Genomic DNA, 42,381 nt, shown 5'->3' on the forward strand with positions numbered 1-42,381 from the left:
CCAAGGACGGCGGCACCACCACCAAGGCCTGACGTTCTAGCCAGCTAGAGCGACAGCAGTCCTAGCAGGGCCCGGCATCCCATGCCGGGCCCTGTGCCTTTTGGACACGGATTGCCACACATTGAGTGATATACGTCACACCGCAGTGGACGGCATATTTCCACTCCGCGCGTGCGCGAGGCCCATTGGACCGTTTCCACCTGTGCCGGGCCGGACGGTGGCTCTCGTCGCGCAGTTCCCCAGACGGGCCGTACGGCCGACGCGCCATTGAGCCCTGCGACCCATTCCTCATGATCAGACCGATAGGTTCGTGCTGCCCCTTTTGGGGCGAGTGGGGCAGGAGTCACCTCCTGCGGCTGAACAAGGAGTCTCATTGAACACCCGAGTCAAGCGCCTCATGCTCCCTCTCGGGGGCGTCGCCATCGCCTCCGGCATGATCGCGGCATCCCTCACCACCGCTGTGACCGCCTCCGCGGCCGCGCCGGCCTCGGACGGCCTGTCCACCACCAAGGCCGACGCCGTGGACACCGTCAAGTTCTGGACGGCGAGCAACGGCAAGTCGCTCAAGGCCGCCACCAAGTTCACCTCTGACGCCGCCGTCCAGGGCAAGATCAAGCTGGGTGGCGGCGACGCCGCCCCCGACGGCAAGACCGGCGTCGTCCCGCCGATCGGCCAGGAGAAGATCACCCCCACCAAGGTGAAGAACGTCAACCTGCCGAAGACCATCGGCAAGGTGTTCTTCCGCCTCGACGGCAAGACGTACTGGTGCTCCGGCTCCTCGATCCAGGGCAAGTATCGCAACCTGGTCGCGACCGCCGGTCACTGCGTCTACGACACCGACGCCAACCGCGACACCCTGGACCGCTGGGTCTTCATTCCCGGTTACTACCAGGGCAAGGCCCCGTGGGGCATCTACGTCGGCAAGTCGGCGTACACGCACTTCGACTTCGCCAACTACGAGGACTTCGACAGCGACTACGCCTTCGTCACCGTCTACAACGGTGTCGAGGCCAGGACCTGGAAGGACGTCGGCCGCCTCGGCGACAACGTCGGCGGCCAGGGCTTCAGCTGGAACCAGAAGATCGGCCAGTCGGTCTACGCCTTCGGCTACCCCGCGGGCCTGCACCCCGACGGCGACGGACCGTACACCGGCCAGACGCCGAAGTACTGCTACGGCAAGACCTCCGCGGCCGGCCCCGTCTCCGGGTTCAAGGCCGAGGCCCAGATCGCCCTCAAGTGCTCCATGACCGCCGGCGCCTCGGGCGGCCCCTGGATCGCGCAGTACAGCAGCACCAAGCGGCTCGGCTACATCAACGGTGTGACGAGCCTGGTCGGCGACAGCGACGGCAACGGCCGCTTCGACTTCGCCACCTCGCCGTACTTCGACAGCGAGACCTACGCGATCTACTCCGCGGCCTCCAACCTCGCGTCCGGCAAGATCGGTAAGTGACACCCTGAGCTCGGCGTGACGAGGGCCCGGCTTCGGCCGGGCCCTCCGCACTTTCAATCTCACCTTGTGGTGAGGTTCCCCTATCGTTAAATCCCATTGAATGCCCATATGTCCGTTTATGGGGCGCGGATATATGGAGGGAGTAAAGAAATCGCATAGGCTCGAAGACATCCCCTTTGGGACGCATGGGACATAAGTGATGTTTCATGTCAGAACAAGAGGAGTTCCATGAATAACCGAGCAAAGCGCCTCATCCTCCCCCTCGGGGCCGCCGTCACCGCCACCGGAATGATCGGCGCGGCCCTCACCTCGTCCGCGGAGGCCACGGCCAAGCCTTCGCCGACGAACGTCTCCCTCGCCTCCAGCAAGTCGAAGGCGAACGACACCGCGAAGTTCTGGACCGCGAGCGGCGGAAAGCAGCTCAAGGCCGCGACTCGCTACTCCAACGACGACTCGGTCAAGGGCAAGGTCAAGTTCGGCGGGAGCGACGCCGCTCCCGACGGAAAGACCGGCTCCGTCCCGCCGATCGGACAGGAGAAGATCACCCCCACCAAGGTGAAGAACGTCAACCTGCCCAAGACCATCGGCAAGGTGTTCTTCCGCGTCCACGGCAAGCCGTACTGGTGTTCCGCGTCGTCGGTCCAGTCGAAGTACCACAACCTCGTGGCGACCGCCGGTCACTGCGTCTACGACACCGACGCCAACCGCGACACCCTCGACCACTGGGTCTTCATCCCCGGCTACTACCAGGGCAAGGCCCCGTGGGGCATCTACGTCGGCAAGTCGGCCTACACGCACTACGACTTCTCGGTCTACGAGGACTACGACAGCGACTACGCGTTCGTCACGGTCTACAACGGCATCAACGTGGGCACCTGGAAGGACGTCGGTCGCCTCGGTGACAACGTCGGCGGCCAGGGCTTCGCGTGGAACCAGAAGATCGGCGAGCCGGTCTACGTCTTCGGCTACCCCTCCGGCCCGCACCCCGACAGGGACAGGCCGTACACCGGTGTCACGCCGAAGTGGTGTTACGGCAAGACCAAGCCCGCCCCGGTCAGCGCCGCCTACAAGGCCGAGGCGCAGATCGCCGTCAAGTGCTCCATGACCGGCGGCTCCGCCGGCGCGCCGTGGATCACCAAGTACAGCAGCACGAAGCGGCTCGGCTACATCAACGGTGTCACCAGCCTAATTGGCGACTCCGACGGCAACGGCCGCTACGACTTCAGCACCTCGCCGTACTTCGACAGCGAGACCTACGCGGTCTACAGCAAGGCCGCCAACCTCTGGTCAGGCTCGATCCGCTGATGCGGTGAAGGGACAGCGGGGCCCGGCTTCGGCCGGGCCCCGCGCCGCGTTCCACGACCCTCAGGGGCCGGTACGCACGAGCCCGCCTACGCCGCCGGGGCGAGCTCCCTGGTGCGCTGGACCAGTGCCGCCACGATCGGCTCACCGCTGAGCGGCTCCAGCCTCTTGCGCAGGTCGGCGACGTAGGACCGCGTCCGTACGGACTGCAGGCCGGCCGCCAGGTCGAGCGCGGACGTGCCGACCTGGCAGGCCTCCTCGGCGTCCCCGAGCAGGGCGTGGGCCGAGGCGAGCAGGGACAGGTTGAACATCCTCCCGCGGACGAACCGCCCGTCCATGTCGAGCGACCGGCGCGCGTACCGTACGGCCTGAGCGCCGTCTCCGAGGTCCCTGAAGCAGTGGGCGTACTTGGCCGCCAGATACGCCTCGTCGAAGTAGCGGATCCACTCGGGCTCCTCGTCCGGGCGACGGCGGTCGAACGCCAGGTCGGCCTCGTGGAGCGCGAGGGCGCAGGCCGGGCCGTCCGAGAGCGCCGCGTGGGCGTGGGCCTCCAGCACGTACGCCTCCGCGAGCAGCGAGGGGACGTCCGCGCGGCGGGCGGACAGTTGCGCCGCCCTGGCCAGATCGAGGGCATGCCTTGGTTGTCCTATATATATGGCTTGGTGCGCCATGCCGGCGAGGATCTCGCCGCCGAAGCCGTGGTCGCCCGCGCCGCGAGCCAGGCTCAGCGCCTGGATGAGATGGCGCTGCGCCAGGCCGTGCTGCTCCAGGTCATAGGCCATCCAGCCGGCCAGGCGGGTCACCTCGGCCGCGGCCGAGGCCAGCGCCCTGCCCGTGGCCTCGCCGTAGACGCCGTCCTTGAGCAGTGGGGCGACCGCCGAGTCGAGATATTTCACGACCGCGGAGCGCACCCGGCCTCCACCGAAGCGATTGTCCAGTTCGCCGAACGAGCGGGTGACCTCGCGGATCGCGGCGATGTCGGGCGCGCCGACCTTGCGTACACCGCCGGCCTCGGGCTTGCCTTCCATGGGAAGGGTCAGCCAGCGCAGGGCTCCCGCCGAACCCGCTCCGACGGCGAAGGCGGAGTCGAGCAGGAACCTGCGCCTCTCCATGTCCGCCCTCCATAGTGCTGTCACGGTCTCGACACCCTCCTGCCACGAGTGAGTGAATTCCTGTCCGAGGTCGAGGGGCGTGGCTCCCCCCGCCATACCGAGGTCCTCCGAAGTGACCGGCCGGCCGAGTTTCAGTGCGAAGATCTCCGCGAGGAGCGTCGGCACCGGATCGCGCGGCTGCTGGCCGCCGATCCAGCGCAACACCGAGCTGTGGTCGTACCTCAGCCCCGTGAGGCCCCGCGCGGCCCCGAGGTCGTTGAGCCTGCGGGCCAGGCCCTTGTGGGAGTAGGCCGCCTCGGCGATGAGGTGACGAAGAAGGAGGTTGGGCTCACGTCGCATCGCTCGTTCCCCCAGGAGGCTTGCATGCTGGTCATGGGCACTCCGGTAGCCGCAAGCCCCCTGCGCACACATACGCCCTTCGTGCACACTCTTGCCCCGGCAGGTAACGGAGGGTTTTTGTTATAGCACGATGCGTGACATGGTGTGGGAATTCCCAAGACTTGACCCAAGGAGCGATACCTCATGACGAAGGCAAGCCTTTTCGACTGGGATGTCTACACAGGACACGAACCCGCCGGCTGGACGGCCTGCGGGGTCACGGCCACCGAGAAACTGGCCGTGGAGAGGGTGGGGACGACCTTCGCGGCCATGCCGTACGGCACGTGCGCGTGGGCGGAGATCACCCGCGTACGGCTGGACCCCGCCCATCTGGCGCCGCGCGAGCGGCTGGAGGGCGGGCGGCACGTGGCGGTACGGCTGTGGGACGGGGGCGTGGTCTGGTCGCTGCCCCGCCGGCGCGTACAGGCCCTGCGCCGCCCGATCCCGCGCAGGCGGCCGATCGCGCCGCCCTTCCCCGACGACTACGGCGGCTCGGGGAAGGCGTGAGACGGCAAGGGGCCCGCTGGAGGCGGGCCCCGGTGTGTGCTCGGCCGCTACCTGCGGGCCACCCCGTCGAGGCGGGCCTGGCTTGCGACGGCCTCGACGACCGCGGGGGCGACCCGCTCGTCGAACGGGCTCGGGATCACGTAGTTCTCCGACACGTCCGGCCCCACGACGGCGGCGAGGGCGTGGGCGGCGGCGACCTTCATGTTCTCGGTGATCGTCGAGGCCCGCACGTCCAGGGCTCCGCGGAACACCCCCGGGAACGCCAGCACGTTGTTGATCTGGTTGGGGAAGTCGGATCGGCCGGTGGCCACCACACGGGCGTGCCTGCGCGCGAGGTCGGGGTGGATCTCGGGCGTCGGGTTCGACAGGGCGAACACGATCGAGTCGGCCGCCATGGAGGCCACGGCGCCCTCCGACAGGGTCGAGCCGGACAGGCCGATGAAGACGTCGGCCCCGGCCAGCGCCTCCTCGGTGGAGCCGGTGAACCCGCCGCGGTTGGTGTCCCTGGCGAGCGCCTCCTTGAAGGGGTTCAGCCCGTCGCGGCCCTGGTAGATCATGCCCTTGGAGTCGGAGACGGCGATGTCGCCGATGCCCGCGTTCAGCAGGATCCTGGTGACCGCCACGCCGGAGGCCCCGGCGCCGGCGACCACGGCCCGCAGGTCGCCCAGGGACCGCCCGGTCAGGCGGGCGGCGTTCTGCAGGGCGGCGAGCACCACGATGGCGGTGCCGTGCTGGTCGTCGTGGAAGACCGGGATGCTGAGGAGCTCGCGCAGGCGGTCCTCGACCTCGAAGCAGCGGGGGGCGCTGATGTCCTCCAGGTTGATGCCCCCGAACGAGGGCGCGAGCCGTACGACGGTCTCGACCAGGGCGTCCACGTCGGTGCAGTCGAGGCAGACGGGCACGGCGTCGACGTCGCCGAACTGCTTGAACAGCAGCGCCTTGCCCTCCATCACGGGCATGGCGGCGGCGGGGCCGATGTCACCGAGGCCGAGCACGGCCGTGCCGTCGGAGACCACGGCGACGACATTGGAGACCCAGGTGTAGTCGTTGACGAGATCGGGCTGGTCGGCGATCGCGGTGCAGACCCTGGCGACGCCCGGCGTGTAGGCCAGGGACAGGTCTTCGGCGTTGCGGACCGGGACGGTGGACCGGACCTCGAGCTTGCCGCCGCGGTGCATCGCGAACACGGGATCAAGATCGAGGGATTCGAGAGAAGCGGAGAACGGCGTGACTGCCACAGCGACCCCTGTGTCTAAGGACGGATTCCTTCGGTAGACGCCGCAGGCGAACGCAGGCCCAGGCTTCTGTAGCCGCCCGGCGGCCGTCGTCGTTGACGGTCGTCTCTTGAGGGGGTACGGGGGTCACCCGTTGCTTGATTGTGCCACATGTCGAGACGCCTGCCGATGTCGGCTCTGCCACAGAACTGGCGGCCATTGCCGAGCGCCAGGCGCATCCAACCGGACATATCGCTACTTTTCCCCCCTGACCAGCTCTTACCCGTCGCGCTTGGTCTCGATACCCCCATCTCCACCCGAGGCGTTCCGGCGTCCGACCCGTACCGCCGCCCCCGGCCACCCCGGCCGGCGACATCGGCACCGCTCGGACGCCGCGCCCGCCCCGTACCCCTGGACCGCACCCGCACGCCGCCGCCGCCCTCCCTCCCGCTCCGTACCCTGGACCGCACGCGCACGCCGCCGCCGCCCACCCGCTCCGCCGGTCGTTCCGTGTAATACTCGATGTCCCGACTCGTCTCTTACAGCGGTGGAATTCCACAGTGGACCTGACCTCATACGCCGAGCTGGCGGTGCTGCTGGTCAACAGCGAGGACGCGCTGAGCTCACTGGAGGGCGCACGGCGCTTCCTCGTCGAGGCCGGCCGCGCGAGACAGGCCGGCCGCCTCGGCCGCGCCGACCTCGAAGCGCTGCGCGAGCTGCGCCGCGAGCTGGCCGCCGTCTTCGCCGCGGCCGCGCGTCACGACGAGCAGAACGCCGTCGACCGGCTCAACGCCCTGCTGACGCGGCATCCGGTCCATCCGCAGATCTCCCGCCACGACGGGCAGCGCTGGCACCTGCACCTCACCGAGGGCGGCCGCCTCTCCGACGAGTACGCCGCGGGCGCGATCATGGGGCTCACCGCGCTGGTCACCGAGCTCGGCGTCGACCGGCTCGGGTACTGCCAGGCGTCCCCGTGCCACCGCGCCTACCTCGACACCTCCTCCAACCGGTCCCGCCGCTACTGCTCGGAGCGCTGCGCCAGCCGGGCCAACGTGGCGGCCTACCGCGCCCGCCGGCGCGACCTCAGCGGCCACCGCGCCTGAACGGCCAGTAGCGGAACATCACGCGGCCGAGCACCATCGACGGAGGCACCGCGCCGAAGTCCCAGCTGTCCTTGCGCCCGGGCGCCCGCTGGTTCTCGCTCTCCAGCCACCACCCGTCCCGGTCGCGCCACGCCGCCCGCTTGACGATCATCTTGGCGGGGTCGCCGGGCAGCCGGGCGAGGACGAGATCGCGGGGCCGCACCGCGGCGCCGCGGCGGACGACGAGCCAGTCCCCCGGCCGGAGGACGGGCAGCATCGAATCGCCTTCGACGCGCACCCTGATGAACGACATCCCCTGCCATCTCTGTGAATCAAGGCGAGTAAGTTGGGCACTGGATAGTGCTGTCTGTTATCAGCATCAAGGAAGGAAACCGATGCTCGCACGACTGTTGCGGCCTGGCCATGTCGCCTCCGCGCACTGCGATCTCCCCTGTGGGGTGTACGACCCCGCCCAGGCTCGCATCGAGGCCGAGTCCGTGAAGGCGATCATGCAGAAGTACGCCGACAACGACGACCCGGTGTTCCGTGCGCGCGCGCTGTCGATCAAGGAGGAGCGCGCCGACCTGGTCAAGCACCACCTGTGGGTGCTGTGGACCGACTACTTCAAGCCCCCGCACCTGGAGCAGTACCCCCAGCTCCACCAGCTGTTCTGGGACGCGACGAAGCTGGCCGGAGCCGCGGGCGCCAAGGGCACCGTGGACGTGAGCAAGGCCGACGACCTTCTCGGGAAGATCGACGATATCTCGAAGATCTTCTGGGAGACCAAGGCCGCCTGAGACTCTTCGCCCCGTTCTGGCCTCGTGCGGTCTGCTTTCGCGCGAGGCCAGAGGCGTCTCACGAGGCCAGGAGCCCGGCAAACGCCCCCGGATGTCAACGAAAGGACAGCGGGACGTCAGGGAAACCGGCCGCATTTCTACAAGATCACGACTATCGGCGCGTCCCAGCCCTGCAACACGGGGCGAGGGGCGGTAAGTTGCTAATCAGCAGCTCTGTGCGAGGAGGAACGTGACCGACGAGACAGCGACGCGGGCCGGCGGCATCCCCGGTGGGCTCGCGGGGATCCGTGACGCGGTGAGCGTGCGACTGCCCGCTGCGAGTGCCTACCTGTCCGTGCTGCGCACGGCCACGGCGGGGCTGGCCGCGCGCCTCGACTTCACCCTGGACGAGATCGAGGATCTTCGTATCGCGGTCGACGAGGCGTGCGCCATGCTGCTGGGCCACGCCGTGCCCGGCACCGATCTGATCGCCGAGTTCGAGCTGACGGGCCAGGAGATGATCGTCCGGGTCGAGGTCGGCACGGTCGGCCAGGCCGAGCCCAAACGCGACGACTTCGCCTGGATGGTGCTCACAGCGCTGGCCGACGACGTGGACGCCGAGACCGACACACCCGACCGCATGGCAATCGTGCTGCACAAGCGCCGAGGCGCTGCGAGGCTGTCGTGACGGAGAGGACCCGGGCCGTGGCCGGCAGTGACAGCACCGTCCCCGACAGGGTTCGGGCCCGTGGGCTGTTCGGCGAGCTGGCGGAGTTGCCCGCCGACGACCCGCGTCGCCAGCGCATCCGCGACGAGCTGGTCGAGCTGCACCTGCCCCTGGTCGAATACCTGGCCCGGCGTTTCCGCAACCGGGGCGAGTGGCTCGACGACCTCACCCAGGTCGCCACGATCGGCCTGATCAAGTCGATCGACCGTTTCGACCTGGCCCGGGGCGTGGAGTTCTCCACCTACGCCACCCCGACCATCGTGGGCGAGATCAAGCGCCACTTCCGCGACAAGGGCTGGGCGGTCCGGGTGCCGCGCCGCCTGCAGGAGCTGAAGCTCTCGCTGACGAAGGCCATCAGCGAGCTGTCGCAGCGTCAGGGCCGGGCGCCCACCGTCGCCGAGCTGGCCGCCCACCTGCAGATGACCGAGGAAGAGGTGCTGGAGGGCCTTGAGTCGGCCAACGCCTACTCCACGGTGTCCCTCGACGCGCCCGACTCCGGTGACGACGACGCGCCGGCCGTGTCCGACTCGCTCGGCATCGTCGACGAGTCCCTGGAGGGCGTGGAGTACCGCGAGTCGCTGAAGCCGCTGCTCGAACGGCTTCCGCCTCGCGAGAAGCGCATCCTGCTGCTGCGCTTCTTCGGCAACATGACGCAGTCGCAGATCGCCACCGAGCTGGGCATCTCCCAGATGCACGTCTCGCGCCTGCTCGCCCGCACCCTGGCTCAGCTCCGCGAGGGCCTCACCGCCGAAGACTGACCGCCGAAGCCCGACCCTGCCCCGGCCGGCCACCGGTCGGGCTAGTCTCCGATCATGGCCCGCGTCGTCGCGGGCGCCAGCAGCGCGATCAGACCGGCCAGCGCCACCACGATCAGAAGCACGCCCGGCACGGTCTGCGCCGACTGCACCAGCGAGACGCCGACCGGCAGCGCGAAGATCTGCGTGACCACTCCAGGGGCCCGGCTCCACCGGGCCGCCCCGAGCACGCCCCATGCCACCCAGATCAGGGCGGCGCCGATGCCGATGCCGAACGCCGAGACGACGATGGAACTGCTCACGTCGGACGGCTTGCCGATGACGGTCTCCACCGCGGCATAGCCGCCGAGCACGACGGCGGTGAGGCCCTCCAGGGCGAGGACGACGGCGGCCACGACAAGGGTCACCGGACGGTTCAACATATCGCGTCACCCTACTTGACCCCGGTGGCAGGTGCTCGACCGGTGGATACGCTGGGCGACATGCGTGCACTCCTCCTGATCAACCCCATGGCGACGTCGACGAACCGTCGTACGAGGGATGTCCTCATACGCGCTCTGGGCGCGGCCGTCGAGTTGTCGGTGGAGGAGACCGGGTACCGAGGTCACGCGACGGTGCTCGCGGGCACCGCACGCGAGAAGGGGTTCGACGTGATCGCCGTCCTCGGCGGCGACGGCACCATAAACGAGGCCGTCAACGGCATGCTCGACGGCGATCGGGCGCGGCCCGCGCTGATCGTGATCCCGGGCGGGAGCGCCAACGTCTTCGCCCGGTCGCTCGGGCTGCCGAACAGTCCCGTGGAGGCGATGGGCGCGGTGCTGGAGGCGATCCGGGAAGGACGGCGCCGCACCGTCAACCTCGGCCAGGCGATCTGGGAGGACGGCGCGCTCGGAGCCGCCTCGCCGGGCGAGGCCACCAAGCCGGCTCACGACACCCCAGAACCCTCCAACAGCCGATATTTCACCTTCTGTGCGGGGCTGGGGTACGACGCCGAGGTGATACGCGCCATGGAAGGCCTGCGAAGCGCCGGGTACAAGGCCTCGCCGAGCCGGTACGTCAACACCGCGTTGCGGCACTATTTCATGACAGACCGGCACCACCCGGCCATCCGGCTTGAACGGCCTCACCGCGGGCCTGTCGACGGCATCTTCATGACGATCATCTGCAACACCGCGCCGTGGACCTACATCGGCGACCAGCCGGTCAACCCCACGCCGTGGGCGGGTTTCGACACCGGGCTCGACATGCTCGGCCTGCGGCGCATGGGCATGGCCGCCATGGCGCGCCTGATCCGCCAGATCATCGGCGACCGGGTTGGCCTGCCGAGGGGTGGGCATCTAGTCCATGTGCACGACGAGGAGGAGTTCACCCTGTCGGCCCGGCGGCCCATGGCCTTCCAACTTGACGGCGATTATCTCGGCGAGCGCGAGCGCGTGACTTTCCGGTCCGTTCCAGGCGCGTTACAAATTCTGGTCTAAGGCATCACATGCCGTCATAGTGTGATGCATCCGACATCCATATCCGGCAAAACGTTCTCCCAAACCTCTTGCGTGACCTGGGCATGCCTGAAAAGCTCAACACGACGTCGGAACGTAGGACGTTTGAGGATCCCACCCTGTTCCTCGAAGGTCTGCGGCGCTCACGCGAGTTTTCCTGGACCCCCAACATATGGCCCAGGCAAAATCTCGCCATGGTTAGTGAAAGTGTTCACAAACATCCGTCACCGGACGGAGCCGCAGGCTCCACCTACGAAGGAGTGGAACGCATGGACTGGCGCCACCGCGCTGCCTGCCGTGACGTGGACCCCGAGCTGTTCTTCCCGATCGGCAACACCGGACCGGCTCTCATGCAGATCGAAGAGGCCAAGCAGGTCTGCCGTGCCTGCCCGGTCAGCGAGCCGTGCCTGAAGTGGGCCATCGAGTCCGGCCAGGACGCCGGCGTGTGGGGCGGTCTGAGCGAGGACGAGCGTCGCGCACTCAAGCGCCGCACCGCCCGCGCCCGAGCCCGCGCGGGCGTCTGAGCCCGCACGTCGCACCGAACCCCTGAGTCCGGAGCGTCTCCGGACCGCACATGACTTCCGCACCGCCCCAGCGTCGCGGCGTACGGAACCGACACGCCCGGCATCGCCTCACGCGATGGCCGGGCGTCGCAGTGTCCAGGCGCACCGGCAGCGCACCGTCACCGCTCGACCGGCTGCACCGGGATGGTCATGGAGACCTCGGTCCCCCCGCCCTGACGCGGCTTGACGGCGAGGCGGCCGGACAGCTCCCCGACGACGAGCGTGCGGACGATCTGCAGGCCCAGGCTGGTCGACGCCTCCAGGTCGAAGCCCTCGGGAAGGCCCTCGCCGTCGTCGGCCACGATGAGGTCGAGCCTCTCCTCGGTGCGCGAGACGATCACCTTGATCGTGCCGCTGCCGTACGCGAACCCGTGCTGGACGGCGTTCTGGAGCAACTCGGTCAGCACCATGGCCACCGGAGTGGCGATCATCGCGGGGAGCATGCCGAAGCTCCCCACCCGGCGCGGCATCACGTTGGCCGCCGACACCTCACCGGTCATCGAGATCACGCGATCGGCGATGTCGTCGAAGTCGACGATCTCCTCGGGTGTGTGCGACAGCGTCTCATGCACGATCGCGATCGAGCCCACCCTGCGCACCGCCTCCTCCAGGGCCTCGCGCCCCTCGGGCACGCGCAGCCGCCGCGCCTGGAGCCGCAGCAGCGCGGCCACCGTCTGGAGGTTGTTCTTCACCCTGTGGTGGATCTCGCGTATGGTCGCGTCCTTGGTCAGCAGCTCGCGCTCGCGGCGGCGCAGCTCGGTCACGTCCCTGATGAGCACCAGCGCGCCGATGCGGCCGCCGCCCACGATGAGCGGGATCGCGCGGAGCTGCACCACGTTGGCGCCCGCCTCGACCTCGGTCTCCCGGGGAGAACGGCCGCTCGCCACGAGCATGAGGTCCTCGTTGATGGGCTCGTCGGAGTAGCAAAGGGTGGCGGTCGTCTTGCCCAGCTCCGAGCCCACGAGGTCGGCGTTGAGCCCGAGCCTCCGGTAGGCCGACAGGGCGTTGGGCGAGGCGTAGGTCACCCGCCCGGCGCGGTCGAGCCTCAGCAGCCCGTCGCCGACCCTCGGGGAGCGGACCAGGATCGGCGCCGCCTCCGGGAAGGGGAAACGACCCTCCGCGACCATCTGCGCCAGGTCGGACGCGCTCTGCAGGTAGGTGAGCTCCAGCCGGGACGGCGTGCGCGCCGAGGACAGGTTGGTCGACCGCTGGATGACCGCCACGAAGTGGTCGTCACGCCGCACCGGGATGGTCTCCTCGCGCACGGGCACGCCACTGGACCAGTCGGGGTCTCCCTCGCGGCAGATGCGGTGCTCGTTCCACGCCGTGTCGATCAGCGGACGCTCCCCCGCCGCCACGATCGAGCCGACGACGTCGTCGTGGTAGACCGTGGGACCCGTCGTCGGGCGCATCTGCGCCACGGCCACCCACCCGGACTCGTCCCGCAGGGGGATCCACAGGATCAGGTCGGCGAAGGACAGGTCGGCGAGGAGCTGCCAGTCGGTGACCAGCGAATGCATCCACTCAAGGTCGGCCGGGTCGAGAGTGGTGTGGCGCGCCACCAGGTCGCTGAGAGTCGGCACCTGAGCATCATGCGTGCTAACCCCGGCCCAAAGCGAATCGACAGCGTCGGCCCTGGGAAGATTCTCCTGATGGAGCACATAGAAGTGCCCGCTTACCCCGTGGAACGTCCGGCGAGCGTGGCCGCCGGCACGACCGAGACCGTGGACGGCCCCGGCACGCGCCGGGTCGCGAGCACGGCCGGCACGGGAGAGGCCACGTGAACGACGCCGACCTTAGCGAGACCATGAACGCAGATCCCCTGGCGCGGCTGCGCACCGCCGCCGCCACCCGTGAGGCGGCCGGGCTCAAGCGCGCCCTGCGCCCCCGCACCCCCGACCACGACGGCCTCATCGACCTGGCCTCCAACGACTACCTCGGGCTCTCCCGCGACGAGCGGCTGATCGCGGCGGCGGTGGAGGCCACCGGACGGTGGGGCACCGGCTCGACCGGCTCACGGCTCGTCACGGGCACGACCACCCTCCACGCGGAGCTGGAGGAACGGCTGGCGTCCTTCGCCCACGCCAGGCGCGCTCTGGTCTTCTCCTCCGGGTACCTGGCGAACCTCGCGGCGGTCGCGACGCTGGGGGCGGGCGGGCTGGTGGTGAGCGACGAGGGCAACCACGCCTCGATCATCGACGCCTGCCGCCTCTCTCGCGCCAGGGTGGTCGTCACGCCCCACAAGGACGTCGAGGCGGTCGAGAAGGCGCTGGCGAACCGCACGGAGGAGCACGCCCTGGTCGTCACCGACGCGGTCTTCTCCGTCGACGGCGACCTCGCGCCCATCGCCGGCCTCTACGCCGCGGCCGTACGGCACGGGGCCCTGCTCGTCGTGGACGAGGCGCACTCACTGGGCGTGGTCGGCTCGGGCGGGCGAGGCGCCGTGGCCGACGCCGGGCTCGCCGACGCCCCGGCCGTTGTGAGAACCGTCACATTGTCCAAGTCGCTCGGATCGCAGGGCGGAGCCGTGCTAGGCGCGTCCGAGGTGGTGGACGCCCTGATCGACACGGGTAGGTCGTTCATCTTCGACACCGGCCTCACACCCCCTGCCGCCGCCGCCGCACTCGCGGCCCTTGATATCGTGAGCGACCATCCTGACCTGCCAAGACAGGCTCGGCACCGTGCGTCGGCGCTGGCCCGCGCGGCCGGGGACCGTGGCCTTCTCACCACGGACCCGGCGGCGGCCGTCGTGCCGGTCGTGCTCGGCCCTCCGCATGTCGCGCTCTCCGCCGCCGCGGTGTTCGCGGAGCACGGAGTGCGCGCCGGGTGCTTCCGCCCGCCATCGGTGCCATCGGGCCGGTCTTGTCTGAGATTGACCGCACGGGCCAATCTGAGTTCGGATGATCTCGCGGTGATCGGACGCGCGCTCACCGCCGTGGCCGAGATGAAGGTGAACGTGTGACGGAAGACTCTCCCCGGATTCCCAAGTACTACGACGTCAAACGGAACTTGCTGGAACTCACCAAGTCTCTGCCCGCCGGCGCGGCGCTGCCGCCCGAGCGTGCCCTCGCCGTGCGCTTCGAGACCTCGCGTACGACCGTCAGGCAGGCGCTCACCGAGCTGGTCATCGAGGGGCGGCTCCTGCGCATCCAGGGCAAGGGCACCTTCGTCGCCCAGCCCAAGGTGGCCCAGGTGCTGCAGCTCACGTCGTACACCGGGGATCTGCGCACGGTCGGCCTGGAGCCCGACACCAAGATCCTCGACATCAACTACATCACGGCCGACGAGACCCTGGCCCGCCGCCTGTGCATCAACCCGGGCGGCCGCGTCCTGCGCATCCACCGGCTGCGCCTGGCCAACGGCGAGCCGATGTCGATCGACACCACCCACCTGTCCGCCCGGCGCTTCTCGCGGCTGCGGCGGGAGCTGGAGGTGCACGCCTCCCTGTACGAGACCCTGCACAACGCCTACAACGTCCAGCTGACGGACGCCGAGGAAATAATAGAGACCGTGCTGGCGACCCCGTACGACGCCCAGGTCCTCGGCGTGGACGTCGGCCTGCCGATGCTGCTGCTGACCCGGCACGCCTTCGACGCGGAGGGCAACCCGGTGGAGTGGGCCCAGTCGCTCTACCGAGGCGACCGGTACAAGTTCGTCACCCGCCTCCGCAGGCCGCCGGAGTCCGGCGGGCCGAACGCGCCGGGACAGCCGTAGGGCCTGCCCGCCGGCCCGTCCCGGGGCCTCTAGGGTGGTGCCGGTGAGCATTCTGGTGGTCACCGGCACCGACACCGGTGTGGGCAAGACCGTGGTCACCGCCGCCGTCACCGCGCTGGCCCTGCGGCGGGAGGTGCCGGTCGCGGTGGTGAAGCCCGCGCAGACGGGCGTCGCGGCCGGCGAGCCGGGAGACCTCGACGAGGTCATCCGGCTGTCCGGGGTGACCACGACGTTCGAGTTCGGGCGGTTCCCCGACCCGCTGTCCCCGGCCGCGGCGGCCCGCGCGTCCGGCCTTCCTCCCGTGTCCCTGGCCGACGTGGCCGAGCGCACCGCCGAGCTGGCCGAGACGCACCGCCTGGTGGTCGTCGAGGGCGCCGGAGGGCTGCTGGTGCGCTTCGACGAGGAGGGCGCCACCATCGCCGACCTGGCCCGCGCGCTGCGCGCCCCCGTCCTTGTGGTGGCGAGGGCCGGGCTCGGCACGCTGAACCACACGGCGCTGACGCTGGAGGCGCTCGCCGGCCGAGGGCTCGACCTGGCGGGGCTGGTGATCGGGTCCTGGCCGCGCGAGCCCGGCGTCGCCGACCGGAGCAACGTGGCCGACCTGGAGACCCTCGCGGCCCGGCCCCTGGCGGGAGTGCTCCCCGAGGGCGCCGGCGCGCTCGGCCGTACGGCCTTCGCCCGCGTGGCCCATGACGGACTGGGGCCCCTGCTAGGCGGCGGGTTCGACACTTCTCGGTTCCGGGCAACCCTTAGTCTGTGACGCAACCGACAAGGGAGCCGCAGGACCGATGAGTATGGACATCTTGGAGATCGCCCGGGTTCAGGTGCTCGAGGAAGGCCGTGGGCTCTCCGCCGCTCAGGCCCTGCGATGTCTGGAACTGCCGGACGACCGCATTCCCGAGCTGCTCGCGCTCGCCCACGAGGTGCGCATGGCGTGGTGCGGCCCGGAGGTCGAGGTGGAGGGCATCGTTTCCCTCAAGACCGGCGGCTGCCCGGAGGACTGCCATTTCTGCTCCCAGTCCGGGCAGTTCACCTCCCCGGTACGGTCCGTCTGGCTCGACATCCCCTCGCTCGTCCAGGCGGCCGTCGAGACGGCGCAGACGGGCGCGACCGAGTTCTGCATCGTCGCCGCCGTGCGCGGGCCCGACCAGCGGCTCATGGACCAGGTCCGCGAGGGCGTCAAGGCCATCCGCGAGGCCGTCGAGATCAACGTCGCCTGCTCGCTCGGCATGCTCACCCAGGACCAGGTCGACGAGCTGGCCGAGATGGGCGTCCACCGCTACAACCACAACCTGGAGACCGCGCGCTCCCACTTCGGCCAGGTGGTGACCACCCACACATGGGAGGAGCGCTGGCAGACCTGCGAGATGGTCCGCGAGGCCGGCATGGAGCTGTGCTGCGGCGGCATCATCGGCATGGGCGAGACCAGGGAGCAGCGGGCCGAGTTCGCCGGGCAGCTCGGCGAGCTGCGTCCCGACGAGGTGCCGCTGAACTTCCTCAACCCGCGCCCCGGCACGCCGTTCGGGTCGTTGCCGCTGGTGGAGGGCCCCGAGGCCCTGAAGACGATCGCGACGTTCCGCCTGGCGCTGCCCCGCACGATCCTGCGGTACGCCGGGGGGCGCGAGCTCACCCTGGGCGACCTCGGCACGCGCGACGGCATGCTCGGCGGGGTGAACGCCATCATTGTCGGCAACTACCTCACGACGCTGGGCCGTTCCCCCGAGCAAGACCTGGAGCTCCTGGCGGACCTGAAGATGCCCATCAAGGCTCTCTCGCCGACGCTCTGACCCTAGAGTCGCCCCTTGAGCAGCTCAGATGAGCCCTCAAGGATTGACCGGGGACAGAAAAGGTAAGTTCACGACATGGAGTCTGCAAAGCATGCCGGTGACATCGCGGTCGCCGTCTCACGAGCCTATGGTGCCGAAGTCATGTTCACCCTGTCGGGCGGCCACGTCTTCCCTCTCTACGACGGAGCCGTTCACGAAGGCATGCGCATCGTCGACGTGCGGCACGAGCAGAGCGCGGTCTTCGCCGCCGAGGCCACGGCTCGGCTGACGCGACAACCGGGTCTCGCGGTGCTGACCGCGGGCCCCGGCATCACCAACGGTGTCAGCGGCGTCGCGACCGCGCACTTCAACGGCTCGCCCGTCGTGGTGATGGGCGGCCGCGCGCCGGCCTCCCGATGGGGGTCGGGCGCGCTCCAGGAGATGGACCACCCCCCGCTGTTCGAGACGATCACCAAGCTGGCCTTCACGGCGGGCGGGGCCGACTCGATCGGCCAGGACGTCGAGATGGCGTTCCGCACGGCGATCGCCCCGCACCGCGGCCCGGTGTTCCTCGACTTCTACATGGACCACCTGTTCTCGCCCTCCCCCGCGCATGAGGCCGAGACACTGACGCCGTCCCCCCTTGAGCCCGACGCCGAGACGCTCGCCGAGATCGCGCGGCTGATCTCCCAGGCCGAGCGTCCGGTGCTCGTGCTGGGGTCGGACGTCTGGATGGACCGCGCGGAGGAGGTGGCCCGCGACTTCGCCGAGGCCTTCCGGCTGCCGGTGATCCCCAACGGCCAGGGGCGCGGCATCCTGCCCGCCGGGCACGAGCTGCTCGTGACCCGGGCGCGCGGCATGGCGTTCTCCCAGGCCGACCTGGTCATCGTCGCGGGCACCCCGCTCGACTTCCGCCTCGGCTACGGCTTCTTCGGCGGCAGGGACGGCGTCCCGCTGGCGAAGGTCGTGCACCTGGCCGACGCGCCGTCCCAGCTCGCCACCCACGTGGGCACCGCGGCCTCGACCGCCGGAGACCTGTCCCTGCTCTTCTGGGGCCTGCGGGCGGCCTGCTCCGACGCGGGGGTGTCGCCCATGTCCCACGCGGCCTGGGTCACCAAGCTGGCCGAGGCCTCCGCGGCGGCCGTCGCGGGCGACGCCGAGCTGATGGAGTCCGACGCCGACCCGATCCACCCGATGCGCATCTACGGCGAGCTCAACCGCGTTCTGGACGACGACGCCGTGGTCATCGGCGACGGCGGCGACTTCGTGTCGTACGCCGGCAAGTACATCGAGCCCCGCAGGCCTGGTTGCTGGCTCGACCCCGGGCCGTACGGCTGCCTCGGCACCGGGCTCGGCTACTCCATCGCCGCCCGCATCGCCCGCCCGTCCTCGCAGGTCGTGCTCCTGCTCGGCGACGGCGCCGCCGGGTTCTCGCTGATGGACGTCGACACGCTTGTGCGCCACAAGCTGCCGGTCGTGATGATCTGCGGCAACAACGGCATCTGGGGCCTGGAGAAGCACCCCATGCAGATGCTGTACGGGTACGACGTGGCGGCCGAGCTGCAGCCGCAGTGCCGGTACGACCAGGTCGTCACCGCCCTCGGCGGCGCGGGCGAGCTGGTCACCTCCCCGAAGGAGATCGGGCCCGCGCTGCGCCGCGCGTTCGACTCGGGCGTGCCCTACATGGTCAACATCGCCACCGACCCGCAGATCGCCTACCCGCGCACCACCACGGGCATCTGACCGCACGGCCACCGGCACCCCGGCGGCGTCCACGGGACGGCCGCCGGAGCCGGGGGTCAGGAGGTGGCCGTCGGGGTCGGCGTCGGGGTCGGAGTGGCGCTTGGCTCGTCGCCGCAGGGGATGCCCTGTTCCACGACGATCGTCACGTAGCGGTCGACGGGCCAGGAGGTGCCCCCGGCCGGGTCCTGGTCGAGCACGCGGGTGCAGCCCTCGTCGCTGGGGGTCCCGCTGACGTCGACCTTGGTCTTGAAGCCGGCGGCCCGGAGCTTCGTCGTCGCCAGCTGCTGGGTCAGGTTGATGACCCCGGGCACGGTCTTCTTCGCCGCCGGCACCTTCGAGGGGGTCGGAGAGGGCGTGCGGGTCTTCGTCGAGGTGGGGGAGGGCTTCGCCGTGTCCGTGGGGGTCGGCGTGCTCGACGGCTCCTCGGTCACCTGGGCGGTGCCCTGCGAGGAACGCGGCGGCGACGGACTCGGCCTCGGCGGGCGAGGTGGCCGTGTCCGCGTCAGCGTCGGCTCCGGCTCGCTGGGCGTGGGCGACTGGGTCCCGACGACGCCGGCCACCGCCCCGGTCTCGGCGAACTGCCTGAACACCACCGCGCCGCCCCCGCCGAGCAGGACTCCGGCGGCGATGACGCCGACGATCAGACCCGCCTTGCCCCGCTTGGGAGCGGCCGCGCGCCTGCCTCGGGTGCCCCGCTGGCCCGAAGACGTGCCAGTGGGCCCCTGAGAGGGCACTGAGGGCGGCAGATGAGCCGCCGCAGGAGAGGCGGAGGTCGCCAGGATGTACGGCGGGGGCGTGGCCGTGGTGGGCTGGACGCCGTCGCCCTCGCGCCAGGCGGGTCCGGCATGGGCGCCGGTCTCGGGCGCAGCGAGCTGGTGCGGGTGGCCGGGCCCGGAAGTGGTGCGTTCCGAAGAGACCATGCCGGTGAGGCCGGCCATGCCGGACACCGCCACCGAGGCCCCGGTGTCGTCGCGCATGGCCTGGCGCGCGGCCACGCTCATCTCGGCCGCGCTGCGCCAGCGGCGGGCCGGATCCTTGACGAGGGCACGCTCGACGAGATGCCGTACGGCCGGAGGCACGTCGGGAGGCAGCGGGGGCGGGTCCTCGCGGATGTGCTTGAGGGCGATGGTGACAGGGGTGTCGCCGTCGAACGGCCGGTACCCGGCCAGGCACTCGTAGGCGACCACGCCAAGGGCATAAAGGTCGACGGCGGGGGTGACGGGCTGGCCCTCGGCCTGCTCGGGCGCACAGTAGGCGGCCGTGCCGAGCACCATGCCGGCGTCGGTCAGCCGGTGGCCCATGTCCGCTCGGGCGATGCCGAAGTCGGTGAGGACGAGCGTGCCGTCGGGACGGACCAGCAGGTTGCCGGGCTTGACGTCGCGGTGCACGATGCCCCGGTCGTGCACGGCCTGAAGGGCCGAGGCGGCCTGCGAGATGAGCTCCATGGCGGGCTCGGGCGCGATGCGGGTGAGCCGGGTGAGCAGACGATCGAGCGGTTCGCCGTCGACGAACCGCATCACGAGATAGGCGGTGGGGCCGTCCCCCGGCACGTCGCTCACGCCGTAGTCATAGACGTCGACCACACCCGGATGGTTGATCGTCGCCATCGCGCGCGCTTCCCCCTGGAAGCGGGCGGCGAAGCCCGGGTCGTCCATCCGGCCTGGTAAGAGCACTTTCACGGCGACGGTGCGCGCGAGGACCGTGTCCTCACCGCGCCACACCTCACCCATGCCGCCGGCTCCGAGGCGGACGTCCAACCGGTAACGTCCCGCCAGCGTGGTCCCTTGGGCCACCATCTCTCCCCCGCTTACCCCAATCCGTCCAACACCGACGTCACCCCGGAGTTTCCAACAAAGCGGATTTGTGTCGCAGCCAGGTCACGCTGGTGTCACAAAACCCTGTGGTCACACAGTTCACGCCGGGGTGTCAGCGCGCCGTCACACCGTGTTCGACGCAGCGGGCGGACCAGCCCCGTGGCGTCACCTGCACCACCAGCCGGCGACGGCACGCCGGGCAGTAGCGTGGTGGCTCCATGTCCCGCGCGGAGCGGCATGCGGAATGGTCCTCGTCTCCGTCGAGACGTCCGCAATGGTCGCAGTAGGGGCTCACGCGAAAAGCGTATTCCATCGGTAACCCGTCCAGGCCGCCAACCGGTGAAGGTGGTACGAGACCGTGCGAACAGGATGACAGGCGCCACCCGGTCGCACGGGGAGACGTACCCGCCGCACTAGGCTTGCCCGCATGACGATCGACCCGGGGCTGCGCGCCGAGATCCTCATCATGGTCGAGCGGTCGGACACCGCGATCAAGATGGGCAGCGGCGACGTCCCCGTGCTCGGCACGCCGCGCCTGCTGGCGATCGCCGAGGCGGCCACCGTGCGGGCCGTCCACGACCACCTCGGCCCCGGGCAGACGTCGGTCGGTACGAAGGTGACGCTTGAGCACCGCGCGGCGAGCCCCGTCGGCACCCACGTGGAGGTGAGCGCCGAACTGGTCGAGGTGGACGGCAGGCGCCTGGTCTTCGAGGTCACCGCCAGGGACGCCAAGCGCACGGTGGCCACCGCCACGATCGAGCGCGTCGTCGTCGACCGTGAGCGCTTCCTGGCGGGGCTCACCGGCTGAGCCGGAGCCCCGCCCCGCCCGTGGCCCGCGTCACTCGATGACCGCGATCAGGTCACCCTCCTGGATGACGTCGCCTTCGGCCACCTTGAGCCGGCTCAGGACGCCCGAGTCCTCGGCGAGCACCGGGATCTCCATCTTCATCGACTCCAGGATGACCAGCGTGTCGCCCTCGCTGACGCTGTCGCCCTCAGCCGCGACGACCTTCCAGACGTTCGCCACCATCTCGGCACGTACTTCCGCCACCGGAACTCCCCTCGTTCAAATGATCCAACTGTGCCAGAGGGCTGTCGCCGCCACCAGAACGGTCTCGGACACCGGTCGCACTTCCTTCGACGGTTCACCACTTTATGGCCCGGGTCTCCTTGGAACCCTTCGCGCGAACCCACCGAGCCCCCGTGTCCCGGCTGTAGGAAGCCCACAACCGCGCGCGCACCTGGAAGGGCAACCGGGCAGCTCAGAGACGGTGGACGGGGGCGTGCCTGTCGACGACCCTGGCCATCGACTCCACCACAGCGGGGTCGTACTCGTCGCCGCCGTCGACGCGCAGCCGCTCCAGCGCCGCCGCCGCGCGGTCGCGGTCGGTGGACCCCCCGACCAGGTCGTCATAGGCGTTGGCCGCCTTGATAATGCGGCTGGCGAGCGGAGGGAGGTCGGGACCGGTGAAGGAGTCGCCCTGGCGGCGCACGATCTCGGCCACCCGGTCGAGCACGCCGGTCTTCTTGATGACCTCGGCCCCGAGCTCCGCGATGCTGCGGGCCTGCGCGGGATCGGTGAGCACGGTGGCTCCCCCGGGGATGGGGTCGCGCAGGGAGAGCTGGCCGATGTCGTGCATCAGCGCGGCGTACTCCAGCTCCAGCAGCTCGGGCTCGGCCATGCCGAGCTCGCGGCCGATCGCGAGCGACAGGCGGCTGACCCGGCGCGAGTGCCCCGGCTCGACGTACCCGCCGACCTCGGTGACCCGGGCGAGCGCCCGTACGGTCTGGAGGTAGGTGGCACGGATGCCTGCGTACTTGCGGAAGGCCACCTGGGTGACGAGCAGCGGGGCCGCGAACACGACGAGGGCGGCGAGGTTCATGCTGTGCGAGGCGAGGGCCAGCAGGGTGCCCGAGGCGGCGACGGCGGCGCCGAGCGGCGCGGCCATGCGCAGCTCGTCGCGGATGGCCACGCGGAAGGCCGTGCGGACCTGCTCGGCCCTGAGCACGGCGGCGATGAGCACGTCGGCCGTCAGCATCGCCGTGATGAGCGCGGCCATCACGCCGAGGACCACCCACCAGGTGCCGGTGCCGTGGTCGGTGGTGGCGTAGAGCGTCGAGGCGAGCGGCCGGTAGGCGAAGGCGAGCAGCGCCCCCGAGAGCAGTCGTCGCGCGATCGCGTCGAGCTGCGGGGGCCTGCCCACCGCGAGATGGGGCAGGGCGCCGAGTGCCATGCCGGCCGACATGACGGCCACCACCTGGAGCGCCGAATGGCGCGTCGGCACGCCTCCCACGTCGAGCAGGAGGGTGTACCCGAGGGCGGCGGCGGCCCCGATGGGCGCGACCTCCCTGTTGCCCGGCATCGTGAGCCTGGCGAGCTCACCGGCGGCGACCAGCATGCCGAAGGCCACCGCGATCTCGGCGTCGAGGAGGCCCACCGCCGCCGTATGGGCGACGCCGGCGACGGTGACCATGCCGGCGGCGCAGATGAGCAGCAGCTGACCGGAGTCGAGCCCCTGCAGGGGCCGGGTCGCGACGGTCACCGCTCGGACGCCACTTCGATCGGCATGGTGGGATCGTCGTGGTCCTTAGCGACGGTCTCGACGGCCTCGTCGTCGGGCACGGGCATCTTGCCGGGGGGATCCCAGCCACGCCGGTCGAGCGCCCTGATGAAGGCGCCGACCATGACGGGGTCGAACTGCGTGCCCGCCCCCTTGCGCAGCTCGGCCATGGCCTCGTCGAGCGACTTCGCCTTGCGGTAGGCGCGGTCGGAGGTCATGGAGTCGAAGGCGTCGGCCACCGCGATGATGCGGGCGAACTCGGGGATCTCGGCCCCCGCCAGGCCCATGGGATACCCCCCGCCGTCCTGGCGCTCGTGGTGGTGCATGATCCCGGCGAAGGCCTCGTCGAGGAAGTCGATGCCGCGCACGATCTCAAGGCCGCGCATCGGGTGGAGCTGGATCGCGGCGTACTCCTCCTCGGTCAGGCGGCCTTCCTTCTGCAGGACCTTGGTGGGGACACCGAGCTTGCCGACGTCGTGCAGCATGCCGGCGTAGCCGATGGCCCGCATCCGCTCGGGACCCATGCCGATCTCCTCAGCGATCATGGTCGAGGCGCTGGAGACGCGGGTGCAGTGCCCACGGGTGTAGTAGTCCTTGGTCTCCACCGCCTGGCACAGGGCGGCGATGGTCGCGTCGTACGACCGCTGCTGGGCGAGGTACTGGCCGAAGGCCCACCGGGCGATGAACAGCGGCAGCAGCACGAGCACCGCCGAGATCGACTGGACGGTGGCCCACAGCCCGGCGATCAGCAGGCCGAACGTGGCGTACCCGAGGTAGGAGACGAAGAACTGGGCGAGCCCGCGCAGCGGGACCTCACCGGTGCGCAGCTGCCCGGCCAGCGACAGCATGACCGCGAACAGCACGAAGTTGAGCGGCACGAACACCGCCGCCGCGCCCATGAAGGGACCGAGCATGTCGGTGAACCGGTCGGCGCCGGGCACGTCATGGTGCCCGCCGAGCCGGTCGAAGACCCACCCGGCGGTGTAGCCGCAGATCGCGAACTGCGCGCCGTTGAACAGCCTCTTGTGGAGCGGGAGGCCGGGCCGCACGCTCAGGACGGCGGTCGCCCCGACCATGGCCGCGCCCACATCGCCCACCAGCACCACGGCGGCAAGTGCCGCCGAGAAGCTGACCGACATCGCCGCCTGCTCGATGTTCAGCAGGGTCGGGACCGACTCGCAGACCAGGAACAGCAGGGCGAGGACGAGCAAGGTCGGCCACTCGCGCTCGCCGAAGCGGCCGGGGACGACGAGGCCCCGCCCGATCAGTGCCGCGGCCACCCCGACGAGCAGGACGAGGTAGACCTTCGCCAGCCAAGGTAGATCACGCAATGCCGCCGCCTCGGGCCGTCACGGGCACGGGCTCAGGTCCAGGAGATGCCCGAGGGCACTTCGACCGTGCCCCCCAGGAGAACCGCCGACGCGAGCAGACCGAGCGCCCACCCGAGTCCGCTGACCGCCATGGCCGCCACCATGCGTGTGGCCATTGCCTTCACCATGTGCCGCCTCCCCATCGAGTCCGGCTTCAGGCTACAGAAAGCGAGCTGACCCGTACGGGAAGTCGAAGAATCGCATCCAAAGCGTAATCAAACCACTACCCGGAGCTAACGCGATCTCGCCCATTCGACGGTGGCCTTGAGGCCGGTCAGAAGATCGGTGCGGGGGCGCCAGCCGAGGCCTTCGAGCGCCGGGGCGGGGTCGACCGCCATGGCCGGAAGATCGCCCAGCCGGGTGGGCTCCGAGCGCGGCTCGTCGGCCGCTCCCGCGGCGGTGGCGACCAGGGTGTGCAGCTCGCGGTCGGTGGTCCGCACGCCCGTACCGAGGTTGAACCTGCGCCCGCCGCCCCTCCCCCCGCAGGCGCGCACGAACCCGTCGACCACGTCGTCGACGAAGATGTAGTCGCGGGTCTGGGAGCCGTCGCCGTAGACGACGGTCGACGCGCCGCGCAGCAGCGCGTCGGTGAAGATCGAGACGACGCCCGCCTCGCCCATGGGCGACTGGCGCGGGCCGTAGACGTTCGACAGCACCAGCGTGGTGTACTCCAGACCGTGCAGCGCCCTGTACATCGACAGGTAGATCTCGCCGCTGAGCTTGGACGCCGCGTACGGGGAGCGCGCGTCCGTCGCGGCGTCGCCCGGCACGGGGATCACGGCGGGACGGCCGTACACCGCGACGGAGGAGGCGTAGACGACCTTCCTGGCACCGGCCGTGCGGGCGGCCTCCAGCACGTTGACCGTGCCGCCGACGTTGAGCCGGGCGTCGAACACCGGGTCGGCCACGCTGGCGCGCACGCTGATCTGCGCGGCGAGGTGGCAGACGACCTCGGGCCTCCACTCGGTCATCAGACCGTTCAGCGCGGGCTCCCTGATGTCCAGCTCATGCAGCTGGAGCCTGGGATTCCCCTCCGCGGCGGCGAGGTTGCCGCGCTCGCCCGACGACAGATCGTCCACCACGGCGACCTCATGCCCGTCGGCCAGCAGCCGATCGACGAGGGTCGATCCGATGAACCCGGCCCCTCCGGTTACGAGTATCCGCATCCCGGCATACTAGGGGATCAACCGATGGTCACTCCGAGGCGAGCTGAGCCCGTACGGACTCTATGCGCCTGAGGACCTTCGACCGGAGATCCTCCGGCACGGTGTCGCACCCGCAGTGCTTGGCGACGAGCTGTTTGACGACCTGCTCCAGGCCGTATTCCTCCAGGCAGGGTCCGCACTCGTCGAGATGCTGGCGTATGTCGGACCGCCGGTGCTCATCGAGCTCGCCGTCGAGGAAGGTGTAGACCTTGTCCAGCACTTCCTTGCAGTCGGTGTCGTGCGGCTCGCCACAGCTCATGCCCAACACCTCGCCAGGGCGCCGCAGGCCCGACCGCCTGTCACCAGTGATGATTGATCAATCTCGCCGCGCTCCGTCACGACGGCTCCTCCGATCGCACAAGCCCGCGTCCGCGTGCGTAGTCCTCGAGTTGCGTCCGCAGCTGACGCCGCCCCCGGTGCAGACGTGACATCACGGTCCCTATGGGGGTGCCCATGATGTCGGCGATCTCCTTGTAAGGGAACCCTTCGACATCGGCCAGATAGACCGCCATGCGGAAGTCTTCTGGCAGCGCGGCCAGCGCGTCCTTGATGTCGCTGTCGGGCAGGTGCTCAAGCGCCTCCACCTCGGCGGACTTCAGGCCGGCCGACGTGTGCGACTCCGCACGCGCGAGCTGCCAGTCTTCGATCTCCTCGGTGCCGGACTGCTTGGGCTCCCGCTGCTTCTTGCGGTAGCTGTTGATGAAGGTGTTGGTGAGGATGCGGTAGAGCCAGGCCTTGAGGTTGGTGCCTTCCTGGAACTGGTGGAAGGACCCGAAGGCCTTGGCGAAGGTGTCCTGGAGCAGGTCCTCCGCGTCCGCGGGATTCCTGGTCATCCGGAGCGCGGCGGAGTAGAGCTGGTCGAGATACGGCATCGCGTCGCGCTCGAACCGCTCGCTGCGCTGCTCCAGAGTCTCCTCGGCTGTCTTGGAGACCGGACCCACCCCCTTATACGCGCCGTACACAGCCGAGAATACCGGCTTGCGTACGGCCGCCCGATCACCGACCTCGGCCATCAGCATGGGACGGAACCTCCTCGCGTGTTTACACGCGTCTGCAACACGCGAGGCATAGCATCTGTTCCCGGTAAGTAGAAGGTGACGAACGACCCGGTACGGGGAAAAAGATACGTACCGGCTGGTAGCGATTCCCCGGAGCCCCGACCGTCCAGGAGCCACTCGTGCTGCCCATCCCAGCCAACGAACTGAACGGCTCAGGCGCACTCGGGCCGTACTGGACCTTCTACCACGCCGTCGTGGCCGAGCAGCTCCGCCGTTGGCTCCCCGAGCGGCCCTGCCTGCTGCTCGACCTGTCCGGCGGGCGCGGGCGCTGGCCGGCCCAGGCGGCGGGCGCGGGGCACCGCGTCATCGAGGTGGTCGACTTCCGGCGCGCCCCCGATCCCTGGCTGCGCGACGCCTCCAACCGGATCCGCAGGGTGCGGGCCGACGATCTCGGCTTCCTGCCCGACGCCTCCATCGACGCGGTCATCGCCGAGGAGCGCGTGCTGTCGCTGGAGCTCATGGCCGAGTCCACGATGGAGGACGTCGTCCGCGTGCTGAAGCCGGGCGGGCGCGTGCTCGCCTGCGTCGACTCGCTGGTGCTGGGCATGGCGATCATGGCGGAGCAGAACTACTGGGCTCACCTGTGTCAGACCGGCACCGGTGAGGTGATGCTCGTGCCCTGGCCCGACGGCAGCATCACCCGCTGCTTCACCAGCGCCCAGCTCCGCGAACTGCTGGCCGACGCCGGGCTGGAGGTCGAGTGGGTACGGCCGCGCACGGTGCTGTCGCCCTCGACCGTGGACCACGTCCTGGCCGCCGACACCCGGGCGCTCAACTGGCTCGTCCGTACCGAGCTTGACGCGCATCCCGACGACGACGACACGGTGGGCATCCACCTCGTGGCCAGCGCCCGCCGGCCCCGGTAGGCCCCCGCGGCGGTCAGCGGCGGCGTTCCCGTTCCGATTGGCACTGGACGCAGCGGGAGGCCTCCGGGCGTGCCGCGAGACGGCCCTCGGGAACGGGCTTCCCGCAGTCCACACAGCTGCCGTAGACGCCGGCTTCGATGCGCTTGAGAGCGTCCAGCACCGCCGTGCGCTGCCGCGTCGCCACGTCGATCATGGCACGCGCGCGGTCGGCGTCGGTGAGATCCGATCCTGCGTCGGCCGCCGACCTGTCGCCCACGGCGACGGGATCTCCCCGCAACACCATGATGGACCGGTCGAGTTCGGCCAGCATGCTCTCCAGTTGGGCCCGAGCGGTCGCGTCGTCCACGAATCCGCACCTCCGGGAAGAAATGGGTACGAAATAGGTACGGCCTCGAACGGGATCCCCCGGAACTCCCGCCTGGCCCTGGGCTCTGGGCGGTGACTCTCAGCTGATGAGGCATCGCGCTTTTATCACCGGATGCCCATTCGGCCGGGCTCTTACACCGATGTGACTCAGCCTTTTACAACGGGCCTCAGAACAGGGCGGTCTCGGGCTCCTCGCGTTCCAGGAGGTGCGGGCCGTTGTTCCTGACGCTGTTGACCTCGGACGACACCGGGTAGGCGGTGAGCCCGCTCGGCCGGCCCGTGTCGAGCAGGTCGAGCACCTTGGCGGGGTCGGTCCGCTCCGGGTCGAGCCAGTCGGCCCACCGGTCGCGCCCGATGATCACGGGCATGCGGTCGTGGATGTGCCCCAGATCGTCCTCGGCGGTCGTGGTGATCACCGTGCAGGTGGTCAGCCACTTCAGCGGGTCGTCGTCCGCGCGGGTGGGGTCCTTCCAGAACTCGTACAGCCCGGCCATGGCCATCACCTCGCCGTCGGACGGGTGGATGAAGTACGGCTGCTTGGTCTTCTTGTCGGCCCTGTACCACTCGTAGTAGCCGTCGGCGGGCAGCAGGCACCGGCGCCGCGCGAAGGCCTTGCGGAACGAGGGCTTCTCGGCGAGCGTCTCGACCCTGGCGTTGATCATCCGGGAGCCGACGGAGGGGTCCTTGGCCCAGCTGGGCACGAGCCCCCACTTGAGCACGCGGAGCTGCCTGGTGGGCTCGGGCTCGGCGCCGTCCTCCCCGTCCTTCGCCTGGGGGCGCGTGAGCACGGCGTAGACCATCTTGGTCGGGGCCACGTTGTAGTCGGCGGGGAGCTCGTCGGACGTCCCGTCCGCCGCGATCTCGAACTCCTCCAGCAACTCCTGGCGCTTCTTGGTTGAGGCGTATCTCCCGCACATGCCCCATAGACTGCCGCACCATCGCCGACCGCGCGGCCTCCTGACCGCGAGGTTCCTCCGGTCACGGCGGAGGACCTCCCCTCGATCATGCCCGGACGGGCGCGAGCGGCGGCCGCGCGGAGGGTAGCGTGACCCCTTTCCACGAGAGGCTCCCGGTAGGCTCGGAGCTATGTCAGCTCCCTTGTGGCCCGCGCCGGAGGCGACCGCGCCCGTCGAGGCGACCATCCGGCTGCCCGGGTCCAAGTCGGTGACCAACCGTGCCCTCTTGCTCGCCGCGCTCGCCGACGGTCCCGGCACGGTGCGGCGGGCGCTGCGCAGCCGCGACGCCGACCTGATGGTGGCGGCCCTGCGCTCACTCGGGGCGGAGCTGACCGCCTCGGACGAGAGCGTCTCCGGCGTCGACTGGCACGTCGTGCCCGGCCCGGTGCGCGGGGGCGCGTCGATCGACGTGGGCCTCGCCGGCACGGTCATGCGGTTCGTGCCGCCGATGGCGGCGCTGGCCGACGGCGAGGTGGCGTTCGACGGCGACCCGCACGCCCGTACGCGGCCGATGGGCCCGATCCTCGCCGCGCTGCGCGGGCTCGGCGCCGAGGTCGCGGGCGACGCGCTGCCGTTCACGATCCGGGGGCCGCTGTCGGGGGGCGAGGTCACGCTGGACGCCTCGGCGTCCTCCCAGCTCGTGTCGGGGCTGCTCCTGACCGCCGCGCGCTTCGGCAAGGGCGTCACCGTGCGCCACAGCGGGCCGCCCGTGCCGTCCATGCCCCACATCGAGATGACCGTGCAGATGCTCCGCGCCGCGGGCGTGCGCGTGGACGACGGCGAGCCCGACGTCTGGCGGGTCGAGCCGGGCCCGATCGCCGCCCGCGATCTCACGGTCGAGCCCGACCTGTCCAACGCCGCCCCTTTCCTGGCCGCGGCCCTCGTGACCGGGGGCACCGTCACGATCCCCGGCTGGCCGGAGGAGACCACGCAGGGCGGCGACGAGCTGCGCGCCCTCCTGCCCCTGATGGGGGCGACGGTCAGCCGCGCTCCGGAGGGCCTGAAGGTCACCGGCGGCGGGCCGATCCAGGGCGTCGACGCCGACCTGCACGACGTCGGCGAGCTGACGCCGACGATCGCCGCCCTGGCCGCGCTGGCGGTCTCGCCGAGCACGCTGCGCGGCGTCGCGCACCTGCGGGGGCACGAGACCGACCGGCTCGCCGCGCTGGCCGCCGAGATCAACCGCCTCGGCGGCGACGTCACCGAGACCGCCGACGGCCTGGTGATCAACCCACGGCCGCTTCACGCCGGGGTCTTCCACAGCTACGCCGACCACCGCATGGCGACGGCCGGAGCGGTGATCGGCCTGGTGGTCCCCGGCATCCAGGTGGAGGACATCGCGACCACCGCCAAGACCCTCCCCGAGTTCGCCCGCATGTGGGCGCTGATGCTGGAGGAAGGCAGCTGAGAAAGCGGGAGTACGACGAGGAGGACGTGCGCGTCAGGCCGGGCAAGGGGTCCCGGCCGAGGACCAGGCGCCGTCCCGCGCACGAGGACGCCGTCGCGGCGTTCGTCGTGGCGGTCGACCGCGGCCGTTACACCTGTCTCGTCGGCGGCGACGTGGCCGAGGCGCCCGGCGGCGCCGACGGCCGCAAGGGCAGGAAGCGCGGCGACGAGCCGCGCCCGGTGACGGCGATGAGGGCCCGCGAGCTCGGCCGCAAGGGCATCGTGGTCGGCGACCGCGTGAGCCTGGTCGGCGACACCTCCGGGAAGCCCGACACGCTGGCGCGCATCGTCCGGCTCGAACCGCGCACCTCGATGCTGCGGCGCAGCGCCGACGACACCGACGAGGTCGAGCGCCCCATCGTGGCCAACGCCGACCAGCTCGTGATCGTCACCGCGCTGGCCGACCCGCCGCCACGTCCGAGGATGATCGACCGCATGCTGGTCGCCGCCTTCGACGCCGACATCGAGCCGCTGCTCTGCCTCACCAAGGCCGACCTCGCCACCCCGGACGACCTCGTCGCCCGCTACGACCCCCTCGGTGTGCCGTACATCGTGGTGCGGAAGGGCGGGGAGCTCGCCGAGGTGCGCTCCAAGCTCAGCGACCGGCTGAGCGTGCTCGTCGGCCACTCGGGGGTCGGCAAGTCCACGCTGGTCAACGCCCTGGTGCCGGATGCCGGGCGGGCGGTGTCCCACGTGAACGCCGTGACGGGTCGCGGCCGTCACACGTCGAGCTCGGCCGTCGCGCTCGAACTGCCCGGCGGCGGCTGGATCATCGACACTCCGGGAGTGCGCAGCTTCGGCCTCGGGCACGTCTCCATCGACAACGTGCTGGCCGCCTTCCCCTCGCTCGCCGAGGGCGCCGTCCACTGCCCGAAGGGGTGCAGCCACCGGGGTGAGGAGTGCTCGCTCGACGCCTGGGTGGCGCAGGGGCACGCCGATCCGATGAGCCTCGCGTCCCTGCGCCGCCTGCTGGCCAGCCGCGACGGCGAGCCGGACGACGACTGAGGCGGCGGTGTTCCGGCAGGGCCGCGGGGCCGCGCTGGGAACGATCCAGGTCTGCTGAAACCGGCCCCGGCACGATAGCGTTTGTCCCTGTGACGGGCTATAGCGACGACCTGCGCCTGGCGCACATGATGGCCGACAGCGCCGACGATCTGACCATGCGCCGGTTCAAGGCCGTTGACCTGCGGGTCGACACCAAACCTGATCTGACGCCCGTGAGCGACGCCGACCGCGCGGTCGAGGACGCCATCCGCGGCACCCTGCGGCGTGCCCGGCCCCGCGACGCGGTCGTGGGCGAGGAGACGGGCAAGACCAGCGGGTACGGCTCGCGCTGCTGGGTCGTCGACCCGATCGACGGCACCAAGAACTACGTGCGCGGCGTCCCGGTCTGGGCCACGCTGATCGCGCTCATGGAGCACGGGCGCGTCGTGGTCGGCGTGGTGTCGGCGCCCGCGCTGTCCCGCCGCTGGTGGGCCGCCCGCGACGGCGGCGCGTGGACCGGGCGGAGCCTGACCAAGGCCTCCCGCTGCAACGTCTCGTCGGTGAGCCGTCTGCAGGACGCGTCGTTCTCCTACTCCAGCCTCGGCGGCTGGGAGGAGCGGGGGCGCCTCGACGCGTTCGTCGACCTCACCAGGACCGTGTGGCGCACCCGTGCGTACGGCGACTTCTGGTCGCACGTGATGGTCGCCGAGGGCGCGGTCGACATCTCGGCGGAGCCCGAGCTGTCCGCCTGGGACATGGCCGCCCTCACCGTGATCGTCGAGGAGGCGGGCGGCGTCTGGACCGACCTTTCGGGGTCGGCCGACGTCGACGGCGGCAGCATCGTCTGCGCCAACCCCCTCCTTCACGGCGAGGTGCTCAAGCGTCTCGGCGACTGAGCGCGCCGCCTTTGTGAACGGTTGAGGCCCGGCCCCCTTCCGGGGACCGGGCCGTTCCGTGCCCGTTCAGCGCGCCGGCGCCGTGGGCCCGGCGCCGTCCGGCCGTCAGCGCTCGTCAGGTGGCCGGGAGATCACCCTGTCGTCGAGGTAGCAACTGCAGTTACCGCATCCTGGAAGCACGCCGATCCTCCTCGCCCGTAGTGCCATCGACGCTACGGCAGATCCACGCTCGCGTGACTGTCCGTAAGGGAACAGTCGCGTTCACCGAGGATGGCCGCTCTGTTCGGCGAGGTGCTTCGCCAGCCCCTCGGAGGCGGCCTCCACCATGCGCAGGACGTCGAGGAAGCCGTCGATGCCGCCGTAGTAGGGGTCGGGGACCTCGGCCCCCTCGGGCGCGTCGGGGTCGAAGGAGCGGAAGAGCCTCACCTCGGCCCCCCGGGGAGTCAGCCGCCGCAGCTCCCTGAGGTTGTCGCGGTCCATGGCGAGCACGAGGTCGCGGTCGCCGAACCAGGCCCTCTGGAACTGCCTGGCCCGATGGAGCGACCCGTCGTACCCGTGGCGGGACAAGGTCGCGAGGGCGCGCTCGTCCATGGGCAGGCCGGCGTGCCACCCGCCGGTGCCCGCGCTGTCGACGACCACCCGGTCGGCCAGCCCGTGGTCCTCCAGGACTCGTCGCAGGACCACTTCGGCCATCGGGGACCTGCAGATGTTGCCCATGCACACCAGGCAGACGCGCGTCATGCCTCCATGATTCCGCAAAGCGGCTTGGGACGTTCACGACGAGAGCGACCCGGCCCGTTCATTTCTCGTTCACCTTTAACCGGGGATTAAGTCACCTTGACTCCCTAGCGTCCTAACCGTTGAGAGAACAACGTGGGAGGACAACAACCGTGAAGTATGCAGGCCGGCTCGCCGCGGCCGCTATCGCCGGCGTGCTTTCGCTCGCCGCGTGCGGCACCGATGACAACAGTGGCGGCACCGACAGCGCGTCAGCCCCCGCACCCGCCGGCAGCGCTGGCAGCAGTGGCCTCAGCGGCACGATCAACGCGGCCGGCTCCTCTGCCCAGGCCAACGCGATCGCCGAGTGGAAGAAGTCGTTCCAGGGCGCCAACCCCGGTGTCAGCATCAACTACCAGCCCAGCGGCTCCGGTGCGGGTGTCCAGTCGTTCATCCAGGGCACCGTCGCCTTCGCCGGTTCCGACTCGGCGCTCAAGGACGACAAGGGCGAGCCCGCCCAGGCCGACGCACGCTGCAAGACCGGCAAGGCGATCAACCTTCCCATGGTGATCGGTCCCGTCGCGGTCGTCTACAACGTCCCGGGTGTGGACAGTTTGCAGCTCTCGCCGCAGACCATCGGTGACATCTTCAACAGCAAGATCACCAAGTGGGACGACGCCGCGATCAAGAAGGACAACCCCGACGCCAAGCTGCCCTCGACCCCCATCCAGGCGTTCCACCGCTCGGACGAGTCGGGTACCAGCGACAACTTCACCAAGTTCCTCAAGGCCACGGCCGGCTGGCCGTACGAGCCCGCCAAGGCGTTCCCCGCCGAGGCCAAGGGTCAGGGTGCCAAGGGTTCCGACGGCATCGCGCAGGCCGTCAAGGGCGCCGAAGGGGCGATCAGCTACGTCGAGCTCTCCTTCGCGGAGAACTCCGGCCTCACCAAGGCCAAGGTCGCCAACGGCTCGGGCGAGTTCGTCGAGCTGACCCCGGAGAGCGCCGCCAAGACCGTTGAGGCCGCCGAGGTGAAGGGCACCGGCAACGACCTGAAGCTGTCGATCGACTACGCCACCAAGACCGCGGGCGCGTACCCGATCGTCCTGGTGACCTACGAGATCACCTGTGAGAAGGGTCTCTCGGCCGAGGACTCCAAGCTGGTCAAGTCCTTCCTCACCTACACGGCGAGCGACGAGGGCCAGGCCGCGCTGACCGGTCTCGGCTACGCGCCGCTGCCGGCCACCCTGGTCGCCAAGGTGCGTACGGCCGTCGAGGCGATCGCCTAACTCGATGGCCACGCCACTTCGTACACGCGAGGGCGGGTCGGCCATTGGCCGGTCCGCCTTCCGGCGCAGCCGCGGTGAGGGGCCTTTCCGGTTCGCGACGACCGGCGCCGGAATCCTGCTGCTAGCGATCATGGCGGCGATCGCGGTCTTCCTCATCGTGAAGGCCGTCCCCGCCCTCCAGGCCAACACCTCTCACTTCCTCACCGAGAAGATCTGGACCCCGAACAACACGCCGCCGGTCTTCGGCATCGCGGCGCTGGCGTTCGGCACCGTGATCAGCTCGTTCCTGGCCCTGATCATGGCGCTGCCGGTGGCGATCGGGGTGGCGCTGTTCATCTCGCACTACGCCCCGCGCCGCCTCGCCGGCATCCTCGGCTACGTCATCGACCTGCTGGCGGCCGTGCCCAGCGTCGTCTACGGCCTGTGGGGCGTGATCTTCCTCATCCCGTTCATGAAGGGCCCGTCCACCTTCCTGAACACCTACTTCGGGTGGATCCCGTTGTTCGCGGGAGACGCGGTCTACGGCAAGTCGGTCCTGACCGCCTCCATCGTGCTCGCGATCATGATTCTGCCGATCATCGCGGCGATCTCGCGCGAGGTGTTCCTCCAGGCGCCCACGATGCTCGAAGAGGCGTCGCTGGCCCTCGGCGCCACGCGCTGGGAGATGATCAGGATGTCGGTGCTCCCGTTCGGCCGTCCCGGCGTCATCAGCGCCGCCATGCTCGGACTCGGGCGCGCGATGGGCGAGACGATCGCGGTCGCGCTCATCTTCCCCGCGACCTTCACGATCAGCTTCCAGGTCCTGTCGGCCAACGGCAACAGCATCGCGGCGAACATCGCCAACGGGTTCGGCGAGGCGACGCCCATCGGGCAGGGCGCCCTGATCGCCTCCGGCCTCGTGCTGTTCGTGATCACCCTGCTTGTGAACACCGCCGCCCGGCTGATCATCGCCCGCCGCAAGGAGTACTCGAGGGCCGCCGCATGACCATGTCGCCCAGTGTCATCACCCCGGTCTCCTTCAACCGGCGGCTGAAGAACCGCATCGTCCAGGGTCTGGTCTGGCTGGCCTTCGCCGTCGCGGTGGTCCCGCTGGTGTCGGTGCTCTGGCTGGTGGTCAAGAACGGCGCCGCCCGCTTCGACATCGAGTTCCTGACGCACTCCATGCGCAACATCGGCGCGCGCGACGCCGGAGGCGGCGCCTACCACGCCATCCTCGGCACGCTGGAGCAGGTCGGCGTGGCCACGCTGATCTCGGTGCCGATCGGCCTGCTCACCGCGATCTACCTGGTGGAGTACGGCCAGGGCCGGCGACTGTCCCGCTCGATCAGCTTCTTCGTGGACGTGATGACCGGCATCCCCTCTGTGGTGGCCGGTCTTTTCATCTTGGCGTTCTGGGTGCTCGTGCTCGACTTCAACTACTCCGGCTTCGCCGGCGCGCTGGCCCTGTCGATCCTGATGATGCCCACCGTGGTGCGCTCCGCCGAGGAGATGCTGCGCCTCGTCCCGAACGAGCTGCGCGAGGCGTCGTACGCCCTCGGCGTCCCCAAGTGGAAGACGATCGTGCGGGTCGTCCTGCCGACCGCCCTCACCGGCATCGTCACCGGCGTCATGCTGGCCATCGCCCGTGTCGCGGGCGAGACGGCCCCGCTGTTGCTCACGGTGTTCATCACCGACTCCATCAACCCGGACCCGTTCAAGGGACCGCAGATGGGCCTCCCGCTGTACGTCTTCGACCAGGCACAGCGGCCGAACGTCACCGCGGTCGACCGGGCGTGGGCCGGAGCGCTCACCCTGATCGTCATCGTCATGCTGCTCAACCTGGTGGCACGCCTCATCACGTGGTGGCGTTCGCCCGCCAAGGGCCGATAAGGGGTTATCGACATGGCCAAGCAGATCGAGGTCTCCGACCTCGACGCGTACTACGGGTCGCACAAGGCGATCGAAGGCATCACGATGACGATCGAGCCTCGCTCGGTCACCGCCTTCATCGGGCCGTCCGGATGCGGCAAGTCGACGTTCCTGCGGACGCTGAACCGCATGCACGAGGTCATTCCCGGCGCCCGCGTCGAGGGCAAGATCATGCTGGAGGACCAGGACCTGTACGGCTCGGACGTCGACCCGGTCTCGGTACGGCGCACGGTCGGCATGGTCTTCCAGCGGCCCAACCCGTTCCCGACGATGTCGATCTTCGACAACGTCGCCGCCGGACTGCGCCTCAACGCCCGGGTCTCCAAGTCCGAGACCGAGAGCATCGTCGAGAACTCCCTCAAGGACGCCAACCTCTGGAACGAGGTCAAGGACCGCCTGAACAAGCCGGGCGCCGGCCTCTCCGGCGGACAGCAGCAGCGCCTGTGCATCGCGCGGGCCATCGCCGTCAGCCCGGCCGTCCTGCTCATGGACGAGCCCTGCTCGGCACTGGACCCGATCTCGACGCTCGCCATCGAGGACCTCATCGCCAAGCTGAAGAACGACTACACGATCGTGATCGTGACGCACAACATGCAGCAGGCCGCGCGGGTCAGCGACAGGACGGCCTTCTTCAACCTGGCCGGCCAGGGCCAGCCGGGCAAGCTCGTGGAGATGGACGAGACATCGAAGATCTTCACCAACCCGACGCAGAAGGCCACCGAGGACTACATCACCGGACGCTTCGGATGACCGGATTCTGATCAGCGCCTCGGATGGCCGGTTCGCCCGGTTCTCCGGTTCGCCCGGTTCTAAGGAGATGGTGTGACCCAGCCGCAGACGGCACCCGAAGTGGACGGGGACACTCGGCCGGCGCCCATGCTGCTGGTTGCCGATCCCGATGCCGGCATGGTCAGGGAACTGGCCTCGGCGCTCGAACGCGAGGGCGTCCTCGTGGCCGGAGTCGCCGACGGGGCGCAGGCCCTCATCCAGGCCGGGGCATTACGGCCCGACGTGGTGCTCGTCAGCGCCTCGCTGCCCGTCATAGGGCCGGTGGAGTTCGTCCGGGCGCTACGGCTGGCGCGGGCCGTACCGGTGCTGCTCGGCGTCGGCGAGGGGCACGCCGAGCAGGCCATCCAGGCGCTGGCCGCCGGGGCCACGGCGTGCGTGGCCAGGCCGTACCGCGTGCCAGAGCTCCTGCCGCTCGTACAGGCGGCGTTCCCGGGAGACTCGATGGGGCGCGGCGTGCTCACCGTGGGAGACGTCGAGCTCGATGCCGGCGCCTACCAGGTGCGCGTCGCCGGGATGCCGGTGCACCTGCCGCTCCGCGAGTTCGAGCTGCTGCACTACCTGATGCGCCACGCCGACCGTACGGTGACGCGGGACCAGATCATGCGCCACGTCTGGCACGCGGCGGAGAGCATGTCGACGAACACCATCGCGGTACACGTCAAGCGCCTGCGCGCCCGACTCGGGGACGACGACGACCAGCTGATCCAGACCGTGCGCGGGGTCGGCTACCGCCTGGTCACTCCTGCCTGAGCGGTTCTGATCGCCCTGGTCCGCCGGACCGCGGGCGATCAGTCCCGCTTTTTCGCCGCAGGCCGTCAGACCGCGGGCGATCGGTCTCGCTTCCGCCGCAGGCCGTCAGACCGCGCTCTTCACCGCCGCGCCGTCGGTGACGATGCGGGCGACGACATCGTCGTCGCAGGTGGCCCAGAAGTCGCCGACCACGTCTTCCAGGTGGTCGAACGACTCCGCCCGGAACAGCACGTCCTGGTACTGCGTGATGTCGTAGGTGGTCGTGCCCATCACGGCCAGGTCGAGCGGGAGGATGTCCATCCCCCGGAACTCCTCGATCTCGCCGTAGGACGACAGGATGCCCGCGCCGTACGCGCGGTCCGCCCCGTTCTCCGCGAGCACGCCGAACTCCATCGTGAACCAGAAGACCTTGGAGACGAACTCCAGCGCCTCGGCCGTCTCCACCCGGCGGGCGGCGGCGCCGGCGAGCCGGTACAACCGGGCGAACCGGTCGGAGGCCAGCGCGTTGGCGTGCCCGATCACCTCGTGGATCACGTCGGGCTCCGGGGTGTAGAACGGCACCGAGTGATGGCGGATGTACTGGGTCGAGTAGAACAGGCCGTCCTGCAGCACGCCGTAGAAGTCACGGAGCGGCACGAGCCCGGCCGCCGGAAGGTAGCGGAACCCGGTCAGCGGTTCGAGGAGGTCACCGACCTCCTGGAGCTGCGGGATGCGGTCGGCGGGGAGGCCGAGGCGCTCGCAGCCCCTCAGGTACTCGCCGGCCGCGTACTCCCGGTGCTTCACCGCGAGCTCCCGGGTGACCAGCTCCCACACCTCGTGTTCGCGCTCGGTGTAGTCGGCCCTGGGAATGGGCTCGCCGGGGGTGTGGTTGAGCGCGAGGGCGGCGATGGCGTTCCGGCGCTCGCGATATACGGGGTCCGCGACTCCAGGGTGGTTCGCGGCCAGCTCGACGACGACGGACCCGTCGTCCCTGGTCGCCACTGGGGCGAAGTACTGGGCTTCCTCGAACATGACAGAACTACAGCAATTCCCACTTTTAATGGCAAGAGCGACCAGCTTTCGTGGTCACATTATCTAGGGGTCGACCCCTAATACGGCCGTTCGCTGGTCATTCCGCACAGCCCCAGGGTCGGCCGCCCTCGGGGGCTTCGTGCGCCGTCTCTGCGGGTCTCGGCGGGCGCGCGGCACCCCACCCCACCCCTACCGGGCGCCCCCGTACACCCACATGTCCCGTACGCCAGGGGCCGGTCCACCCGTAGTCTCTGCCCATGCCTACGGCTCACGGCTCCGTCGACCCCTTGGACAGCCGGCTCCTGGTCACCATGCGGGCGCACCCGCGCATCGGACTGACCGAGCTGGCACGGCTGCTCGGCGTCGCCCGGGGCACCGTGCAGGCCCGTGTCGAGAAGCTCGTCGCGCGCGGCGTCATCGGCGACTTCGGGCCGACGATCATACCGGCCGAGATGGGCTATCCCATCCTCGCGTTCGTCTCCCTGCAGATCTCCCAGGGCCGGCTCGCCGAGGCCGTCCAGGCACTCAGGTCCGTCCCCGAGATCATCGAGGTGTACGGCACCAGCGGCCAGGCCGACCTGCTCTGCCGGGTGGTCGCCCGGAGCACCACGCACCTTCAGGAGATCATCGCCAGGGTTCTGGCGTCACCGGCCGTCCAGCGGACCGACACGACGATCGCGCTGTCCACGCAGGTGCCCTACCGCATCGAGCCGTTGCTGAACGAGGCGTCGCGCCCTGAACAGCCTTAGCGTTCCTGTGGCTCCTGGGAGGCGCATCTCCCCCGGTCCACGCAGACCCGGTTGGCGATGACCTGAAGGAAGATCTGCTGCGCCTGGTCGAAGGTCCTGGCCACCATGGCGACCCCGTTGGTGACCTGGGCGATCTGCCGCAGTTCCCTGGCGTCGATGCCGTCGCCGTACCCGATCAGCGTGATGGTGACGGGCTGGGTGGGCTTGAACTCCCGCCGCAGGGCGGTGACGAGTTGCTTGCGGGTGATGCCGTGGGGGTCGTCGTTCCTGCCGTCGGTGAACACGATGACCGAGCTGAGCATGTCCTTCACCTGGCGCTTCGACGCCGACCGGAAGGCCGCCAGCACCGAGTCGTACAGGCCGGTGTCACCCTGGGTGCTCCCGGGCAGCTTGCGTAGCTCCTGGACGACCTGCGGGGCGCGCTCCTCCAGCGGGCCGACCGGCACGACCTCCTTGTAGTCCTTGTCGCCGTCGAGGTTGGTGGAGAAGACCCACAGGCCGACGTCGCTTCCCTTGGGCAGGTTACGGATCCCCGCCTCGGCGAACCTCGCCGTCGCCTGCATGCGCGTCTCCGCCATCCCGGGAACCTGCTCGGCCATGGAGCCGCTGATGTCCAGCAGGAGGAGGGCGCGGGTGTCGGCGAGCAGCAGCCTCATCGAGAGCAGCGCGCGCAGCGAGGTGCGGGTGTCGGGCGCTGGAATGTCCCGTGGCGGCTCCGTACGCACCCCGTGGGGCTCGTCCATAGCGGGCCCGGCCTTCCCGGCCGGGTCACGGAATCCGGCGGCCTGCAGGAGCGTACGGCCCGCCGGCGAGGTCACCGCGCGGCGGAACTCCTCGGCCGCCTGGCGCGTGGCGGGGTCCCTGGTCATCGGCACGTAGGGGTAGTCGAGGGCGATGGCTCCCTCCTTGGGGTACAGGCCGATCGCCCGGTGGTCCGGCCGCGCGTCGTTGTGCCGCCAGACGGCCTGCTCGCTGGCCACGATCACGGGATCCGCGCCACCGTTCGGCCGGTCCACGAGATCGAAGAGCGCCTGCTCAGAAGGGACGATGGCCCGCTTCAGGTTCGCGGTGACGCCTTGGACGATCCGCAGCATGTCAGGGCGGTCGGCCACGACGGCGTTCAGCACGTTGAGCGCGGCCAGGCCCGACGCGTACCTGCTGGGGGTCGGCAACGTCGTGAACGCCCTGGGCAGTCGCCTCTTGGTCGTCGACGTGGGGATCAGGAGTGTCCAGGACGGCTCTCCGGGGTGGAGCGCGAGCTTGGTGGCCGTCTCCTGGGTGACGGCCATGATGACGGGCGAGTGGGCGATCGAGGTGCCCTGCGCGAACAGCGTCCGGTCCGCGCCCTGCGCCCGCGCGAGGTCCGTCCACACCGAGGCGTCGGGCACCCACACGTCCGCGACGTCCTTACGAAGGGCCAGTTGGTCGGCCGTGTCCGCGGATCCCTTCGTGCGTACGGATATCGCGGCGCAGCCGCCGTCCTTGGTGTACTTCTGGGCTATCTGGACGAGTGCCGGGCCGATCTCCGGCGCGGCCATGACACGTAATGGGGGATGCTCGCCGCACGCCGTCCTGTTCATCAGCGCGTACGCCCCACCGGCGAGCGCGACCAGCAAAACGGACCCCAGGGCCACGGTGGTGACGACCCGGCGCCGTCCGCCTCTCGGCCTTCTGGCCTTCTGCTCGGTACTGGCACCCCGTTCGGTACTGGCACCCCGTTCGGTATTCGTGGCGCGTTCGGTGCTGGTGGCGCGTTCCAGCGCGGCCGATGGCACCTCACTCGGTGATCCGTGCTCAGTCGCGAATCCCTCGTTCGAGGCGGGGTCGCTCCAGACCCTTTGGTCACCGGCGGATCTGAATCCGCCGGGGGGCTCCTCGCGGGTGAACGACGACTGATGGTCACCCCAGAAACCCAGCTCGCCAAGGGGCGCTTCGTCATTCCAGGCTCTGCGGTCGGCGATGAATCTCGCATCGGGAACGAATGCTTCGCCACCGATGGATCTCTGATTGTCGCCTGCGAATCCGAGGTCATCGCCGAGGGTACGGTCGCTGTGGGAGGAGTGCCCGTTCCAGGAGGGATATCCGTTGGGGGCCGTCTGTCCATTCGGAAAGGTCTGCTCGTCGCCGGGATTAGAAGCACCGAGGGACGCGACGTCAGCGGACGACCTCTGACGATCGGCCGCGAACCCCAGCTGACCGAGTGGTGCTTCATCGCTCCAGGGTCTACGGCCATCCTGGGCTTCCTCAGTGCTCCCGGACCCCTGATCACTGGTGGACCGCGTCGCGCTCCTGGACTGGGACGCGCGGCCCCTGAATCTCCGAAGGCCTTTGGGCCGGTCACCCCGGGAGGAGGGGTCGTCCTTCCACCCGTCATATCCAAGGGGATCAAGATTACGATGCCTACCGGCCACGACATCACACCCCTTAGCGCCAACCAGCCACACGTGGTGGAGATCTGCTCCTGAGTATCGGGAAGCGTAGCGCGTCACGCCGACAACGAACATGCATTGCAACCAAGCGCTTGAATAACGGACAGACTGCAATTGTCAAAAGACATGTCGCCGCAGCTCAAGCAGTTATGACAGTCGTATTACGGCACCGCGCTCCACCGCGCTCCGGCCGGTGGCGGCCGGTGCCACCCCCCCGCCTGCGCTGATCTGGACCCCGCTGGTCCTCCGCTGCTCTGACCTGGATCACCCGCCGAACCTTTGCTCTGACCTGGATCACCCGCCGAACCTTGATCTGTACTCAGGCGCCGACGCGGCGGGACGCGGGGCGGCGATACCGGCGCCGGCCTACGGCGAGGGACCGTCGAGAGTGCGACGGATGGGACAGGCATGCCCGATGGAGGACATCGACCTCGATCTAAGCCCGACGGCCCGCGGCCAGCTCATCGACGACCCCGTGGAGGGATGACGCCGAGGTAGAAGCGAGGTATTGAATAAAGAGGGGACGAGGGAGAATAACCCCTATAACGCAGGGAAGCCACCCACAATGTGGATGGCTTCCCTACCAATCAAATATTTGTCCGGCGGTGTCCTACTCTCCCACACCGTCCCCGGTG

The 42,381-nt window shown here is 69.9% G+C and carries 44 protein-coding genes; 26 read left to right on the forward strand and 18 right to left on the reverse strand.

Translation table 11 applies throughout. The annotated features are described in order from the left end of the window. The first annotated feature begins 373 nt into the window (after window positions 1-373). Together ACGFIV_RS33980 and ACGFIV_RS33985 are read left to right on the forward strand one after the other, a co-directional pair. On the forward strand, window positions 374-1,450 hold the full coding sequence (locus tag ACGFIV_RS33980) for a trypsin-like peptidase domain-containing protein (RefSeq protein ID WP_358550962.1): 1,077 nt from the start codon (window positions 374-376) through the stop codon (window positions 1,448-1,450). Window positions 1,451-1,678: 228 nt separating this feature from the next. Beyond that, window positions 1,679-2,755: a hypothetical protein gene (locus ACGFIV_RS33985; RefSeq protein ID WP_358550960.1), complete on the forward strand. Its 1,077-nt coding sequence runs from the start codon at window positions 1,679-1,681 to the stop codon at window positions 2,753-2,755. Window positions 2,756-2,841: 86 nt separating this feature from the next. Here the strand turns inward: ACGFIV_RS33985 and ACGFIV_RS33990 are convergent, their stop codons facing one another. Further along, on the reverse strand, window positions 2,842-4,203 hold the full coding sequence (locus tag ACGFIV_RS33990; protein WP_358550958.1) for a hypothetical protein: 1,362 nt from the start codon (window positions 4,201-4,203) through the stop codon (window positions 2,842-2,844). 183 nt (window positions 4,204-4,386) lie between these two features. Here ACGFIV_RS33990 and ACGFIV_RS33995 point away from each other — a divergent pair, with 183 nt between their 5' ends. After that, window positions 4,387-4,749: a hypothetical protein gene (locus ACGFIV_RS33995; protein ID WP_358550956.1), complete on the forward strand. Its 363-nt coding sequence runs from the start codon at window positions 4,387-4,389 to the stop codon at window positions 4,747-4,749. A 47-nt stretch (window positions 4,750-4,796) separates the two neighbouring features. Here the strand turns inward: ACGFIV_RS33995 and ACGFIV_RS34000 are convergent, their stop codons facing one another. Beyond that, window positions 4,797-5,927: an NADP-dependent malic enzyme gene (locus tag ACGFIV_RS34000; RefSeq protein WP_358550968.1), complete on the reverse strand. Its 1,131-nt coding sequence runs from the start codon at window positions 5,925-5,927 to the stop codon at window positions 4,797-4,799. Between the two features lie 596 nt (window positions 5,928-6,523). On the opposite strand from ACGFIV_RS34000, the gene ACGFIV_RS34005 reads away from it, so the two are divergent. After that, window positions 6,524-7,066: a CGNR zinc finger domain-containing protein gene (locus tag ACGFIV_RS34005; RefSeq protein WP_358550954.1), complete on the forward strand. Its 543-nt coding sequence runs from the start codon at window positions 6,524-6,526 to the stop codon at window positions 7,064-7,066. Here the strand turns inward: ACGFIV_RS34005 and ACGFIV_RS34010 are convergent. After that, entirely contained in the window at window positions 7,047-7,358 is a 312-nt protein-coding gene (locus ACGFIV_RS34010) for a S24 family peptidase (protein ID WP_358550952.1), read from the reverse strand. The genes ACGFIV_RS34005 and ACGFIV_RS34010 overlap by 20 nt on opposite strands. A gap of 82 nt (window positions 7,359-7,440) precedes the next feature. Here ACGFIV_RS34010 and sodN point away from each other — a divergent pair, with 82 nt between their 5' ends. The 3 genes from sodN (at window position 7,441) to ACGFIV_RS34025 (ending at window position 9,306) form a co-directional block, all read left to right on the forward strand. Next, complete coding sequence (sodN, locus tag ACGFIV_RS34015) at window positions 7,441-7,842, forward strand: superoxide dismutase, Ni (RefSeq protein ID WP_358550951.1); 402 nt, start codon at window positions 7,441-7,443, stop codon at window positions 7,840-7,842. A gap of 229 nt (window positions 7,843-8,071) precedes the next feature. Beyond that, window positions 8,072-8,509 (forward strand): anti-sigma factor, encoded by a 438-nt coding sequence (locus ACGFIV_RS34020; RefSeq protein WP_358550949.1) that lies wholly within the window; start codon window positions 8,072-8,074, stop codon window positions 8,507-8,509. Next, window positions 8,506-9,306, forward strand: a complete 801-nt coding sequence (locus ACGFIV_RS34025) for an RNA polymerase sigma factor SigF (RefSeq protein WP_344952723.1) — start codon at window positions 8,506-8,508, stop codon at window positions 9,304-9,306. The genes ACGFIV_RS34020 and ACGFIV_RS34025 overlap by 4 nt, the downstream gene beginning before the upstream one ends. A gap of 41 nt (window positions 9,307-9,347) precedes the next feature. Here the strand turns inward: ACGFIV_RS34025 and ACGFIV_RS34030 are convergent, their stop codons facing one another. After that, complete coding sequence (locus tag ACGFIV_RS34030) at window positions 9,348-9,725, reverse strand: hypothetical protein (protein WP_392839139.1); 378 nt, start codon at window positions 9,723-9,725, stop codon at window positions 9,348-9,350. A 60-nt stretch (window positions 9,726-9,785) separates the two neighbouring features. On the opposite strand from ACGFIV_RS34030, the gene ACGFIV_RS34035 reads away from it, so the two are divergent. Together ACGFIV_RS34035 and ACGFIV_RS34040 are read left to right on the forward strand one after the other, a co-directional pair. Continuing rightward, entirely contained in the window at window positions 9,786-10,781 is a 996-nt protein-coding gene (locus ACGFIV_RS34035) for a diacylglycerol kinase family protein (RefSeq protein WP_358550945.1), read from the forward strand. A 287-nt stretch (window positions 10,782-11,068) separates the two neighbouring features. Then, on the forward strand, window positions 11,069-11,323 hold the full coding sequence (locus tag ACGFIV_RS34040) for a WhiB family transcriptional regulator (protein WP_358550943.1): 255 nt from the start codon (window positions 11,069-11,071) through the stop codon (window positions 11,321-11,323). 158 nt (window positions 11,324-11,481) lie between these two features. Here ACGFIV_RS34040 and ACGFIV_RS34045 read toward each other — a convergent pair whose 3' ends face one another. Then, entirely contained in the window at window positions 11,482-12,945 is a 1,464-nt protein-coding gene (locus ACGFIV_RS34045; RefSeq protein ID WP_358550941.1) for a histidine kinase N-terminal domain-containing protein, read from the reverse strand. 69 nt (window positions 12,946-13,014) lie between these two features. Here ACGFIV_RS34045 and ACGFIV_RS34050 point away from each other — a divergent pair, with 69 nt between their 5' ends. The 6 genes from ACGFIV_RS34050 (at window position 13,015) to ACGFIV_RS34075 (ending at window position 18,585) form a co-directional block, all read left to right on the forward strand. Further along, window positions 13,015-13,146 carry a hypothetical protein gene (locus ACGFIV_RS34050; RefSeq protein WP_358550939.1) on the forward strand — a complete coding sequence of 44 codons (132 nt, stop codon included), beginning with the start codon at window positions 13,015-13,017 and terminating at the stop codon, window positions 13,144-13,146. Next, window positions 13,143-14,324: an 8-amino-7-oxononanoate synthase gene (locus tag ACGFIV_RS34055; RefSeq protein WP_358550937.1), complete on the forward strand. Its 1,182-nt coding sequence runs from the start codon at window positions 13,143-13,145 to the stop codon at window positions 14,322-14,324. The genes ACGFIV_RS34050 and ACGFIV_RS34055 overlap by 4 nt, the downstream gene beginning before the upstream one ends. Then, entirely contained in the window at window positions 14,321-15,076 is a 756-nt protein-coding gene (locus tag ACGFIV_RS34060) for a GntR family transcriptional regulator (RefSeq protein WP_358550935.1), read from the forward strand. The genes ACGFIV_RS34055 and ACGFIV_RS34060 overlap by 4 nt, the downstream gene beginning before the upstream one ends. A gap of 43 nt (window positions 15,077-15,119) precedes the next feature. Continuing rightward, window positions 15,120-15,836 carry a dethiobiotin synthase gene (gene bioD, locus ACGFIV_RS34065; RefSeq protein WP_358550933.1) on the forward strand — a complete coding sequence of 239 codons (717 nt, stop codon included), beginning with the start codon at window positions 15,120-15,122 and terminating at the stop codon, window positions 15,834-15,836. 28 nt (window positions 15,837-15,864) lie between these two features. Then, window positions 15,865-16,863 carry a biotin synthase BioB gene (gene bioB, locus ACGFIV_RS34070; protein ID WP_358550931.1) on the forward strand — a complete coding sequence of 333 codons (999 nt, stop codon included), beginning with the start codon at window positions 15,865-15,867 and terminating at the stop codon, window positions 16,861-16,863. Between the two features lie 75 nt (window positions 16,864-16,938). Continuing rightward, entirely contained in the window at window positions 16,939-18,585 is a 1,647-nt protein-coding gene (locus ACGFIV_RS34075; protein ID WP_358550929.1) for an acetolactate synthase, read from the forward strand. Window positions 18,586-18,641: 56 nt separating this feature from the next. Here the strand turns inward: ACGFIV_RS34075 and ACGFIV_RS34080 are convergent, their stop codons facing one another. After that, complete coding sequence (locus ACGFIV_RS34080) at window positions 18,642-20,381, reverse strand: protein kinase (RefSeq protein ID WP_392839144.1); 1,740 nt, start codon at window positions 20,379-20,381, stop codon at window positions 18,642-18,644. A gap of 445 nt (window positions 20,382-20,826) precedes the next feature. Between ACGFIV_RS34080 and ACGFIV_RS34085 the strand changes: the two genes are divergently transcribed. After that, window positions 20,827-21,207 (forward strand): hotdog domain-containing protein, encoded by a 381-nt coding sequence (locus ACGFIV_RS34085; protein WP_358550925.1) that lies wholly within the window; start codon window positions 20,827-20,829, stop codon window positions 21,205-21,207. A 30-nt stretch (window positions 21,208-21,237) separates the two neighbouring features. Here ACGFIV_RS34085 and ACGFIV_RS34090 read toward each other — a convergent pair whose 3' ends face one another. From ACGFIV_RS34090 to ACGFIV_RS34120, 7 genes are all read right to left on the reverse strand, one after another. Continuing rightward, window positions 21,238-21,450, reverse strand: a complete 213-nt coding sequence (locus ACGFIV_RS34090; protein ID WP_358550923.1) for a biotin/lipoyl-binding carrier protein — start codon at window positions 21,448-21,450, stop codon at window positions 21,238-21,240. 211 nt (window positions 21,451-21,661) lie between these two features. Continuing rightward, window positions 21,662-22,873 (reverse strand): HD-GYP domain-containing protein, encoded by a 1,212-nt coding sequence (locus ACGFIV_RS34095; RefSeq protein WP_392839167.1) that lies wholly within the window; start codon window positions 22,871-22,873, stop codon window positions 21,662-21,664. A 65-nt stretch (window positions 22,874-22,938) separates the two neighbouring features. Next, window positions 22,939-24,291, reverse strand: coding sequence for an HD-GYP domain-containing protein (locus ACGFIV_RS34100; protein ID WP_392839147.1), 1,353 nt, complete (start codon window positions 24,289-24,291; stop codon window positions 22,939-22,941). Window positions 24,292-24,323: 32 nt separating this feature from the next. Beyond that, a complete protein-coding gene (locus ACGFIV_RS34105) occupies window positions 24,324-24,446 on the reverse strand; it encodes a hypothetical protein (protein ID WP_392839149.1) in 123 nt (40 codons plus the stop codon). Between the two features lie 117 nt (window positions 24,447-24,563). Beyond that, entirely contained in the window at window positions 24,564-25,496 is a 933-nt protein-coding gene (locus ACGFIV_RS34110; protein WP_392839151.1) for an NAD-dependent epimerase/dehydratase family protein, read from the reverse strand. A gap of 28 nt (window positions 25,497-25,524) precedes the next feature. Further along, the gene (rsrA, locus tag ACGFIV_RS34115) at window positions 25,525-25,794 is read right to left on the reverse strand and encodes a mycothiol system anti-sigma-R factor (protein WP_392839153.1); all 270 of its coding nucleotides are present in this window, start codon (window positions 25,792-25,794) and stop codon (window positions 25,525-25,527) included. Window positions 25,795-25,870: 76 nt separating this feature from the next. Next, window positions 25,871-26,476 (reverse strand): sigma-70 family RNA polymerase sigma factor, encoded by a 606-nt coding sequence (locus ACGFIV_RS34120; protein WP_392839169.1) that lies wholly within the window; start codon window positions 26,474-26,476, stop codon window positions 25,871-25,873. Window positions 26,477-26,712: 236 nt separating this feature from the next. Here ACGFIV_RS34120 and ACGFIV_RS34125 point away from each other — a divergent pair, with 236 nt between their 5' ends. Continuing rightward, window positions 26,713-27,459 (forward strand): class I SAM-dependent methyltransferase, encoded by a 747-nt coding sequence (locus ACGFIV_RS34125; protein WP_392839155.1) that lies wholly within the window; start codon window positions 26,713-26,715, stop codon window positions 27,457-27,459. Window positions 27,460-27,472: 13 nt separating this feature from the next. On the opposite strand, the gene ACGFIV_RS34130 is transcribed toward ACGFIV_RS34125, so the two are convergent. Next, a complete protein-coding gene (locus ACGFIV_RS34130) occupies window positions 27,473-27,805 on the reverse strand; it encodes a TraR/DksA family transcriptional regulator (protein ID WP_392839157.1) in 333 nt (110 codons plus the stop codon). 187 nt (window positions 27,806-27,992) lie between these two features. Next, a complete protein-coding gene (locus ACGFIV_RS34135) occupies window positions 27,993-28,742 on the reverse strand; it encodes an SOS response-associated peptidase (RefSeq protein ID WP_392839159.1) in 750 nt (249 codons plus the stop codon). Window positions 28,743-28,911: 169 nt separating this feature from the next. On the opposite strand from ACGFIV_RS34135, the gene aroA reads away from it, so the two are divergent. From aroA to hisN, 3 genes are all read left to right on the forward strand, one after another. After that, on the forward strand, window positions 28,912-30,189 hold the full coding sequence (gene aroA, locus ACGFIV_RS34140) for a 3-phosphoshikimate 1-carboxyvinyltransferase (RefSeq protein ID WP_358550907.1): 1,278 nt from the start codon (window positions 28,912-28,914) through the stop codon (window positions 30,187-30,189). Window positions 30,190-30,215: 26 nt separating this feature from the next. Continuing rightward, window positions 30,216-31,232: a ribosome small subunit-dependent GTPase A gene (gene rsgA / locus ACGFIV_RS34145; protein WP_358550904.1), complete on the forward strand. Its 1,017-nt coding sequence runs from the start codon at window positions 30,216-30,218 to the stop codon at window positions 31,230-31,232. A gap of 89 nt (window positions 31,233-31,321) precedes the next feature. Further along, window positions 31,322-32,107, forward strand: coding sequence for a histidinol-phosphatase (gene hisN, locus ACGFIV_RS34150; protein WP_358550902.1), 786 nt, complete (start codon window positions 31,322-31,324; stop codon window positions 32,105-32,107). A gap of 261 nt (window positions 32,108-32,368) precedes the next feature. On the opposite strand, the gene ACGFIV_RS34155 is transcribed toward hisN, so the two are convergent. Next, entirely contained in the window at window positions 32,369-32,848 is a 480-nt protein-coding gene (locus ACGFIV_RS34155) for a low molecular weight protein-tyrosine-phosphatase (RefSeq protein ID WP_358550900.1), read from the reverse strand. A 149-nt stretch (window positions 32,849-32,997) separates the two neighbouring features. Between ACGFIV_RS34155 and pstS the strand changes: the two genes are divergently transcribed. From pstS to ACGFIV_RS34180, 5 genes are all read left to right on the forward strand, one after another. Beyond that, window positions 32,998-34,110 carry a phosphate ABC transporter substrate-binding protein PstS gene (pstS, locus tag ACGFIV_RS34160; protein WP_358550898.1) on the forward strand — a complete coding sequence of 371 codons (1,113 nt, stop codon included), beginning with the start codon at window positions 32,998-33,000 and terminating at the stop codon, window positions 34,108-34,110. A gap of 4 nt (window positions 34,111-34,114) precedes the next feature. Beyond that, the gene (gene pstC, locus ACGFIV_RS34165; RefSeq protein ID WP_358550896.1) at window positions 34,115-35,095 is read left to right on the forward strand and encodes a phosphate ABC transporter permease subunit PstC; all 981 of its coding nucleotides are present in this window, start codon (window positions 34,115-34,117) and stop codon (window positions 35,093-35,095) included. Continuing rightward, window positions 35,092-35,979, forward strand: a complete 888-nt coding sequence (gene pstA, locus ACGFIV_RS34170; protein WP_358550894.1) for a phosphate ABC transporter permease PstA — start codon at window positions 35,092-35,094, stop codon at window positions 35,977-35,979. Before pstC ends, pstA begins: the two co-directional genes overlap by 4 nt. 12 nt (window positions 35,980-35,991) lie before the next feature. Next, a complete protein-coding gene (gene pstB, locus ACGFIV_RS34175) occupies window positions 35,992-36,768 on the forward strand; it encodes a phosphate ABC transporter ATP-binding protein PstB (protein WP_358550892.1) in 777 nt (258 codons plus the stop codon). Between the two features lie 72 nt (window positions 36,769-36,840). Beyond that, complete coding sequence (locus tag ACGFIV_RS34180; protein WP_358550890.1) at window positions 36,841-37,557, forward strand: response regulator transcription factor; 717 nt, start codon at window positions 36,841-36,843, stop codon at window positions 37,555-37,557. 105 nt (window positions 37,558-37,662) lie between these two features. Here ACGFIV_RS34180 and ACGFIV_RS34185 read toward each other — a convergent pair whose 3' ends face one another. Further along, on the reverse strand, window positions 37,663-38,568 hold the full coding sequence (locus ACGFIV_RS34185; RefSeq protein WP_358550888.1) for a phenylalanine 4-monooxygenase: 906 nt from the start codon (window positions 38,566-38,568) through the stop codon (window positions 37,663-37,665). Window positions 38,569-38,825: 257 nt separating this feature from the next. Between ACGFIV_RS34185 and ACGFIV_RS34190 the strand changes: the two genes are divergently transcribed. Beyond that, the gene (locus ACGFIV_RS34190; RefSeq protein ID WP_358550886.1) at window positions 38,826-39,317 is read left to right on the forward strand and encodes an Lrp/AsnC family transcriptional regulator; all 492 of its coding nucleotides are present in this window, start codon (window positions 38,826-38,828) and stop codon (window positions 39,315-39,317) included. On the opposite strand, the gene ACGFIV_RS34195 is transcribed toward ACGFIV_RS34190, so the two are convergent. Further along, entirely contained in the window at window positions 39,314-40,951 is a 1,638-nt protein-coding gene (locus tag ACGFIV_RS34195) for a substrate-binding and VWA domain-containing protein (RefSeq protein WP_358550884.1), read from the reverse strand. The genes ACGFIV_RS34190 and ACGFIV_RS34195 overlap by 4 nt on opposite strands. Window positions 40,952-42,381: the final 1,430 nt, after the last annotated feature.

The organism is Sphaerisporangium sp. NPDC049003 (assembly GCF_043197795.1).
Classification (GTDB): Bacteria; Actinomycetota; Actinomycetes; order Streptosporangiales; family Streptosporangiaceae; genus Sphaerisporangium.

Bases quoted from the DNA above. Each gene is read 5' to 3' on its own strand.
- ACGFIV_RS34030 (WP_392839139.1), bottom strand. From the start codon at position 9,725: ATGTTGAACCGTCCGGTGACCCTTGTCGTGGCCGCCGTCGTCCTCGCC.
- ACGFIV_RS34050 (WP_358550939.1), top strand. From the start codon at position 13,015: ATGGAGCACATAGAAGTGCCCGCTTACCCCGTGGAACGTCCGGCGAGC.
- pstC (WP_358550896.1), top strand. From the start codon at position 34,115: ATGGCCACGCCACTTCGTACACGCGAGGGCGGGTCGGCCATTGGCCGG.
- sodN (WP_358550951.1), top strand. From the start codon at position 7,441: ATGCTCGCACGACTGTTGCGGCCTGGCCATGTCGCCTCCGCGCACTGC.
- ACGFIV_RS34075 (WP_358550929.1), top strand. From the start codon at position 16,939: ATGGAGTCTGCAAAGCATGCCGGTGACATCGCGGTCGCCGTCTCACGA.
- ACGFIV_RS34035 (WP_358550945.1), top strand. From the start codon at position 9,786: ATGCGTGCACTCCTCCTGATCAACCCCATGGCGACGTCGACGAACCGT.
- ACGFIV_RS33985 (WP_358550960.1), top strand. From the start codon at position 1,679: ATGAATAACCGAGCAAAGCGCCTCATCCTCCCCCTCGGGGCCGCCGTC.
- rsrA (WP_392839153.1), bottom strand. From the start codon at position 25,794: ATGAGCTGTGGCGAGCCGCACGACACCGACTGCAAGGAAGTGCTGGAC.
- ACGFIV_RS34135 (WP_392839159.1), bottom strand. From the start codon at position 28,742: ATGTGCGGGAGATACGCCTCAACCAAGAAGCGCCAGGAGTTGCTGGAG.
- ACGFIV_RS34000 (WP_358550968.1), bottom strand. From the start codon at position 5,927: ATGCACCGCGGCGGCAAGCTCGAGGTCCGGTCCACCGTCCCGGTCCGC.
- ACGFIV_RS34185 (WP_358550888.1), bottom strand. From the start codon at position 38,568: ATGTTCGAGGAAGCCCAGTACTTCGCCCCAGTGGCGACCAGGGACGAC.
- ACGFIV_RS34110 (WP_392839151.1), bottom strand. From the start codon at position 25,496: ATGCGGATACTCGTAACCGGAGGGGCCGGGTTCATCGGATCGACCCTC.
- ACGFIV_RS34080 (WP_392839144.1), bottom strand. From the start codon at position 20,381: ATGGTGGCCCAAGGGACCACGCTGGCGGGACGTTACCGGTTGGACGTC.
- ACGFIV_RS34105 (WP_392839149.1), bottom strand. From the start codon at position 24,446: ATGGCCACACGCATGGTGGCGGCCATGGCGGTCAGCGGACTCGGGTGG.
- ACGFIV_RS33995 (WP_358550956.1), top strand. From the start codon at position 4,387: ATGACGAAGGCAAGCCTTTTCGACTGGGATGTCTACACAGGACACGAA.
- aroA (WP_358550907.1), top strand. From the start codon at position 28,912: ATGTCAGCTCCCTTGTGGCCCGCGCCGGAGGCGACCGCGCCCGTCGAG.
- bioB (WP_358550931.1), top strand. From the start codon at position 15,865: ATGAGTATGGACATCTTGGAGATCGCCCGGGTTCAGGTGCTCGAGGAA.
- pstA (WP_358550894.1), top strand. From the start codon at position 35,092: ATGACCATGTCGCCCAGTGTCATCACCCCGGTCTCCTTCAACCGGCGG.
- ACGFIV_RS34190 (WP_358550886.1), top strand. From the start codon at position 38,826: ATGCCTACGGCTCACGGCTCCGTCGACCCCTTGGACAGCCGGCTCCTG.
- ACGFIV_RS34095 (WP_392839167.1), bottom strand. From the start codon at position 22,873: ATGGTCACCGTCGCCGGCGTCGCCCATACGGCGGCGGTGGGCCTCCTC.
- ACGFIV_RS34040 (WP_358550943.1), top strand. From the start codon at position 11,069: ATGGACTGGCGCCACCGCGCTGCCTGCCGTGACGTGGACCCCGAGCTG.
- ACGFIV_RS34010 (WP_358550952.1), bottom strand. From the start codon at position 7,358: ATGTCGTTCATCAGGGTGCGCGTCGAAGGCGATTCGATGCTGCCCGTC.
- ACGFIV_RS33990 (WP_358550958.1), bottom strand. From the start codon at position 4,203: ATGCGACGTGAGCCCAACCTCCTTCTTCGTCACCTCATCGCCGAGGCG.
- ACGFIV_RS34155 (WP_358550900.1), bottom strand. From the start codon at position 32,848: ATGACGCGCGTCTGCCTGGTGTGCATGGGCAACATCTGCAGGTCCCCG.
- pstB (WP_358550892.1), top strand. From the start codon at position 35,992: ATGGCCAAGCAGATCGAGGTCTCCGACCTCGACGCGTACTACGGGTCG.
- ACGFIV_RS34085 (WP_358550925.1), top strand. From the start codon at position 20,827: ATGACGATCGACCCGGGGCTGCGCGCCGAGATCCTCATCATGGTCGAG.